At 64.0% G+C, this 54873-nt stretch carries 57 protein-coding genes and 1 tRNA gene (2 of these 58 cut by a window edge); 35 read left to right on the top strand and 23 right to left on the bottom strand.

Features of this window, described 5'->3' with window-relative positions; translation table 11 throughout:
* From ACSH0F_RS12530 to ACSH0F_RS12545, 4 genes are all read left to right on the top strand, one after another.
* Positions 1-241, top strand: partial view of a glycosyltransferase family 2 protein gene (locus tag ACSH0F_RS12530; RefSeq protein WP_435203297.1) — the 3' portion only. 659 nt of this gene lie to the left of the window's left edge; 241 of the gene's 900 nt are visible here — the last part of the coding sequence; the start codon falls outside the window, past its left edge; its stop codon occupies positions 239-241.
* A 4-nt stretch (positions 242-245) separates the two neighbouring features.
* Positions 246-1703, top strand: a complete 1458-nt coding sequence (locus tag ACSH0F_RS12535; protein ID WP_435203299.1) for a lipopolysaccharide biosynthesis protein — start codon at positions 246-248, stop codon at positions 1701-1703.
* A 61-nt stretch (positions 1704-1764) separates the two neighbouring features.
* Positions 1765-2706, top strand: coding sequence for a retroviral-like aspartic protease family protein (locus ACSH0F_RS12540; RefSeq protein WP_435203301.1), 942 nt, complete (start codon positions 1765-1767; stop codon positions 2704-2706).
* A gap of 46 nt (positions 2707-2752) precedes the next feature.
* Positions 2753-4567 (top strand): ABCB family ABC transporter ATP-binding protein/permease, encoded by a 1815-nt coding sequence (locus ACSH0F_RS12545; RefSeq protein ID WP_435203303.1) that lies wholly within the window; start codon positions 2753-2755, stop codon positions 4565-4567.
* On the opposite strand, the gene ACSH0F_RS12550 is transcribed toward ACSH0F_RS12545, so the two are convergent.
* Positions 4568-7411, bottom strand: coding sequence for a M16 family metallopeptidase (locus ACSH0F_RS12550; protein WP_435203305.1), 2844 nt, complete (start codon positions 7409-7411; stop codon positions 4568-4570).
* A 395-nt stretch (positions 7412-7806) separates the two neighbouring features.
* Between ACSH0F_RS12550 and ACSH0F_RS12555 the strand changes: the two genes are divergently transcribed.
* Positions 7807-10113: a tail fiber protein gene (locus tag ACSH0F_RS12555; protein WP_435203307.1), complete on the top strand. Its 2307-nt coding sequence runs from the start codon at positions 7807-7809 to the stop codon at positions 10111-10113.
* Between the two features lie 114 nt (positions 10114-10227).
* Positions 10228-11736, top strand: a complete 1509-nt coding sequence (locus tag ACSH0F_RS12560; protein WP_435203309.1) for a SulP family inorganic anion transporter — start codon at positions 10228-10230, stop codon at positions 11734-11736.
* 6 nt (positions 11737-11742) lie between these two features.
* On the opposite strand, the gene ACSH0F_RS12565 is transcribed toward ACSH0F_RS12560, so the two are convergent.
* From ACSH0F_RS12565 to ACSH0F_RS12585, 5 genes are all read right to left on the bottom strand, one after another.
* Positions 11743-12588 carry a glycosyltransferase family A protein gene (locus ACSH0F_RS12565; protein WP_435203311.1) on the bottom strand — a complete coding sequence of 282 codons (846 nt, stop codon included), beginning with the start codon at positions 12586-12588 and terminating at the stop codon, positions 11743-11745.
* Positions 12585-13181 carry a methyltransferase domain-containing protein gene (locus ACSH0F_RS12570; protein ID WP_435203313.1) on the bottom strand — a complete coding sequence of 199 codons (597 nt, stop codon included), beginning with the start codon at positions 13179-13181 and terminating at the stop codon, positions 12585-12587. Before ACSH0F_RS12570 ends, ACSH0F_RS12565 begins: the two co-directional genes overlap by 4 nt.
* 98 nt (positions 13182-13279) lie before the next feature.
* Positions 13280-14578, bottom strand: a complete 1299-nt coding sequence (gene hslU / locus ACSH0F_RS12575; RefSeq protein WP_435203315.1) for an ATP-dependent protease ATPase subunit HslU — start codon at positions 14576-14578, stop codon at positions 13280-13282.
* Between the two features lie 92 nt (positions 14579-14670).
* Positions 14671-15231 carry an ATP-dependent protease subunit HslV gene (gene hslV, locus ACSH0F_RS12580; RefSeq protein WP_435203317.1) on the bottom strand — a complete coding sequence of 187 codons (561 nt, stop codon included), beginning with the start codon at positions 15229-15231 and terminating at the stop codon, positions 14671-14673.
* Positions 15232-15279: 48 nt separating this feature from the next.
* The gene (locus ACSH0F_RS12585) at positions 15280-15741 is read right to left on the bottom strand and encodes an outer membrane protein assembly factor BamE (RefSeq protein ID WP_435203319.1); all 462 of its coding nucleotides are present in this window, start codon (positions 15739-15741) and stop codon (positions 15280-15282) included.
* Positions 15742-15914: 173 nt separating this feature from the next.
* Here ACSH0F_RS12585 and ACSH0F_RS12590 point away from each other — a divergent pair, with 173 nt between their 5' ends.
* Together ACSH0F_RS12590 and ACSH0F_RS12595 are read left to right on the top strand one after the other, a co-directional pair.
* Positions 15915-16433: a ubiquinol-cytochrome C chaperone family protein gene (locus ACSH0F_RS12590; RefSeq protein ID WP_435203321.1), complete on the top strand. Its 519-nt coding sequence runs from the start codon at positions 15915-15917 to the stop codon at positions 16431-16433.
* The gene (locus ACSH0F_RS12595) at positions 16430-16966 is read left to right on the top strand and encodes a YceD family protein (protein ID WP_435203323.1); all 537 of its coding nucleotides are present in this window, start codon (positions 16430-16432) and stop codon (positions 16964-16966) included. The genes ACSH0F_RS12590 and ACSH0F_RS12595 overlap by 4 nt, the downstream gene beginning before the upstream one ends.
* Positions 16967-17069: 103 nt before the next feature.
* On the opposite strand, the gene ACSH0F_RS12600 is transcribed toward ACSH0F_RS12595, so the two are convergent.
* From ACSH0F_RS12600 to ACSH0F_RS12625, 6 genes are all read right to left on the bottom strand, one after another.
* Positions 17070-17354 (bottom strand): GIY-YIG nuclease family protein, encoded by a 285-nt coding sequence (locus tag ACSH0F_RS12600; protein ID WP_435203325.1) that lies wholly within the window; start codon positions 17352-17354, stop codon positions 17070-17072.
* Between the two features lie 299 nt (positions 17355-17653).
* Positions 17654-18187 carry a single-stranded DNA-binding protein gene (ssb, locus tag ACSH0F_RS12605; protein WP_435203327.1) on the bottom strand — a complete coding sequence of 178 codons (534 nt, stop codon included), beginning with the start codon at positions 18185-18187 and terminating at the stop codon, positions 17654-17656.
* A gap of 99 nt (positions 18188-18286) precedes the next feature.
* Positions 18287-20149, bottom strand: a complete 1863-nt coding sequence (gene feoB, locus ACSH0F_RS12610; protein ID WP_435203329.1) for a ferrous iron transporter B — start codon at positions 20147-20149, stop codon at positions 18287-18289.
* Entirely contained in the window at positions 20146-20385 is a 240-nt protein-coding gene (locus ACSH0F_RS12615; RefSeq protein WP_435203331.1) for a FeoA family protein, read from the bottom strand. The genes feoB and ACSH0F_RS12615 overlap by 4 nt, the downstream gene beginning before the upstream one ends.
* A 164-nt stretch (positions 20386-20549) precedes the next feature.
* Positions 20550-21242, bottom strand: coding sequence for a COQ9 family protein (locus ACSH0F_RS12620; protein WP_435203333.1), 693 nt, complete (start codon positions 21240-21242; stop codon positions 20550-20552).
* Complete coding sequence (locus ACSH0F_RS12625) at positions 21229-21831, bottom strand: ankyrin repeat domain-containing protein (protein ID WP_435203335.1); 603 nt, start codon at positions 21829-21831, stop codon at positions 21229-21231. Before ACSH0F_RS12625 ends, ACSH0F_RS12620 begins: the two co-directional genes overlap by 14 nt.
* Positions 21832-21904: 73 nt before the next feature.
* Here ACSH0F_RS12625 and ACSH0F_RS12630 point away from each other — a divergent pair, with 73 nt between their 5' ends.
* The 6 genes from ACSH0F_RS12630 to ACSH0F_RS12655 are packed head-to-tail and all read left to right on the top strand — an operon-like array spanning position 21905 to position 25768.
* Positions 21905-22513 carry an SCO family protein gene (locus ACSH0F_RS12630; protein WP_435203337.1) on the top strand — a complete coding sequence of 203 codons (609 nt, stop codon included), beginning with the start codon at positions 21905-21907 and terminating at the stop codon, positions 22511-22513.
* Complete coding sequence (locus ACSH0F_RS12635) at positions 22501-22962, top strand: YcgN family cysteine cluster protein (RefSeq protein WP_435203339.1); 462 nt, start codon at positions 22501-22503, stop codon at positions 22960-22962. The genes ACSH0F_RS12630 and ACSH0F_RS12635 overlap by 13 nt, the downstream gene beginning before the upstream one ends.
* Positions 22959-23681: a M48 family metallopeptidase gene (locus ACSH0F_RS12640; protein WP_435203341.1), complete on the top strand. Its 723-nt coding sequence runs from the start codon at positions 22959-22961 to the stop codon at positions 23679-23681. Before ACSH0F_RS12635 ends, ACSH0F_RS12640 begins: the two co-directional genes overlap by 4 nt.
* Before the next feature lie 41 nt (positions 23682-23722).
* The gene (locus ACSH0F_RS12645; protein ID WP_435203343.1) at positions 23723-24178 is read left to right on the top strand and encodes a hypothetical protein; all 456 of its coding nucleotides are present in this window, start codon (positions 23723-23725) and stop codon (positions 24176-24178) included.
* Positions 24159-25133, top strand: coding sequence for a bifunctional diaminohydroxyphosphoribosylaminopyrimidine deaminase/5-amino-6-(5-phosphoribosylamino)uracil reductase RibD (gene ribD, locus ACSH0F_RS12650; RefSeq protein WP_435203345.1), 975 nt, complete (start codon positions 24159-24161; stop codon positions 25131-25133). The genes ACSH0F_RS12645 and ribD overlap by 20 nt, the downstream gene beginning before the upstream one ends.
* 17 nt (positions 25134-25150) lie before the next feature.
* Entirely contained in the window at positions 25151-25768 is a 618-nt protein-coding gene (locus ACSH0F_RS12655; RefSeq protein WP_435203347.1) for a riboflavin synthase, read from the top strand.
* Between the two features lie 11 nt (positions 25769-25779).
* Here ACSH0F_RS12655 and ACSH0F_RS12660 read toward each other — a convergent pair whose 3' ends face one another.
* From ACSH0F_RS12660 to ACSH0F_RS12670, 3 genes are all read right to left on the bottom strand, one after another.
* Positions 25780-26319, bottom strand: a complete 540-nt coding sequence (locus ACSH0F_RS12660; RefSeq protein WP_435203349.1) for a GNAT family N-acetyltransferase — start codon at positions 26317-26319, stop codon at positions 25780-25782.
* A 6-nt stretch (positions 26320-26325) separates the two neighbouring features.
* Positions 26326-27507 (bottom strand): aromatic amino acid transaminase, encoded by a 1182-nt coding sequence (locus tag ACSH0F_RS12665; RefSeq protein ID WP_435203351.1) that lies wholly within the window; start codon positions 27505-27507, stop codon positions 26326-26328.
* A 118-nt stretch (positions 27508-27625) separates the two neighbouring features.
* The gene (locus tag ACSH0F_RS12670) at positions 27626-28420 is read right to left on the bottom strand and encodes a DUF1134 domain-containing protein (RefSeq protein WP_435203353.1); all 795 of its coding nucleotides are present in this window, start codon (positions 28418-28420) and stop codon (positions 27626-27628) included.
* 207 nt (positions 28421-28627) lie between these two features.
* On the opposite strand from ACSH0F_RS12670, the gene ACSH0F_RS12675 reads away from it, so the two are divergent.
* Positions 28628-28719 (top strand) — tRNA-Ser (locus tag ACSH0F_RS12675).
* 234 nt (positions 28720-28953) lie between these two features.
* Here the strand turns inward: ACSH0F_RS12675 and ACSH0F_RS12680 are convergent.
* Together ACSH0F_RS12680 and ACSH0F_RS12685 are read right to left on the bottom strand one after the other, a co-directional pair.
* On the bottom strand, positions 28954-29292 hold the full coding sequence (locus ACSH0F_RS12680) for an ArsR/SmtB family transcription factor (protein ID WP_435203355.1): 339 nt from the start codon (positions 29290-29292) through the stop codon (positions 28954-28956).
* The gene (locus ACSH0F_RS12685; RefSeq protein ID WP_435203735.1) at positions 29289-29948 is read right to left on the bottom strand and encodes a peroxiredoxin; all 660 of its coding nucleotides are present in this window, start codon (positions 29946-29948) and stop codon (positions 29289-29291) included. The genes ACSH0F_RS12680 and ACSH0F_RS12685 overlap by 4 nt, the downstream gene beginning before the upstream one ends.
* 83 nt (positions 29949-30031) lie before the next feature.
* Here ACSH0F_RS12685 and ACSH0F_RS12690 point away from each other — a divergent pair, with 83 nt between their 5' ends.
* From ACSH0F_RS12690 to ACSH0F_RS12740, 11 genes are all read left to right on the top strand, one after another.
* Entirely contained in the window at positions 30032-30961 is a 930-nt protein-coding gene (locus ACSH0F_RS12690; protein ID WP_435203357.1) for an MBL fold metallo-hydrolase, read from the top strand.
* Complete coding sequence (locus ACSH0F_RS12695) at positions 30958-31404, top strand: YeeE/YedE family protein (RefSeq protein ID WP_435203359.1); 447 nt, start codon at positions 30958-30960, stop codon at positions 31402-31404. The genes ACSH0F_RS12690 and ACSH0F_RS12695 overlap by 4 nt, the downstream gene beginning before the upstream one ends.
* Entirely contained in the window at positions 31404-31823 is a 420-nt protein-coding gene (locus ACSH0F_RS12700) for a DUF6691 family protein (RefSeq protein ID WP_435203361.1), read from the top strand. Before ACSH0F_RS12695 ends, ACSH0F_RS12700 begins: the two co-directional genes overlap by 1 nt.
* Positions 31820-32233: a TIGR01244 family sulfur transferase gene (locus ACSH0F_RS12705; RefSeq protein WP_435203363.1), complete on the top strand. Its 414-nt coding sequence runs from the start codon at positions 31820-31822 to the stop codon at positions 32231-32233. Before ACSH0F_RS12700 ends, ACSH0F_RS12705 begins: the two co-directional genes overlap by 4 nt.
* A 24-nt stretch (positions 32234-32257) precedes the next feature.
* On the top strand, positions 32258-33490 hold the full coding sequence (locus tag ACSH0F_RS12710) for an FAD-dependent oxidoreductase (RefSeq protein ID WP_435203365.1): 1233 nt from the start codon (positions 32258-32260) through the stop codon (positions 33488-33490).
* 2 nt (positions 33491-33492) lie between these two features.
* Positions 33493-35313 (top strand): SulP family inorganic anion transporter, encoded by a 1821-nt coding sequence (locus ACSH0F_RS12715; protein ID WP_435203367.1) that lies wholly within the window; start codon positions 33493-33495, stop codon positions 35311-35313.
* 70 nt (positions 35314-35383) lie between these two features.
* Entirely contained in the window at positions 35384-36838 is a 1455-nt protein-coding gene (locus ACSH0F_RS12720; RefSeq protein ID WP_435203369.1) for a cytochrome ubiquinol oxidase subunit I, read from the top strand.
* Positions 36828-37835: a cytochrome d ubiquinol oxidase subunit II gene (gene cydB / locus ACSH0F_RS12725; RefSeq protein ID WP_435203371.1), complete on the top strand. Its 1008-nt coding sequence runs from the start codon at positions 36828-36830 to the stop codon at positions 37833-37835. The genes ACSH0F_RS12720 and cydB overlap by 11 nt, the downstream gene beginning before the upstream one ends.
* Positions 37835-37972, top strand: a complete 138-nt coding sequence (locus ACSH0F_RS12730; RefSeq protein WP_435203373.1) for a DUF2474 domain-containing protein — start codon at positions 37835-37837, stop codon at positions 37970-37972. Before cydB ends, ACSH0F_RS12730 begins: the two co-directional genes overlap by 1 nt.
* Before the next feature lie 116 nt (positions 37973-38088).
* Positions 38089-38394, top strand: coding sequence for a DUF4212 domain-containing protein (locus ACSH0F_RS12735; protein WP_435203375.1), 306 nt, complete (start codon positions 38089-38091; stop codon positions 38392-38394).
* A 5-nt stretch (positions 38395-38399) separates the two neighbouring features.
* Positions 38400-40175 carry a sodium:solute symporter family protein gene (locus ACSH0F_RS12740; protein WP_435203377.1) on the top strand — a complete coding sequence of 592 codons (1776 nt, stop codon included), beginning with the start codon at positions 38400-38402 and terminating at the stop codon, positions 40173-40175.
* Between the two features lie 12 nt (positions 40176-40187).
* Here ACSH0F_RS12740 and acs read toward each other — a convergent pair whose 3' ends face one another.
* Positions 40188-42125, bottom strand: coding sequence for an acetate--CoA ligase (acs, locus tag ACSH0F_RS12745; protein WP_435203379.1), 1938 nt, complete (start codon positions 42123-42125; stop codon positions 40188-40190).
* 33 nt (positions 42126-42158) lie between these two features.
* Positions 42159-44060 carry a M1 family metallopeptidase gene (locus ACSH0F_RS12750; protein ID WP_435203381.1) on the bottom strand — a complete coding sequence of 634 codons (1902 nt, stop codon included), beginning with the start codon at positions 44058-44060 and terminating at the stop codon, positions 42159-42161.
* 199 nt (positions 44061-44259) lie between these two features.
* Between ACSH0F_RS12750 and ACSH0F_RS12755 the strand changes: the two genes are divergently transcribed.
* Complete coding sequence (locus ACSH0F_RS12755; protein ID WP_435203383.1) at positions 44260-45135, top strand: glycoside hydrolase family 16 protein; 876 nt, start codon at positions 44260-44262, stop codon at positions 45133-45135.
* Here ACSH0F_RS12755 and hemF read toward each other — a convergent pair whose 3' ends face one another.
* Positions 45136-45993 carry an oxygen-dependent coproporphyrinogen oxidase gene (gene hemF, locus ACSH0F_RS12760; RefSeq protein ID WP_435203385.1) on the bottom strand — a complete coding sequence of 286 codons (858 nt, stop codon included), beginning with the start codon at positions 45991-45993 and terminating at the stop codon, positions 45136-45138.
* A gap of 45 nt (positions 45994-46038) precedes the next feature.
* Here hemF and pdeM point away from each other — a divergent pair, with 45 nt between their 5' ends.
* From pdeM to ACSH0F_RS12795, 7 genes are all read left to right on the top strand, one after another.
* Positions 46039-46740, top strand: coding sequence for a ligase-associated DNA damage response endonuclease PdeM (gene pdeM, locus ACSH0F_RS12765; RefSeq protein WP_435203387.1), 702 nt, complete (start codon positions 46039-46041; stop codon positions 46738-46740).
* A 111-nt stretch (positions 46741-46851) separates the two neighbouring features.
* Positions 46852-47370: a translation initiation factor IF-3 gene (gene infC, locus ACSH0F_RS12770; protein WP_278329037.1), complete on the top strand. Its 519-nt coding sequence runs from the start codon at positions 46852-46854 to the stop codon at positions 47368-47370.
* 69 nt (positions 47371-47439) lie between these two features.
* Positions 47440-48036 carry a hypothetical protein gene (locus ACSH0F_RS12775; protein WP_435203390.1) on the top strand — a complete coding sequence of 199 codons (597 nt, stop codon included), beginning with the start codon at positions 47440-47442 and terminating at the stop codon, positions 48034-48036.
* 43 nt (positions 48037-48079) lie between these two features.
* Positions 48080-49486, top strand: coding sequence for an SLC13 family permease (locus ACSH0F_RS12780; RefSeq protein ID WP_435203392.1), 1407 nt, complete (start codon positions 48080-48082; stop codon positions 49484-49486).
* A 301-nt stretch (positions 49487-49787) separates the two neighbouring features.
* Positions 49788-51101 carry a cystathionine gamma-synthase family protein gene (locus ACSH0F_RS12785; RefSeq protein WP_435203394.1) on the top strand — a complete coding sequence of 438 codons (1314 nt, stop codon included), beginning with the start codon at positions 49788-49790 and terminating at the stop codon, positions 51099-51101.
* A gap of 119 nt (positions 51102-51220) precedes the next feature.
* Positions 51221-52000: an ATP-grasp domain-containing protein gene (locus ACSH0F_RS12790; protein WP_435203396.1), complete on the top strand. Its 780-nt coding sequence runs from the start codon at positions 51221-51223 to the stop codon at positions 51998-52000.
* On the top strand, positions 51993-52784 hold the full coding sequence (locus tag ACSH0F_RS12795) for an SDR family NAD(P)-dependent oxidoreductase (protein WP_435203398.1): 792 nt from the start codon (positions 51993-51995) through the stop codon (positions 52782-52784). The genes ACSH0F_RS12790 and ACSH0F_RS12795 overlap by 8 nt, the downstream gene beginning before the upstream one ends.
* Positions 52785-52794: 10 nt before the next feature.
* On the opposite strand, the gene ACSH0F_RS12800 is transcribed toward ACSH0F_RS12795, so the two are convergent.
* Positions 52795-53328: a J domain-containing protein gene (locus ACSH0F_RS12800; protein ID WP_435203399.1), complete on the bottom strand. Its 534-nt coding sequence runs from the start codon at positions 53326-53328 to the stop codon at positions 52795-52797.
* Between the two features lie 157 nt (positions 53329-53485).
* On the opposite strand from ACSH0F_RS12800, the gene ACSH0F_RS12805 reads away from it, so the two are divergent.
* Entirely contained in the window at positions 53486-53638 is a 153-nt protein-coding gene (locus tag ACSH0F_RS12805) for a hypothetical protein (protein ID WP_435203400.1), read from the top strand.
* A 72-nt stretch (positions 53639-53710) separates the two neighbouring features.
* Here the strand turns inward: ACSH0F_RS12805 and pal are convergent, their stop codons facing one another.
* Positions 53711-54220 (bottom strand): peptidoglycan-associated lipoprotein Pal, encoded by a 510-nt coding sequence (pal, locus tag ACSH0F_RS12810; protein ID WP_435203402.1) that lies wholly within the window; start codon positions 54218-54220, stop codon positions 53711-53713.
* An 80-nt stretch (positions 54221-54300) separates the two neighbouring features.
* On the bottom strand, positions 54301-54873 hold the 3' portion of the coding sequence (gene tolB, locus ACSH0F_RS12815; RefSeq protein ID WP_435203404.1) for a Tol-Pal system beta propeller repeat protein TolB. The gene runs 819 nt beyond the window's last position; only the last 573 of its 1392 coding nucleotides appear in the window; the start codon falls outside the window, past its right edge — the gene reads right to left on this strand; it ends in the stop codon at positions 54301-54303.

Raw genomic sequence — 54873 nt, forward strand, 5'->3', positions numbered from 1 at the left:
GCGCGCGAAGCATATATATGGGCTGTCCGGTCCGATCATGCTGCAATCGATCGAGCAGTTGCCGAAGTCCCCCTGGCGCGCCTTTGCCTATCTCAACCTCGCGACCCGCGATCCATATCATCTGCGATGGGGCTTGCTGCGGCGCGCATGGCGGGATCACCCGCCGACAGTCATGGGCAATTTGCGCAAGGTGGCAGGCTGGCTTCGCTTCGCCCTAAGCGTCAGGCTGGGCCGGAACTGACACGATGAGCGCGGCCAAGATCGACACGCAAGGTTTGCGCCTGCTGGTGCGCAAGGCGGTAATCTGGCGGTCGGGCTCGCAGATCGTCAGCCAGCTGATCGCTTGGGCCTCGACCTTCCTGGTCCTGCGCATTCTCGATCCGGCCGATTACGGACTCTATGCGATGGCGGCGGTGGTCCTGACCTTGCTCGGTCTGCTCAACGGCTATGGCCTCGCCAATGCGCTGATCCAGCGAGAAGAGGTGACGCGCAAAGAGCTGCGCCAGCTGTTCGGCATGCTGCTGGTCCTTAATACGCTTTTGGCTGTTGCGCAGGTGATCACCGCGCCCTTCGTCGCGCGGTTCTACGAACAGCCCGAGGTGGCCGACTTGCTCCGAGTCCTGGCGCTGGTCTTCCTGACGAACCCCTTCCTCGCCCTCGGCTACGCGATCCTATCGCGCGAGATGGACTTCAAGCGGCAGGCGCAGGTCAACCTCGCCACAGCCATGCTGGGAGCAGTGGTGGCTCTGGCCGGCGCGCTGGCGGGCCTCGGCGTGTGGACACTGGTGCTCGCGCCGCTTTCGGTGTTTGTCACGCGGGCGATTGCGATGACGATCGTCGCGCGCGCCTTCATGTGGCCGAGCTTCGACTTTCGCGGCGCCGGTGCCATCGCGAGCTTCGGCGGGGCAGTGACTCTGTCCAGCATCTTCTATTTCCTGCAAACGCAATCGGACGTCGTCATCGCCGGTCGGAATTTCGATGCCGCGACGGTCGGCCTTTATACGACCGCGCTGTTTCTCGCGCAGATCTTCGTCAACAAGGTGGTGCCGCCGCTGAACGAGGTCGCCTTCACGGCGCTGTCCCGGGCGCAAGCAGACCGCGAGGCCTTCGCCAACGGGTTTCTGATCTCGGTGCAAGGCATCATGCTGCTCGCCATTCCGTTCTGCCTCGGCCTGGCCGTGACCGCCGAACCTTTCGTGCGCGTCGTTCTGGGCGAGAAATGGCTCGGCATCGTCCCGCTGCTGCAGGTGCTCGGCTGCGCCATGCCGTGGATGGTGCTGCAAGTGCTCTTCGCTCCGGCCACCAATGCCGCGGGCCGCCCGGGCATCGCGGTGCGCAATGCGGCCATCGGGGCGCTGGTCATGCCGCTCGCCTTCATCGTGGCGGTCCAGTGGGGGATCGAGGGCATGGCTTGGGCGTGGCTCGCGGCATATCCTGTGATCGCGGTGATCACTGCGGCCAGTTCGTTGCCGACCATTGGCGTAGCGCCGGCACGGTTGCTGGTCGCGATCGTGCCCTCAACGCTGGCCGGCTTTGCCATGGCACTTGCAGTATACGTCGCGGACATGGCGTTGGCCGATGCCGAGCCTGTCCTGCGCCTCGTCGCGCTGGTTGCCTCGGGCGCGACGATCTACTGCGGTTGGCTTTTCCTGTTCGCCCGCGAGCGGTTGCTCGAGTTCATCGCGCTCGTCCGCAATCGCTAGCCATATGGAGGCCGTCCAGCCGCTGTGGTATCATCGCTGCGACGGACGCAGGAGAGACCTCATGGCACGCCGGAGCCTTGCTGCAATACTGGCCTTGAGCCTCGTCACCGCTGCCAGCGCACAGCCGGATCAGGTCGAGGAGGTCATCGGCGACGCGCCGAGCGACGAAGCCACGCTGACGGCGGACCGCCACAAACGCATGACCGTGCCCGTCACCATCGCCGGCGAAGGCCCCTACCGCTTTCTCATCGATACCGGCGCGCAGGCAACAGTCGTGACGCACCAGCTAGTCGAGGACCTCGCCTTGCGCCGTAGTGGCACGGCCACGCTGGTCGCCATGGGCAGCTCCCGGCAGGTCGAGACAGTCGAACTCGATGATCTGGAATTTGCCAATCGCAGCGTCAGCGGCCTGATCTCGCCGCTGCTCCACACGAGCAATATCGGGGCGGACGGCATTCTCGGCCTCGATAGCCTGCAGGATACCCGCGTGCTGATCGATTTCCGCGAGCGCCGCATGGCCATCGCCGATGCCGAATACGAGGAGAGCAATTCCGGCTACGAGATCGTCGTGCGGGCGCGCAAGAAACTGGGTCAGATGATCATCACCGATGCGAAGATCGACGGCGTGCGTGCAGCCGTGGTGATCGACACCGGCGCGCAGAACAGCATCGCCAACCCGCTGCTGCTGCGCAAATTGCGTGCACGGGAACAGCACGAGATCGTCAGCGTGGATGTCCTCGGCACCCAGCTGACCAGCCGCGCGACATTCCTGCGCAGCCTGCAGATCGGGCGCGCGGAAATGACCAATGTCCAGATTGGCTTTGCAGACAGCCCGATCTTCGCCGCACTCGGCCTTTCGCGCCGCCCCGCTCTGGTGCTCGGCATGAACAATCTGCGCGTGTTCGACCGGGTTGCGATCGACTTCAGCACCAGGCGCATCCTGTTCGATATGCCGAGCCGCCGGGCTGAGCGAGACGACACCCTGCAGGACGTGCTCGGCTGACACGGACCTTGCCTAGTGCAAGCCGCTACCCCAGATGGGCGCCGCAATGCCTCCCGATACAGCCACTTCCGACCAGCGCGACGATGCCGAGAGCTGGGCGACGATCCGCCGGTTCCTTCCCTATCTCTGGCCGGAGGGCAATCCGAAGCTGAAGCGCCGCATCGTCGGCGCGATGATGTTTGTGTTGCTGGCCAAGGCGACCACGCTCGCCCTGCCCTTCGCTTACAAGCGCGCAGTCGATGCGATGACCACGCCCGCCAACGAGGCGGCGATGGTCGCACTGGCCTTCGTGATAGCCTATGCGGCGGGCCGCTTTGCCGGTGTGGCCTTCGACAACCTTCGCAACATCACTTTCGAGCGGGTCGGGCAGGAAGCGACGCGCAATCTGGCCGAAGACACCTTCGCTCGGCTGCACCAGCTGAGCCTGCGCTTCCATCTCTCGAGGCGGACAGGCGAAGTCACCAAGACGATCGAGCGCGGCACGAAGAGCATCGATTCCATGCTCTATTTCCTGCTATTCAACATTGCGCCCACGATCCTCGAGCTGATCGCGGTGGGGGTGATTTTCTACATCAATTTCGGCTGGGAGCTGGTCGCCGCGACCGGCGCAACCGTTGTCGCCTATATCGCGATCACGCGCTGGATCACCGAATGGCGCACGAAATTGCGGCGGCAGATGAACGATCTCGACGGGCAGGCTCTGGCCCGCGCAGTCGACAGCCTATTGAATTACGAGACGGTCAAATACTTCGGCGCCGAAGGGCGCGAGCGCGAGCGCTATGGCCGCGCCGCCCATGCCTATGCCGAAGCGGCGGTGAAGAGCGAGAACTCGCTCGGCCTGCTCAACATCACCCAGGCGCTGATCATGAACCTGCTGATGGGCGGCGCGATGGCCTTCACCGTGTGGGGGTGGAGCCGGGGAGAGCTGACCACCGGCGATCTCGTGCTGGTCAACACCTACCTCATGCAGCTCTTCCGCCCGCTCGACATGCTCGGCTGGGTCTATCGCACGATCCGCCAAGGCATCATCGACATGGCCGCGATGTTCCGCCTGATCGACAGCGAGGTCGAGGTCGAGGACGTGCCCGGCGCACCGGCCCTCGTTGTGAACCGGCCGACAGTCGCTTTCGAGAATGTCGTGTTCGGTTACGAGAAGGACCGCACCATCCTTCACGGCCTGAGCTTCGAGGTCCCGGCGGGCAGCCATGTGGCCATCGTCGGACCATCCGGCGCAGGCAAGAGCACCATCGGGCGGCTGCTGTTCCGCTTCTACGATCCGCAATCGGGCCGCATCCTGATCGACGGGCAGGACATCGCGCAGGTTACGCAGGCGTCGCTGCGCGAAAACATCGGCATCGTCCCGCAGGACAGCGTGCTGTTCAACGACTCGATCGGCTACAATATCGCCTATGGCCGACGCGAAGCCGAGCACGACGATATCGTCGGCGCGGCGCGGTCGGCGGCGATCCTTCCGTTCATCGAGCGACTGCCCGACGGCTTCGACACCGAGGTCGGCGAGCGCGGGCTCAAGCTTTCGGGCGGCGAGAAGCAGCGGGTCGCTATCGCTCGCACCTTGGTGAAGGATCCGCCGATCCTGCTGCTGGACGAAGCGACCAGCGCGCTCGACAGCCGTACCGAACAGGAAATCCTGCAGACGCTACGCCGCGTATCGGAGCACCGCACCACGCTGGCCATCGCGCACCGCCTGTCGACGATCGCCGATGCCGACCGCATCCTCGTCCTCGACCAGGGACGGCTCGCCGAAAGCGGGACGCATGGCGAGCTGCTGCGCGCGGGCGGCCTCTATGCCGACATGTGGGCCCGCCAGGCGGAAGACCGCCCGGCGGTAGAGCCCGTCTGATCAGCCGCCGGTAGCGGCGGCCGCCACCAGCGCGCTGGTCGAAAGATCCAGCGCATCGGCATCCACCACTTCGACATCGGGGCGGATCGCCTTGAGGTCGTCTAGGAACTCGGCCGCATTGCCGACGATCAGGATCGTCGCCTTCTCCGAGCCTACGTAATCCGCTGCGACCTGCGTGGCAGCTTCGGGCGAAACCGCCGCGAGGCGGTCCGCATAGCGCGCGGCTTCGGCAGGCTCGAGCCCGTCGAACAGCAGCCCGGCGACGATGCTGTTGAAGCCCGACGAACTTTCCAGCGAGCGGGCGTAATTGCCACCGAGATAGAGCCGCCGCTTGTCGAGCAGCTCCTGCGCGATCGCTTCGTCGCCCAGCCGGTCGAATTCGTCGAGGAACACCTGCACCACCTCGTCGGCGGTGGAATTCTGGGTCTGCGCCGAGGCGACCAGCGTGTCCGCTCCGACGCCGCTGTAGGCGCCGTAGCTGATCGAGCGTTTCGTGCGGACCTCTTCGAACAGGCGTCCACTGGACCCGCCGCCGAGGATCGCATTGGCGAGCTCCGCTGCGTAATAATTGCCGTCGGTTCGCGAGGGTGCGCGCATGCCGGCATAGACCGCCGCCTGCCCCGCATCGGGCATATCGATCACCACCGTGCGGACGGGCTGCGCCTCGCCGGTGGGGTTGGCGATCTCGACCGGCGGTTCGCCCACGCCCTGCCAGCCGCCGAGCAGCGTCTGCGTCAGCTCGATCGCTTGCTCGGGTGCGATCCCGCCGCTGACGATCACCTGCGCGCGTTCCGGATGCCAGTATGTGCGGCGATGCTCGACCAGATCCTCCCGCGTAATCTGCGCCAGGCTGTCCTGCGTGCCGCCCGGTAGCGTGCCGAAGGGCGAGTCGCCATAAAGCACCGGCCGCACCGCCATGCTCGCGATGCCGCCCGGGTCTTTCAACGTAGCCGCCAGGCCGTCGATGGCCCGCTTGCGCTCGCGTTCGAAGGCGGCCTGCGGATAGTCTGCTGAGGTCAGGATGGTCGCGAGCACCTTGCCCGCTTCTTCCATATTGGCGACCGGCGCGGTCAAGCTGAAATAGGCACCCTTCGATCCGGCCGTAGCGCCGAAGCTCGCCCCGAGGCTTTCGAGGCGGCGCGCGATTTCGGTTTCGTCGAGGCCACCCGCGCCCTTGTCGGCCAATTGCGCGGTCAGCTGGGCCACGCCGGCCTTGGCGCGCTCGTCGCTGATCGAACCGCCCGGAACGAGCACCGTCATCGTCGCCAGAGGCACGTCGCCGGTCTGGGCGGCAACCACTTCGATGCCGTTGGACAAGGTCTGTTCGACGATCCGCGCAGCTTCGAGCTGCGGGCGCTGGCCGGGACCGGGCACGGTTTCGCGCACGTCTTCCGCAGCGACCGACAGCGGCTCGCCCACCGCATCGGGCAGGGTCTTGAAGGTCGGCATCGGATACGGGTTCGCATAAGCCGAAGGATCGTCCTCGCCCGCCGTATAGACGATGTCGGTTCGCGCATTCGGGTTGTAATAGGTCTGCGCCACGCGCTGGACGTCGGCGGCCGTAACCGCCGCGATCGCGGCAAGCCGCTTGTCCGGGAAGGACGGATCGCCAGTCGTCAAAAGCGCTTCGCCAAGCTCGAAAGCCCTTCCGCGTGCAGTCTCGCGCGACCGCAGGGCGCTGGCGAGAAGCTCGTTCTTCGCTTCGGCGACTTCGGCCTCTGTTACGCCTTCGGATCTGATCCGCTCACGCTCGGCAACGAGGATGCCGCGCACTTCGTCGATATTGGCCTGCGGATTGATGACGGCGAACTGCGCCAGCACCCCGCCTTCTTCCTGCATGCCGACCTGGTGGATCGCCTGCACGGCCTTGCCACTGCGGACCAGAGCCGCGGCCATGCGGCTGTTGTCGCCGCGTGACATGATCGCGTCGAGCACCTCCAGAGCGGGCGCATCCGGATGGGTGATCGCGGGCAGCTTCCACACAGTGCCGACCAGCGGCAGCGGGACATTGGGCGCAGTCGCGGTGATGCTGCGCGGCTCCGTCCGCTCGGGGACATCGAGATCGAAGGCGATCTCCACCGGGTTCTCGCGGCGCGGAATGTCGGCGAAATATTCGTCGACCAGGCTGCGCAGGTCGGCAACTTCGAAATTGCCGGCCACGATCAGCGTGGCGGTGTCCGGCCCGTAATAGGCCTGGTGGAAAGCGCGCGCATCGTCGAGCTCGGCGGACTCGAGCTGCTCGATGCTGCCGATGGTCGGGCGGCGATAGGGCGAGACGTCATAGGCGGCTTCGGGAATGACGAAGCTGCCGAACCGCCCATAGGGCGGCGCGAGCACGCGCTGGCGCAGCTCTTCCTTCACCACGTCGCGCTCCTTGTCGAACACGTCCTGGTCGATCACGGGAAAGGCCATCCGCTCGCGGTGGGTCCAGAGCATGGCTTCGAGATATTCAGCCGGGACGATCTCGAAATAGTTCGTGCGATCGGCATTGGTCGTCGCATTGCGCGTGCCGCCGACATCGGCGGTGAGGCCGTAGATGAGGTTGTACGGCATGTTCAGCGTCTTGCGGCTGAGGATATGCTCGAACAGATGCGCGAAACCGCCGCGCCCCTCGGGATCGGACTTGGAGCCTACCTCATACCACATCGACGTCGTCACCGTGCCGGTCGAGGCGTCCCGAATGGCGATGACTTGCAAGCCGTTGTCGAGCGTCCAACGCTCGTATTCGATTGCCGGAGCGACGACCGCTCCGGCGCTGCTGGCAGTGTGATCGTCAGCAATGGCAGGCACCGCGGCAATGATGGCAAGCGAAGCCGCACCGGCGGCAAGGATGTGACGGAACATTAAACGGACCCCTCGTCTCGATTACGCAAAACGTTCGATCACCTTGGACGCGATCGGCCAATAGAACAACCGCCCTAGCCTGTGAACGGACGGCAGCGTTGGCCTGCAAAGATCCGCAACACCGAACATGTCACGCCTTGTCCTGCAACATGGCCCGCAGGACCAATCCTTACCCGCCTACCCATTGCCCTACGCTACACGACGCACCCGATCGCACGTCGAAACCAAATGATTCTATGTTGGAATTACGACCCGCAAGTTTCGGCTCCGAAAATCGAACAATGATGGACAATGCACGGTTTTTATCACGTTGCAGCAGAATTGGACCCGTATATAGTGCGACCCGCGCGCAGCCGATACGGGATCGAATGCCGCGGGGTAAGTGGGGTTGAGACATGTATTCAAAATACGACGCTTCCATGCTGCGTGCGTGGGACAGCAATGGTTTCGGTTCATCAGAGGGCGAGTTTGCAGACGCGTCGAAAAGAACGCATGCTGCCGAGGTAGCCAATCCGGTTTCCAACGTTCAGCCGTATTTGTCGGTCTACCAACTCATCAACCTGTACGGCTTATATCCCTCACGTGATGGAGGCTCGGGCGGCGAAATTTCATTGGGTTATGTCCTCCAGTTCGCCGGAAATTTCGCGCCGCGCGAGACGGCATTTGCCAGCGGCCAGATCCTGCCCATCTCGCAAAACACCGCGCTCTTTTCCATCGTCGGCACCACTTTCGGTGGAGACGGCAGGACGACCTTCGCCCTTCCCGACCTCGATGGGCATGTGGCGATCGGGGCAGGATTTAACGGGACAACTTCTTTCGGAGCTGGTTCGTATCGTGGAAGCGATACCTTCTCGATCACGGAAGCCAACCTTCCTACGTCATTCGGCGGTGGGGGTGTGGAGATTTCGAATTACGAAACCAGTCTCGCGCTGAACTATGTTATCCATGCAGGTAGCGGGACGGGCGCCAATATCGCCGGATCCGTCCATGGTTTCATCGGCAATTTCGATCCCAATGGCGCCATGATCTGCGATGGCCGCGAACTGGCCATCGCCGACTATCCCGAGCTTTTCGCCGCCATCGGCACCACATATGGCGGAGACGGTGTAACCACCTTCAATATCCCCGACCTGACAGGACGGAACATCGTTGGCGCGGGTCGCGGACCTGGGCTCACCGCGAGGGATGTGGGGGATCTCGTCGGAAGCGAAACGATCCAGCTCGATGGTACTACCCTACCGGCTTATGTCGGAGGGAGCGGGGAGTCGGCCGATAACATGCAACCGGGCGTGGTCATGCAGGTGCTGATCTGCGTGCAAGGTATCTTTCCCTCGCGAAGCATGGAAGATATCGGAAAGGCCGATGGCCTCGAGGGGGACGTCCCGTTCCTCGGGCAGATGATCTACTATGCCGGCACGGATATTCCCCAGGGCTGGGCGTTGGCGATCGGGCAATTGCTGCCCATTTCGCAGAATCAGGCGCTCTTCAGCCTTCTGGGCACAACATATGGCGGCGACGGAAGGACGACTTTCGCACTTCCGGACCTGCGTGGCCGTACCATGACCGGGGTGGAATATTCTCCCGGTTTCCGAGGAGGCACTGAAGACCTCTCTCTGTTCCCCTCCAGCATACCCGGCCGCACCCAGGATGGCGACGAATTCGACAATGACATCCTCGGAAGCGACTTTGCCGACACGTTCCGCGGCCTTGCTGGAATCGATACGCTGACCGGTAACGGCGGCGCGGACGCGCTCTACGGCGGCAACGACGACGATATTCTCGATGGCGGAGCCGGCAACGACATGCTGGATGGCGGTTTCGGCAATGATACGATGCGCGGTGGCACCGGCGATGATTTCTATCGCCTGGTCGATCCCGGCGACGTCGTGATCGAAAACGCCGGAGAAGGCATCGATACGGTACAGTCGGTCATGTCGTTCGCCCGACTGGGGGCCAATGTCGAAAATCTGATCCTTGCCGGCTGGGAAAGCTCCGACGGCTTCGGAAACGCCATGGCCAACGAGATCACCGGCAACTCCTACGCCAACACGCTTTACGGGGTTGGCGGTGACGACACGATCAACGGGCGCGGCGGAAAGGACACCATTTTCGCAGGCTCCGGCAACGACATCGTTTACGGCGGCAATGCTGGCGACGAGATCTATGGCGGCAGCGGCGACGATCAGCTCTATGGGGAGAATGGTTGGGACCACATCTATGGCGTCTCCGGTCAGGACCGCATCGAGGGCGGTGACGGCAATGACGAACTTTTTGGGGGCGATGATGCCGACCAGGTTTATGGGGGCGAAGGAAGCGACCGGGTCTATGGCGGTACGGGGGATGATGTTGTCTCCGGCGGCGCCGGCCTCGATACGCTGACCGGAGGGGACGGTGGCGATACCTTCCTGTTCGAGAACGGAGATTTCGATACCGAGGGTGACCGGATCACCGATTTTCAGCAAGGCCAGGGCGACGTCATCGATCTCGGTGCCATCGACGCGATTGCAGACGGTACGGACGACGCATTCGCGTTCGTCGGTTCCGAAGCGTTCTCGAATGTAGCGGGCGAGCTTCGCTTCGAGCAGGACACAGCTGCAAACGAGACAATCGTCGAAGGTGATACCGACGGTGACGGCTTTGCCGACTTCGTTATCAGGATCGATGGCCTAGTCGACCTGACCGCAACCGATTTCGTTCTTTAGCAGTCGGCGCGCCCCTCGGGGTTGTGCTGCGTTGCAACATAAGCCAAGGGGCGCCCGCATATTCGGGCGCCCCTCTTTATGGCGCCTGCCCTTCCAGACAGCTGATGGACAAAGATGACGCCCGACTTTGGTGCGATTAAGCGCGACTGGCTTTCCAATATCCGCGCCGATGTCCTTGCCGGGCTCGTCGTTGCCCTCGCCCTCATCCCCGAAGCGATCGGCTTTTCGATCATCGCAGGTGTCGACCCGCGGGTCGGCCTTTATGCCTCGGTCGCCATCGCCATGGTGATTGCCTTCACGGGCGGGCGCCCCGGCATGATTAGCGCCGCGACTGCCGCGGTGGCGGTGGTAGTCGTTCCGCTGGTGCGCGATTACGGGGTCGAATACCTGTTCGCCGCCACCATCCTGATGGGGATCTTCCAGGGCATCGCGGCGCTGCTGCGGCTCGACCTGCTGATGCAATTCGTCAGCCGTTCGGTCATCACCGGCTTCGTCAATGCACTCGCGATTCTGATATTCATGGCGCAGCTGCCCGAGCTCACGCTTGGCAATCCCGGCGTGACATGGATGACCTATGCCATGGTCGCCGCCGCGCTGGCGGTGATCTATCTGCTGCCGAAGATGACGACAGCCGTCCCGAGCCCGCTGGTCGCGATCGTGATCCTGACCGCGCTCAGCATCTGGATCGAAGCGCCGGTCAATACAGTGGCCGACATGGGCGAGCTGCCCGAGGGTCTGCCCTATTTCGCCCTGCCCGACGTGCCGCTTAGCTGGGAAACCTTGCGCATCATCGCGCCCTATTCGGCAACCATGGCGGCGGTCGGTCTCCTCGAAAGCCTGCTCACCGCGCAGATCGTCGACGACATGACGCATACCGGCAGCGACAAGCGCCGCGAGAGCGCGGGCCAGGGCGTCGCCAATGTCGTCGCCGCGATGTTCGGCGGCATGGGCGGCTGCGCCATGATCGGCCAGTCTGTCATCAACGTGACCAGCGGCGGCCGTGGCCGGTTGTCGACCTTCACCGCGGGTCTTTCGCTGCTGATCCTGCTCGCCCTGCTTGGCGATCTCGTCGGCCAGGTGCCGATGCCCGCGCTGGTGGCGATCATGATCATGGTTTCGATCGGAACCTTCAGCTGGAATTCGATTCCCAACCTTACCAAGCACCCGTGGCAGTCGAGCGTCGTGATGGTCGCTACCGTCGCAGTGGTCGTCGCCACCCACAATCTCGCGCTCGGCGTACTGGCGGGCGTGATCCTGTCGGGCGTGTTCTTCACCCACAAGGTGATGACCATGTTCGAAGTCGTGCGCGAGCGCGACGGCGACACGGCGATCTACCGCGCCAAGGGCCAGATCTTCTACGCCAGCGTGGAGCGGTTCGAAGCCGCGCTCGGCCCGGAAAGCACCCAGCCCGATCCGGCGGACCACGTCATCATCGACGTGCGCAAGGCGCATTTCTGGGACATCTCGGCCATCGGCGCGCTGGACAAGGTGGTCGAACGCATGCGCCGCAACGGTCGCAGCGTGCAAGTGCGCGGCCTCAACAAGGCGAGCAGCGATCTCGTCGACAAGTTTGCGCTGACGGACAAGACCGGCGTCGAGATCGGCCTCGCCCCGCATCCGTAGGGCGGGTTACCCGGCGGCGCGTGCCATCGCGGCGAGCGCCTGCCGGTCGAACCACCAAAGGCGCGGATCTCGCCGGGGCCGGAATTGCGGCAGGTAACGGGCGTAGAGCGACGCCAGTCGGTCCGGCAGCGCCGCCGGCCCCGGCCCGCGCATGATGTCGCTGACGATCCGGTTCTGGAAGTGGCGCAGGCTGTAATTGCGCATCCGGCGCGCCTGCAAGAGCAGGTCGGCGGGCGTCGCTCGCACGGGGTCGCACAGGAAAGCAGCGCTCTCCATCGTCGCGACCCGCTCGTCCTGCCAATCGTCCTCATTGTCGAGATCGGTCTTGGCGAGAGAGCAGAGCAGGCCATCGTCACCGATCAGATCGACCGGCAGGCGGATGTCCTTTTCGCGCATGCGGGCAACGAAATCGCCATGCAGTGCATAGAGATCGCCGAACAGTCCGTGCTCGCGCCGCATCTGCTCGCGATAGGCCTCTACGCGACGGCCATTGCCGGGAAACGCGGACGCCGCGTTCGCGCCGCCTTCGTCCAGCCGCTCTACAAGCGCAGCGATCGAGCCCGGCTGGATCTGCGCATCGCCATCAGCGAAGACGAAGTGCCGCGCCGCGGGCGCTGGATCATCGAATACGAAGCGGTTCCAGCTGCGCGACTTGCCGCCCTGCTCCCAGTCGTGGACCGTCACCTCGTCGTAACCGCGGGCAATCTGCGCCGTGCGATCGGTGGTCCCGTTGACGACCACGTGGATTGCGTAGCCCGGCTCCCCCAGCGGAAGGCTTTCGAGGCAGCGCGCAATCCGCTGTTCCTCGTTATGCGCCATCACCGCAATGGCGACCGGCAGGCTGTCGTTCATTCGGGCTTGCGGGCGATGGCCCACACGGTGACGGGAAAATTCGGTTCGTTCTTGAACCGCCGCTGCCAGCCGGTCCGCGCCCAGCGGTCGAGATTGGCCTTCACCGCGTTGCGATTGCCCCACGATCCGGTTTCGATCGTCGCCTCGTTGAACCCGACCTCGGCGAGGAAATTGCGCATGCCGAGTTCCGTCCAGCGGGTGCAGTCCACCGGCACGGCGTGCTGGCGGATCATGAAAGGCGTGATGTTGACGAAGATCCCGCCCGGCTTCAGCATCTGCAGCACATGCTCGGTTGCGCGATAGGGGCGCACGAGGTGCTCCCACACATTGTCGGCAATGCAGATGTCGAACTGCCGATCGAGCACATGATCGCAAATGTCGTATTCTGGCCAGTTCATCTCGGTGTAACTGCCCCAGTCGCGCTCGCGCCATTTCCAGCCCGCCGCGATCTCCAGCGCGTCCATCTCCTGCACCGGGAGGGAATCGAGAAACGCGTCGATCATGCGATAGGCGACCGTGCGCGTGATGTGCGTCTTGTCGTATCCGACCGCGCGCGCGACACGCTCTGCAAGGGCAAGGGCTTGCTGCTTCATGCAGGCCCCTTAGCGCCGAATGTCTAAAATCGATTTACCGTCCACATGATCATGCTGACGCGATGCGGGCGGTAAATCAATCGCTCACAGGCTCGGCGTCAGAGAATATACTTCGACAGGTCGGTATCGCCGGACAGATCGTCGAGCCGCTCGCGCACATAGTCGGCGTCGATAGTGACGGTCTCGCCCTCATGCTCCTCGGCTTCGAAGCTGATGTCTTCGAGCAGGCGTTCCATCACTGTCTGCAAACGACGGGCGCCGATGTTCTCGACGCTTTCGTTGACCCGTGCGGCGATCTTGGCGACCTCGGCAATCGCCTCGTCGGTGAAATCGAGCGCGACCTTCTCGGTGCCGAGCAGCGCGGTATATTGATCCACCAGATTGGCGCGCGTTTCCCTGAGGATGCGGACGAAGTCCTCCTCCGTCAGCGCGCGCAGTTCGACGCGGATCGGCAGGCGGCCCTGGAGTTCGGGGAGCATGTCGGAGGGCTTGGCGACATGGAACGCGCCGCTGGCGATGAAGAGCACGTGATCGGTCTTCATTGGGCCGTATTTCGTGGCCACCGTCGTGCCCTCGATCAGCGGCAGCAGGTCGCGCTGCACGCCTTCACGGCTGACCGAACCGCCGCGCACGTCGCTGACGGCGATCTTGTCGATCTCGTCGAGGAAGACGATGCCATTGGTCTCCGCATTTTCCAGCGCGACGCGGTTGACGTCGTCCTGGTCCATGCGTTTCTCGGCCTCTTCTTCCACCAACCGGTCCCACGCATCGGGCACCTTGAGCTTGCGGCGCTTGAGGTTGGACTTGCCCATCGCCTTGCCGAGCATGTCGGAGAGGTCGATCATGCCGACATTGCCGGGCATGCCGGGAATTTCCATGTTCGACTGCGGCTGGTCCTTCACCTCGATCTCGACCTCGGTGTCGTTCATCGAGTTGTCGACGATGCGCGCGCGGAAAGCCTCGCGGGTGGCTTCGCTCGCGTTGTCGCCGACCAGCGCGGTCAACAAGCGGTCCATCGCGGCCTCGCTCGCGGCTTCGCGAACGGCCTCGCGGCGGCGTTCCTTCTCCAACCGGATGGCTTCTTCGGCCAGATCGCGGGCGATCTGTTCGACGTCGCGGCCGACATAGCCGACCTCGGTGAACTTGGTCGCCTCGACCTTGACGAACGGTGCCTCGGCCAGCCGCGCGAGACGGCGGCTGATCTCGGTCTTGCCGCAGCCGGTGGGGCCGATCATCAGGATATTCTTGGGCGTCACCTCGTCGCGCAGGTCGCGATCCAGGCGCTGGCGGCGCCAGCGATTGCGCAGGGCCACAGCCACGGCGCGCTTGGCGTCCTTCTGGCCGATGATGTGCTCGTCGAGCGCGGCGACGATCGCCTTGGGGGTCAGATTGTCCATACTATCCTATCGTCATCCCAGCGAAAGCTGGGATCTGTCTCGGGTCGGCACTTGGCCGGAAGCGATCCCAGCGTTCGCTGGGATGACGCGGGTTAAACTTCTTCGACGGTCACATTGCCATTGGTGAAGACGCAGATGTCGGCGGCGACCTTCATCGCCTTGCGCGCGATCTGCTCGGGATCGTCTTCGTATTCGGCGATCGCCTTGGCCGCAGCCAGCGCGTAATTGCCGCCCGATCCGATCGCGGTAATTCCGCCTTCGGGTTCGAGCACATCGCCATTGCCGGTGAGGACGAGGAGGTTTTCCTTGTCCGCCACGATCATCAGCGCTTCGAGATTGCGCAGGTATTTGTCGGTGCGCCAGTCCTTGGTCAGCTCCACCGCGGCGCGCAGGAGCTGGCCGTTATATTGCTCGAGCTTTTTTTCCAGCCGCTCGAACAAGGTGAAGGCATCGGCGGTCGCGCCGGCGAACCCGGCGACGACCTTACCGTCCTCCCCGATGCGGCGGACCTTGCGGGCATTGGGCTTCATCACCGTGTTGCCCATGGAGACCTGCCCGTCCCCCGCAATCACGATCCGGTCGCCGCGTTTGACGCCGACGATGGTGGTGGAGTGCCACTGGACGATGCCGTGGCTTTCGCGGTGTGAACTCATGACGCGCGATATGGGGCGCGCGCCGAATGGGTCAAGCCGCCGGACGGATTACTGCTGCTGGCCGCCAACGCCCGGTGCACCGACCGCGCCGATATTGCCGAACAGGTCTTCGAGGAAGCTGCGCTCCCGGCCCAGCGTCGGCGTCTCGTCGCCATCGGGGCGCAGATACGCCACCTGGTCGATCCCGCTGCGGTCCGCAGCCACGACATTGCCCGCCTCATCGAAGCGCACGGCAAGCACCTGGTGCTGTTCGATCCGCGGACGGACGAAAGGTTTGCGGCCCGTGGTGCTCGACACGTAATACCACGTCGGCTCGCCGAACTGGCTGGTGAAGGTCGGACGGCCCAGCGTGCCGGCGACCGACTGCTGGTTGTCGATGCCCGGCTGGATCGACTGGGTCAGCACCGGATCGACGATATAGCCGCGCGTTTCGCGGATCGGCTGGCACGCAGCGGTAGCCACACCGGCAAGGGCAATGGCGCTAAGGCCGACAATCTTGGTCCTGTTCATGGGAACAGCAATTCTCCGTCTTCAAGTCCGCTTGGCCGCGTGGGCGCGCGTCCCTATATGCTCGGCCAACGCCTTAGTCGCAAAGCATCGGCCCATGCAATGTCACTGTTGCCGATCGCTTGGGGATCAGCGACTGGAGATCGCGGCCTGTATTGCCGCTGAACGGAGATGCCATGTCCTTTTTCGCCCGCCTGTTCGGCCTGTCCAGCGACCCGCGCGAGGAATGGCGCCCGCTGTGGCACCGCGTGGTGGAGGAAGCGCGCGATCCCGACTGGTACCGCATGTGCGGCGTCGCGGATTCACTGGAGGGCCGGTATGACATGGTCACGCTGGTGCTGGCGCTGGTGATGCTGCGGCTGGACGATGCAGGCGAGGAAGGCAGCAATGCCAGCGCCCGCCTGACCGAACTGTTCGCCGAGGACATGGAAGGCCAATTGCGCGAGGCCGGGATCGGCGACCCGACCGTCGGCAAGAAGCTGGCTGCCGTGATGGCCAGCATGAATGGCCGCATCGGCGCCTATCGCGACGGGCTACGCAGCGATCCCAAGGTGCTGGTGGAGGCGGTGCGGCGCAATGTCACAATGGCCCAGCCGGACGAGGCCGAGGCACTGGTGCAGCGCATGGCGGCGCTGCACGCGCGGCTGGAGCGGACCGGCTTCGAGACGCTGAAGAAGGGGGAGATCGCCGCATGAGCGCGCCCGAACTCGTCCGCCTCGTCAAGCCGCGCGCGCTCCCTGCCGAGTCCATGACGATTACTGCCGACACGGCCGAGCTCGAGGCGCTGGCCAAGCGCTTCGGCGTGACGGCGGTCGATGCGCTGAACGCCCATGTGGCGTTCGAGACGAAGGATGGCGCGGTGCTGGCGAACGGTCACCTGCTGGCCACAATCGAACAGCCCTGCGCCGTAACGCGCGAACCGCTGACCTACGATGTCGAGGAGCCGCTGACCCTGCGCTTCGTGCCTGCCGGATCGGTGCCGGACTACGCGCCCGACGAGGAAATCGAGCTCGACAGCGAGGACTTGGACGAGATTGAATACGAAGGCGACAGCTTCGACCTCGGCGAAGCCATCGCGCAGACGCTGGCGCTGGCCATCGACCCCTACCGCGAAGGACCAGGCGCCGACGAGGCGCGGAAGGCGGCGGGGATTGTCAGCGACGAAGAAGAAGCGCCGAGCGGGCCGCTGGCGGAGGCGCTGGCGGCGCTGAAGGGGAAGGGCGACTAGCGCTGCGCATGTTGGTCCGCCGACATGATACCAAAACCAGACACCCAATCCGCTCAGCCTGAGCTTGTCGAAGGCCACGCGCTGTAGTTTGCTCCAAGCACCCCTACCGTTGGCGATTTCGGGCAAGCAACGAGATCTCTTCCCAGTCACCAGCTATCAGAGCCTGCTTCTTTGCCCTGCTCCAGCCTTTGATCTGTCGCTCTGCATCGAACGCCTCGTCGCGCGTAGGAAAATCCTGCGACCATTCGAGCGACACTGGCAGCCGACCGGCAGTGTATCCGCCTAGCGCCCCGGAGCGATGCTGCGCGAAACGATATTCCAGCTCTTCGGTATGGCCGACGTAATAGCTACCGTCATTGCAGCGCAGCAGATAGGTGAAGAACGTCATGCCTCGCCTCTAATCTCGGCGCGCGACCTTCGACAAGCTCAGGCTGAGCGGGCGTGGGTCGGGAAGCGGGAGGCCATCGCCAATGGTCGTCACTAAATCATACGCAGCAGCAACGCGCTTTCTTAAACGAGGACGATCATGGCAGCCATCAGCCTATGCTGCATGCTTCTCATCAAGCCATCGAAGCATCACGCGCGGACAAGGTTCATCCGACAGCGGTTTTTTCCTGTCTGGACAGTGTAACATGCGGTCCATGTCTCGGCATCGCCCGCGCGAAGCCGAGCGCGGATGAACTCGACTCAGAACGGAATATCGTCGTCCAGATCGTCGTAGTTCGAGCCGCCGCCGGACCCACCCGAGCTGCCATCCGAGGAACCGCCGCCGCTGCGCCAGTTGTCGCCGCCGCCGGAACTCTGGCCGCCGCCGCCCTGGTCCCAATTGCCGCCGCCGCGCTGGCCTCCGCCGCCGCCACCTCCGCCGGACGCACCGTCGAGCATGGTCAGCGTGCCGCCGAGGCCGCGGATCACGACTTCGGTCGAATAGCGGTCGTTGCCCGACTGGTCCTGCCACTTGCGGGTCTGCAGCTGGCCTTCGATATAGACCTTGGAGCCCTTGCGCAGATAGCGCTCGACCACGCCGACGAGGCCCTCGGAGAAGATCGCGACGGTGTGCCACTCGGTCCGCTCCTGCCGCTCGCCCGTGTTGCGGTCCTTCCATGTCTCGCTGGTGGCGATGCGCAGGTTGGCGATCTTGCCACCGTTCTGGAAGCTGCGGATCTCGGGATCGGCCCCGAGGTTTCCGATGAGCATGACTTTGTTGAGGCTACCGGCCATCGAATCGTCCCTTCGTAACTGTTGGCAACCGGCCTAACGGAGGGCGCTGCCCGCTTCTAGGGGCGGAACGGAGTTTCCACACCGCTCCGGACGCAATCGCTACAACCCCAGCGCCACCGCGCCCCAGTAGGTGAGGCCCGCGAACACGTAAGCCAGCGCAAACAAGTACACGAGCATGAACACCGGCCATTTCCACCCGTTCGTCTCGCGCCGGGCGACCGCAATGGTCGAGATGCATTGCGGCGCGAAGACGAACCACGCGAGGAAGGCGAGTGCGGTCGGCAGACTCCACAGCGCGGCGATCTTGTCGGTCACGCCCTCGGCCGCGACTTCCTCGTCCGCTGCGTCCACGGCATAGGTGGTCGCCAAGGCCGATACAGCGACTTCGCGTGCGGCCATGGCCGGCACCAGCGCAAGGCTCATCTCGCGGTTGAAGCCGATGGGCTCGAGGATCGGGTGGAGACCGTCGGCGACCATACCCGCGACGCTCGCATCCATCTGGCTCTCGCCCGGCTCGGCCTTGGGAAAGCTCAGCATCAGCCACAGGGCAATCGTGACCACAAAGATGATCGTGCCCGCGCGGCGCAGGAACACCCAGGCGCGCTGCCACAGCCCGATGGCGAGGTCCTTGATCCGCGGCAGCTGGTAGCGCGGCATTTCCATGATGAAGCCGCTCGCCGCACCCTTCGCGACCGTGCGCCGCAGCACCAGTGCCGCCGCCATCGCGCCGACGATCCCTGCGACATAGAGCGCGAACAGCACAAGCCCCTGCAATCCGATGCCCGGTCCGATGCTGGTCGACGGGATAACCGCCGCGATGATCACCGCATAGACGGGCAGCCGCGCCGAGCAGGTCATCAGCGGAGCGATGAGGATCGTCGTCAGCCGGTCCTTCGCATCGGGAATGCTGCGCGTCGCCATGATGCCGGGAATGGCGCAGGCGAAGCTGGAGAGCAGCGGGATGAAGCTTTTGCCCGACAGGCCCACGCCCGCCATCAGCCGGTCCATAAGGAAGGCCGCACGCGCCATGTATCCGCTCGCTTCCATCACCAGGATGAAGAAGAACAGGATTACAATCTGGGGCAGGAAAACTACAACCGACCCCACACCGGCGAGCACACCCTCGGTGAGGAAATCGCGCACGAAGCTTTCGGGCATGGTGTCGGTGACGAGCGCGGACACGGCGCCCACCCCGCCCTCCAGCGCATCGGCGAAGGGCGTCGCCCAGGCGAACACTGCCTGGAAGATCACGAACAACAGGCCGAACAGGATCACCGGCCCGATCCACGGATTGAGCAGCACACGATCGATGCCGTTCTCGATCGTGTGGCGCGTCGATTTGGAGAGGATCGCGCCTTTCGCCATGTGCTTGGCCGCCAGCCGCCGCTCGGGCAGCGTCAGGTGCCAGCGCTTGTGTGCATCTTCGTCGGCATGCGCATCGGCTTCGGCAATGACCTGTGCCAATTCGGGCAGGCCCTTCCGGCGCACGGCGACCGTCGGGATCACCGGGACGCCGAGCGCTTCGGAAAGTGCCGCCGGGTCGAGCGTCAGCCCGTCACGCTCCGCCAGATCGACCATATTGAGCGCGACCACGGTAGGCCGGCCCAGCTCGAGCACTTCCTGCGCAAAAACGAGATGCTGTTCCAAATTGGCGGCGTCGAGCACCAGCACCAGCACATCGGGTGCGGCTTCGCCCTCGAATTCGCCATGGACGAGCTTCCGGGTCACCTCCTCATCCGGGCTGGCAGCATCGAAGGAGTAGGCGCCGGGCAGGTCGATCAGCTCGCGCGATTCGCCGTTCGGCAGGGCCAGCCGCCCGGCCTTTCGCTCCACGGTGACGCCGGGATAGTTGGCGATCTTCTGGCGGGCGCCGGTCAGCGCGTTGAACAGTGCCGACTTGCCCGAATTGGGATTGCCGACCAGCGCTACCTTGTGGTGGCGGACGGGATCGTCGCGGCTCATACGGGCTCCACCTCGATGGCGAGGGCGTGCGCGCGGCGCAGTGCGATGGTCATGCGGCCGATACGGATCGCCAGCGGGTCGCGCGTACCGAAGACGCCGCGATGGATTACGGAGACTTCCGCGCCCTCGTCCACGCCAAGAGCTTTAAGGCGCTTGCCTTCGTCCTCGGCCAGTGCAGCCCAGTCCACCGCGGTAATGCGCGCGGATTTCTCATGATCGAACGCGTCGAGGGTCATGCGCAGCGCCCTGTCAGAATCGCGCGCTTGTTGCAACCGATTATCAATAGCGGGCGCTCGTCTTGCGCAGCCGCACCCGCGGCTGCGTCCTTCGCTAAACGTGCAGCAAGCTGCACCCGCTGCGGGCGAGCGGTCGCTCTTGCCGGGCCTCCGCCGGCCCGGATTTAGCGCGCAGGGTAGCGCAGCCGGCCTAGGAACCGCGTTACGCTAAAGCTCGCGCGATTCGGGTTGAGCCACTTGGCCTTCACCTTCTCGAACTTCATGACGCCGTCGATCCGGCGCTCCAGGAATGCGCGGCTCTCGGCCTTGTTCTCGCTCTCGTCCTCGACGAAAACGGCCAGCGTCGCACCGTAGATCGAGGCGAGGATGGCACGCTTGGTATAGTGGTTGTAATCGGTCGCAGTGTCGCCCGCGAGCCGCCACATTATATCGGCGCTGTTCCAGCCGGTCTTCAGCGCGGTCGGCACATTCTGCGGCATGGCCATGATTGCCAGCGCGCGGCGCAGCGATTCCTCCAAGCCCAGCACGGCGTCGAGCCGGTACTGCACCAGGCTACGGATGCGTTCGCGGATTTTCATCTCGGCCAGCTTTCCCGCCGGCATGTCGAGCATCATCTGCCGATCGATCGTCTCGATCCATGCGCGGATCATGCCCATCGCGCCCTGGTCCTTGAAGGCGAGCCGGGCCACATCGCGATCGGCGCCCAGCTGGTCCGCCGCCATCTCCAGCGCGGCATCGGTCCAGCCATCGAACACCGCCGCATCGGCGATACCGGGCGCCAGCGCCAGCCGCAGCTCGTCGAGCGTCAGGTCCTCGACCAGCAGCTCTTCATCGAGTCTCGCGTCAGTTGGGGCCATAGACCGGCGCTGCCTTTCCCTTTTCCGCAATCGCTGCGTCGAGTGCAGCCAGCACCTGCGATCGTCCGCCGAGGAGTTCGGCATAATCCCGCGCGGTGCGGCCCGAGCTATCGGTGCGCAATGGGTCCGCCCCCTTGTCGACAAGCAGGCGGATCATTTCCACATCGCGGCGATGGACGGCAGAAATGAGCGGCGTTTCGCCGGCAGCGTTCGTGACATTTGCCGATGCCCCGCCGTCCAGCAGTGCTTCGACCGCTTCCAGCGAACCGATCTGCACGGCCACTTCCAGCGGCGATTCGCCGTCGCGTGTTTCGAGATTGGGATTGGCACCCTTGCCGAGGAGAAACTTGATCCACACCGCATCGCGGCGCTGCGCGGCGATGTGCAGGGCCGTCTCGCCGCTGGTGATGTCCCGCGAATTGACCAGCACATTGCCGGGCTGCGCGAGCAGCTCGTTCACCTTCCCACCGTCGCGATCCTTGACCGCTTCGAGGAACTCGTACCCTTCGCGTTTGCGCTGGGCGTGCGCCGGCGCCGCCACCATCGCCAGCGCCGCCGCGCCCAGGATCGCGTGAACAATCCGTTTCATCTCGTCGTCTACCCCTGAATTTTTCCGCATGCGAATGCGGGGTCGTCTCTTGAACAGAGGCAATTAGCAGACCATGAACCGCGATGCCATGCTTGCTCGCAATCCCCTATCTATCGCTATCGCCCTGGCCCTTGCCGGATGCTCCTCCGACAGTAGCGCTCCGGCGGAACCACCCCCGCTGCAGGGTGCGAGCATCGGGGGCGATTTCACCCTCACAGGCGAGAGCGGCGAGCCTGTCAGCTGGAGCGATTTCGACGGGCAGTACCGCACGATCTACTTCGGCTACACCTATTGCCCGGACGTCTGCCCGGTCGATGTGCAGCGCGCCATGGCAGGCCTCAAGCTGTTCGAAGAGCAGGACCCGGAGCGCGCCGCGCAGATCCAGCCGCTGTTCGTCGGCGTCGATACGGCACGCGACACGCCCGAGGTGCTGACCGAATTCACCGACAATTTCCATCCGCGCCTGATCGGGGTCACCGGTGACGAGGAAACCCTGACGAGCGTCGCGCAGCAATTCGCCGCCAGCTTCTCCAAGGGCGAGGAAACCGAGGCCGGCGGTTATCTGGTCAACCACACCAATGTCACGCTGCTCTTCGGACCGGACGGAGAACCGCTCGCGACGCTACCGACCGACGAAGGAGCCGAGGCGGTCGCCGCGGAACTGGACAAATGGGTGCGCTGAGAGACCGGTTCTGGGAACGGCCGCTGGCCGAGCTCGACCAGGCCGAGTGGGAGGCCCTGTGCGATGGCTGCGGACGCTGCTGCCTTCACAAGGTCGAGTATGAAGACACAGGCGAGATCGAGCATACCAATGTCGCCTGCAAGCTGCTCGACTGCCAAAGCGCGCGCTGCACGGACTACAAGCGGCGCAAGGCCTTCGTGCCGGACTGCCTGCAGCTTACGTTGAGGATCGTCGACAAGGTGGAATGGCTGCCGCCGACCTGCGCCTATCGCCTGCGTGCCGAAGGGCAGCCGCTGCGGCCATGGCACTATCTCATCAGCGGCGACCGCGAGGACGTGGTGCGCGCCGGTGTGTCGGTGGCCGGTCGTGTGATTTCGGAAACCGAGGCTGGGCCGCTCGAACACCACGTCGTCGATTGGGGCGATGAGGACGAGGACCAGGCGGCGTGATCGACTGGCTTCGTCGCGAAGCGCTGGAGCCGGAAATCGAGATTGCCGGGCGCGTCCTGCCGATCGAACTCAATCGCAATCGGCGTGCCAAGCGCCTGACCCTGCGCCTCGCCCCCGACGGCAGCGCGGTGCGGATCACCCTGCCGCACTGGTGCCGTAGCGTGGAAGCCCTGGCCTTCGCCCACGCGCGCGCCGACTGGCTGGGCGAGCAGCTTGCCAAGGTTCCCGAGCGGCGCGATCCCCTCGGCGAAGGCACGCTCACTTATTGCGGCCATGAGGTGCGGATCGAATGGTCCGCCGACTTCCCTCGCAAACCCGTGCTCGACACGACCGGCGTTCGTGTTGGCGGGCCGAACGAAACGCTGACGAAAAGACTGCAACGCTGGCTGGAAGCCGAGGCGCAGCGCCTGTTCGCCCAAGACGCGCAGGACTATTGCAGCCGTGCCGATCTTCCTGTCGCCGACGTGCGCTTGACCCGCGCCAAGCGGCGCTGGGGCAGCTGTTCGAGCGAGGGCGTGCTGCGCCTCAACTGGCGGCTCGTGCAAGCGCCCGATTTCGTTCGGCGTTCCGTCGTCGCGCACGAGGTCGCGCATCTCGTCCACTTCGACCATTCGCCCGCCTTCCACGCGCTACTGGGCGATCTGTTCGAAGGGGATATCGAGCACGCGAACTACTGGCTCAGCCAGCACGGACGCACGCTCTACGCCGCCTTCGGCTGAGTGTACTGGCAAGGTTCAGCAAACATGCCTATCTTGGCCGCATGCGATTGAAGAGCAGATTCCACGTCAAGTCGGGCGTCACCGACCTCTGGGACTATGTCCGCGAACCGCGCCCCTTCCGCTGGACCCTGTTGCTGCTGTCGGCGATGATCCCGGCCGGCGCGCTTCTTGCGCTGTCGCAGGAATCCCATCTACGCCCACCCGATCCGCCGAAGGTGACCTTCATCAACACTTTCGCTGAAGGGCGGACGGACGAGGAAATCCGTCTTAGCAACATCGAAAACCAGCAACGCAAGGAAGCGCGCGAAGCCGAGCGCGCCGAACTGCTGGAGCGCAAGGTCGAAGCCTACAAGACCTTGGGCCGCGCGACCGGGCTCGACGTCGATGAGATGGCGCGCGAGGCCGAAGTCGAAAATGCGCGCGAAGCGGCCGAAGCCGAAGCGCGCCAGCGGGAATATTACCAGGCGGGCGGGACGGTTGCAGCCGGAACTGAATGACGCACGCTGGCTGGCGGCGGCGGCACGGCTGGCGTCGCGTGGCCGCCCGCTCAGCCGCCCGAACCCCGCAGTCGGCTGCGTTCTCGTCAAGGACGGGCGCGTCGTCGGCCGCGGATGGACGCGGGAAGGCGGCCGACCGCACGCCGAGGCTGCGGCGCTCGACCATGCAGGAGAGTCTGCAAGAGATGCGACGGCCTATGTCACGCTGGAACCCTGCGCTCATCGCTCGCCTCGCGGGCCCGCCTGTACCGATCGCCTGATCGAAGCCGGTGTGGCGCGGGTTGTGGTCGGTGTCGAAGATCCCGACCCCCGTACCGCTGGCGAGGGCCTCGCTCGACTGAAATCTGCCGGTATCGCCACCACCCTCCTTCCCATTCCCGAGGCCGAAACAAGCCTTGCGGGCTATCTCACCCGCGCCACCAAGGGCCGGCCACACGTAACACTCAAACTCGCGACGTCGCTCGACGGCTGCATTGCGTTGGCCGACGGGCAGAGCCAGTGGATCACCGGCGCAACGGCACGCGCGCACGTGCATTCGCGCCGCGCGCTGGCGGACGCGATCCTGGTCGGCGGCGGGACATGGCGGGCCGACAAGCCACGCCTCGACGTGCGCCTGCCGGGACTGGAAGACCGCAGCCTGCAACGCGTCCTGCTGACGCGCGGTATCCCGCCCGACGGGGTCAAGGTCATCAATGCACCGAGCCAGATCGACCGGCTGGACGGCGTGCAATATGTCTATGTCGAGGGCGGCGCACAGGTCTCGGCCAGCTTTATCGCCGAAGACCTCGTCGATCGCATAGAGCTCTATCGCGCACCCATCATGATCGGCTCCGGCAAGCACGCGCTGGGCGATATCGGCCTCGCATCGCTGGACAGGGCGCACGGCCGCTGGACGCTTGTCGAGCAGCGCCAGCTTGGCAGCGACACTTACCAAGCCTACAGCCGCACGTGCTGACAGGAGACACTGCACACATGTTCACCGGTATCGTGACCGCCATCGGCACCATCGAAAGCACCGAGCAGCGCGGCGATTTGCGCGTCGTGGTCGGCTGCCCGTTCGATCCGGAGGCGATCGATATCGGCGCGTCCATCGCCTGTTCGGGCGTCTGCCTGACGGTGGTCGCCCTGGGCGGCGAGGCCGGCGATGCGCGCGTAACGTTCGATGTGTCGGGTGAAACCGTCAGCCGAACGAAGCAGGGCATGTGGGATCGTGGTGCGAAGCTCAATCTCGAACCTGCGCTCAAGCTCGGCGACGAACTCGGCGGGCATCTGGTGACCGGCCATGTCGATTCGGTGGGCCAGGTCATGCTGGCGGAGGATGTGGGCGGGTCACGCAAGATCGCGATCCGTATCAGCCGCGAGCTCGCGCCCTTCGTCGCGCCCAAGGGTTCGATCACGATCGATGGAGTTTCGCTCACCGTGAACGATGTCCGCGACCGCACCGATGGTACATGCGATTTCGCTGTAAACATCATCCCGCACACCGGTGAGGTGACGACACTCGGCGCGCTGAGCGAAGGCGACCGCGTCAATCTCGAAATCGATGTGCTGGCACGCTATCTCAAGCGGATGCAGGCGCTGGCGGGGTAATACCCGAAGTGTCAGGCTAGCGGCCCGGCCTCGAACGCCTCGCGTGTGATCTCGTAAATGAGGTGCACCACGCGCTTGCCCTGATAACGCTCCAATTCGTAACGGTCGGTGCGCTCGGCCCCGATCGCCTCCAGCGCATTGCGCGAGCGGTAATTGGTGTCGCCGACGCGGAACTCGACCAGCGCGACTTGCTCGAAGGCGTGCTCCAGCATGGCGAGCTTCATCTCGCGATTAATGCCTTTCCCCCAGCAGCGCCGCTCGAGGAAGGTCCAGCCGATCTCGACCACGCCGCCTTCTTCCGGGTCGTATTTGTCGTAGCGGGTCGAGCCGACGATGCGATCCTTCGCTTTATCCACGACAGCCAGCGCACCACCGCTCGCCAGGCCCTCGTCGAAGAACGCATCGAAGACCTCGCGCCGCCAGCGATCATGGATCGGGTGCTGTTCCCAGACCATCGGGTCGGAGGCGATCTCGTAGAGAGCCTCGCGATCGTCCTCGCTCAGCGGCCTCAGCACCAGCCGCTCGGTTTCGAGGATCGGCTGGCGGTCCACTGTCGGTCAGCCCTGCGTGACGTCGGCCAGCGCGGCGATGAACTTGTCGGTATTGCCCGCGTGGAGCCCCGCCACGTTGATGCGGCCGGAGCCTGCCATGTAGACGGCGTGGTCTTCGCGAAGCTTGGCGATCTGATCCTTGGTGAGGGGCAGCATGGCGAACAGGCCATTCTGCTCGGCGAGTGCGGCGAGGTTGAGCCCCGGCACTTCGTTGTCCGCCGCGGCGAGACGTTCGCGGACGCGGCGCATCCGCTCGCGCATTTCGGTGAGCTCGTCGAGCCATTCACCGGTCAGCGTATCGTCGCAGAGCACGTGGCGTACCGCCGCGCCGCCGTGATCGGGCGGCATGGACCAATTCGCGCGCGCCAGCGAATTGGCATTCGACACGATGGCGTCGAGTTGGTTCGGCTCTTTCGCCATCATGTAGAAGGCGCCGACCCGGTCGCGGTAGAGGCCGAAGTTCTTGTCGCAGCTATAGGCGATCAGCGCTTCCGGCACCGCCGCCAGTACTGCGCGAACGCCGGCGATGTCCTCGTCCAGGCCCTGGCCGAGCCCATGATAGGCGACATCGAGGATCGGCAGCACACCGGCGTCCGCCAACGCGCTGGCGATCTTATCCCACTCCCCGGTAGTGTAATCCACGCCGGTCGGGTTGTGACAGCAGCCGTGCAGCAGAACGGCATCGGTCGGCTTGGCGTTTCGGATCGCGTCCAGCACTGCATCCAGATCGGCGCTGCCGTCTTTCGTCGCATGATTGAACGGTGCGATGTCCATCCCGACATCGGCCAGGATCTGCGCATGGTTGGGCCAGCTCGGCGTGCCCATGTGGATACGCGTCACACCTGCCTGCTGGGCCAGCGCCACCGCGAGTCGAACGGCGCCGGTGCCGCCGGGTGTTTGCATGCCTTCGATGCGACCCCCCATCGTCGCGTCCTCGCCGAAGATGAAGGGCATCAGCGCGGCAGTGAAGCCGGTGTCGCCCTCCGGGCCAAGGTAGGACTTGCTGTCCTGCTCGTCGATGAGCTTCTGTTCGGCCTCTTTGATCGACCGGAAGACGGGCGTTGCGCCATCGTTGGTGCGATAGACGCCGACGCCGAGGTCGATCTTGTTCTCCCGCGGGTCTTCGGCATGCATCTTGATCAGCGCGAGCAGCGCGTCGGGGGCCTGGGCTTGAAGGTTTTCGAGCATGCGCGCCTCTTCGCCAAATATGCGTGGGGCCGCAACAGGAAATCCCGTTGCGGCCCCCGGAGCTCTTCGGTTTTGTTCTATCGCGACCCGAAGGGCTCCTTGCCTCTGCGACCGAGTATCAGAACGGCAGCCAGCGCTGCTTCTTCGAAAACTTCATGTAACCCGCGTTCACGCCGAGCCGCAGACCGGCCCCGACGCGGATGGGAATCAGCACGACATCGCCCTTGCGCATGTAGCTCGCCGTGAGGCCGCCGACGACATAGGCCTGGCCTTCGCCGGCCGGATAGCGCTCGTACAGCTCCTCGCTGTCCCACAAATTGTAGACGAGCACGAAGGTGCTGCCCGCGTTCGCGCCTGCATCGAAGCCGATCGACGGGCCGGTCCAGTAAACGGGCCGCTCGCCCTCCACCTTGTGGAACAGCGTGCCCGAGCCATAGCGCGCCCCGACGATGAAGGCTCCGCCCGCCTCGCGCCCGACGATATAGGCATTGGGCTCGCCCTGTTCGGCGAGAAGCTTCTGGATCATGTTGGCGACACCTTGGGCGCCCTTGCCGAAAACGCCTTCCGCCGCGCCGATCAGATCGTCTTCGCGGTAAGTGGTCGAACTGTCGTCCACTGCGGCGGTTTCGACGGCTTCGTCGGCGGCAGCCTCGGCACTCTGTTCGGACCAGCTGTCCTGCTCAGGGTAACTGTCCACCGGCGCGGCTTCGTCGGGTGCTTGCGTGTAGGTGACCGCATCGCCTGCCTGCTCGTCGGCATAGACCGGCGCGTCGCCCGGCTGTTCGACGAGATCGCCGTCGATTGCGCTGTCGGGGTCGATAGTCTCGACCTGCGCCGAAAGCGGCGTCGCGGCCAGCCCGATGGCCGCCATGGCGAGGCCGAAGCGGGACAGATGTTGTGCTAGCGTGGTCATGTTTCCCTCCCTGTCGGCGCAAGGCGCACGTACAGTCGATGTCGTAGAAGAATCCCCTTCAAGCAGCAGGGCAATGAAACGGCGATGAACCGAATCGAAAACGGGGCGAAACGAGTCTCTGCCGAGGCGAGATTCTTCCCTTGAAGGGTACGTGGCCCATGGCTATAGCGCGCCCCTCGCCCGGCCAAGCTCCGGCCGGCGACATGCGGAGACGTGGGTGAGTGGCTGAAACCAGCTCCCTGCTAAGGAGCCATACCTGGTAACGGGTATCGAGGGTTCGAATCCCTCCGTCTCCGCCACCGGCCTTTCCCAGGCCCTGCCAATTCCCTTAAGAGGTGCGAGTATCGGATGCTGAGCGACAAGGTTGGCTTGTCGGCGAACTTGCAATCCACGAAACTTTGTACCTTGGCGCGCTTGGTCCGCATGTATTTCGCCGGACAGCAATGGATTTTCGGTTTTTTCCCATCGCCTACGATCGCCTCTGATAACTGCTTCGTTCAAGCAGATGACACAGAAAGCGAGTCCAGGAATTCTCAGCTTAGTTTGGCGAAATTGGCGACCCCTGGCGCTGGCTGGCGCGGCTGCCGCACGGAATTTCCCGACAGACCGCCAAGTGCGCCTGCCGCATCGACAACCTTCGCCATCCTGCTTTGATCGATCCGGTAATAAACGAGCTTGGCGTCTTTCCGGGTCTTCACGAGGCCCGCGTTGCGGAGGACTGCCAATTGCTGCGACAACGTTGGCTGGCCGATACGTGCTGCGTCGTCGATCTCTCCGACATTGCGCTCCTTGCCCGTCAGGGCCTGCATGATGCGAAGACGCACTGGATGCGCGAGCGCCTTCAAGGCATCGACCAGCTCCTCGTCGGTCATTTGCGTGTCTTTCGCTTGGTTTCCTTCATGAACCAATCGGTCTGGCCCTTGGCAGAGAAAACGGTGTCGAGCGACGCGTCGGGCTGCACCAGCATGGCCTCCCCCGGAGCCCAGTTCGCAGGGGCGAGAACAGGCCCGTCATCGACCGCTTGGAGAGCATCGAGTGTCCTCAGCATTTCGGGCGTCGAACGCCCCACATTCGCCGGGTAACAAGTCATCGCGCGGATGACGCCATGCGGGTCGATGAAGAAAGTCGTCCGAACCGTTGCGCTATCGTTATCGTTCGGCGCCACCATGCCGTAGGCCCGGCCGATCACGAGGGTCGGGTCCTCCACGATCGGAAAGCGCACCTCGATGTCGTAGCGATCGCGGATCAGCCGCAGCCAGGCGAGATGCGAAAACAGGCTATCGACGGAAAGCGCCATCAGCGCACAATCGCGCTGTTCGAACTCGCTGGCCGATTGGGCCAGTGCGACAAACTCGGTCGTGCACACAGGCGTGAAGTCCGCTGGGTGCGAAAACAGGATCAGCCACCGCCCCCGGTAATCCGAAATACGAACGTTTCCAATCGTGCTGCGGGCGGAGAAGTCCGGAGCGACATCTCCGATACGCAATCCTGCGCAAGGCGCCTGTCGTTCGGCATCGGCGTTGATCATCTCGGTCATCAAGACCTCATACCACTTGACACCCGAATAGCAACACATATAAACGGTTAATGTAAGTGTATGGAGATCAAGCTATGGCTGACGATCAAATCCTCGACAGCGCTGCCGCCCAGATCGAGCGCGCTCAGGCCGACAAGTGCCTGCGCCCTTCTATCGCGGGCTTTTTCGACGAAGCTACCAACACCGTTTCCTATGTCGTTCACGACCCCAAGACGAACGAAGCGGCGATCATCGACTCTGTCCTGGATTTCGAAGCGGCTTCCGGCCGGACCTCGAATGGTTCGGCCGATCGCATCATCGAATATGTCACTTCCAATAATCTGAAAGTGACATGGTTGATCGAAACGCACGCCCATGCGGACCACATTTCGGCAGCACCCTATCTGCAGGAACGGCTCGGCGGGAAACTGGCTATCGGACGCGATATCGTCCGCGTGCAGGAGGTGTTCGGCAAGCTCTTCAATGCGGGCACCGATTTCGAACGCGACGGATCGCAGTTCGACAAGCTGTTCGACGACGGCGAGACCTTCAACGTCGGCGAACTGGAAGGCATTGCCCTGCACGTCCCCGGTCATACGCCGGCCGATATGGCTTTCATCATCGGCGATGCAGCATTCGTGGGGGACACGATCTTCATGCCCGATTTCGGGACCGCCCGGGCCGACTTCCCCGGCGGAGATGCGCGCCAGCTCTATCGGTCCATTCGCCGACTGCTCTCGCTTCCGGACGAAACCCGCCTGTTCCTGTGCCACGACTACAAGGCGCCGGGCCGCGATGAATACGCATGGGAAACCACCGTCAAACAGCAGCGTGAAGAGAACGTGCATGTGAAGGACGGCGTAAGCGAGGAAGACTTCGTCGAGATGCGAACCGACCGGGACAAAACGCTCGCAATGCCGAAGCTCATCATGCCCTCGGTTCAGGTCAACATCCGTGGTGGTCGCTTGCCCGATCCCGAAGATAATGGCGTCAGCTACATCAAGATTCCGGTGAATGCCGTATGAGCCTCCCCGGTTTCCCTGAAGCTGCGCCGCTTGCAGGCCTTGCGGGTGGCGTCCTGATCGGCCTGGCTGCCGCCCTGATGCTACTTGGCCTTGGTCGGATCGCCGGCGTTTCCGGCCTTGCCGCGAAGGCAGTCGGGCTTGGCGGTAGCGGCATCGCCAGGAGCGGCGCATGGATGTTCGTGGCCGGATTGCCGCTGGGTGCTCTGATCGTGATGCTGGCATCGGGGGGGATCGAAGCAAGCTTCGCCAGCCCCGTTACGCTCGCAATAGCTGGACTGGTGGTCGGCATCGGCACGCGACTGGGAAGTGGATGCACCAGCGGGCACGGGGTTTGCGGTGTCAGCCGTCTGTCGGGCCGCTCGATTGTCGCCACGCTTACATTCATGGCAACCGGTCTTGCGACAGTCGCGATCATGAACGCGCTCGGGCTGGAGGTGTTGTGATGCGGACCGCTCTCACCTCGATCGTATCCGGCGTTCTTTTCGGCGCTGGCCTTGCCCTCGGTGGCATGACCGACCCTGCGCGGGTGCGCGGTTTTCTCGACATTTTCGGTGACTGGGACCCCACGCTTGCCTTCGTGATGGGCGGAGCCGTCATCGTCATGGCCATTGCATGGCGGATCGTCCCGCGCCTGGCCGAACCGGTCTTCGCCGGCGAGTTTCACCTGCCGACCAAATCCGATCTGACCCCTCGCCTTATCGGCGGGGCCGCACTTTTCGGTATCGGCTGGGGGATTGCAGGGCTGTGTCCGGGGCCCGGGATTGCTGCCCTCGTTATCGAATCTGCAGCAGCCGCGATATTCGTCGTCGCCATGCTCACCGGAATGGCGGTCGTGCGGCTTTTCGAAGGAGCTGCGTCATGAAGCTCGCGCACGTAAGCGAGACATTCGCTGTCTCCCCTCAGCTTGAACCCCGCGACATGGGTGGGCTTGCCGATGCGGGATTTGATGCGGTGATCTGCAATAGGCCGGATGGCGAAGATCCAGGCCAGCCGACCGTCGCCTCGATACGAGAAGCTGCCGAAGCGGCCGGATTGGCCTTCCATCATATTCCGGTCTCAGGAGGCGAGTTTCCGCCGGTTGCGATCGAGGCGTTCGCCAAGGTCCGCGAAGAAGCGGACGGCAAGGTGCTCGCCTTTTGCCGGACCGGGACGCGCTCCATCACGCTCGATGCACTCGCCAATGCCGAACACGAATCCGCCGCCGAGCGGATCGAGCGCGCCAAGCGAGCAGGCTACGATTTGTCGGGCGTGCGCAAGCGGCTTGGCGAATAACGGAAAGATACTGGAGAGTTTGCCATGGCCCGATGCCTCGATCATGATGTCGTCGTAATTGGCGGAGGTTCGGCAGGAATTGCAACCGCAGCCTCGATGCTGAAGCGGCGCCCTTCGCTCGATATCGCGATCGTCGAGCCGAGCGAGGATCATTATTATCAGCCCGGCTGGACGATGGTCGGCGGTGGGGTCTTCGAAGCGCCAGCGACCAGGCGCACAACGGCGAGCGTAATGCCGAAAGAGGCGACTTGGCTGAAACAGGCTGCCGCGTCTTTCCAACCCGAGAACAATCAAGTCACGCTCGGCGATGGGACGACGATCACCTACCGCGTTCTGATCGTCGCTCCGGGCATCCGGCTTGCCTGGGAGAAGATCGACGGGCTGGAAGAGACACTCGGCAAGAATGGCGTCACCTCCAACTATCGCTACGATCTGGCGCCCTACACGTGGGAGCTCGTGCGCAACCTGAAATCGGGCCGCGCGATCTTCAGTCAGCCGCCGATGCCCATCAAGTGCGCGGGGGCGCCGCAGAAAGCCATGTATCTGTCCTGCGATGCCTGGATTGAACGCGGTGTTCTCGGCGAAATCGATGTTGAATTCCGCAACGCCGGAGGCGTCCTGTTCGGGGTGAAGGAATACGTCCCGGCGCTGATGGAATATGTCGAAAAATACGGGATCGATTTGCAGCTCAACCAGACACTCGTCGCGGTCGATGGCCCCGGCAAGAAGGCTGTCTTCAAGACCGAAGCTGGCGAGGAAACGGTCGAGTTCGACATGCTCCATGCGGTTCCGCCGCAGGTAGCCCCGCAGTTCGTCGCCGACAGTCCTCTCGCGAACGCCGAGAGCGGCTTTGTCGACGTCGACAAGTTCACGCTACAGCACGTCCGCTATCCCAACGTCTTCGGTCTTGGAGATGCTGGATCGACTCCCAATGCGAAGACGATGGCGGCTGCCCGCAAACAGGCGCCGATCGCCGCGGTTAATGCGCTTGCCCAACTCGATGCAAAGCAGCCCGTGGCCGATTACGATGGCTACGGCTCCTGCCCGTTGACCGTAGAGCGCGGGAAGATCATGCTCGCCGAATTCGGATATGACGGAAAGCTGCTGCCGAGCTTCCCGAAGTGGGTGATCGAAGGCACGAAACCGCGCAAGCTGAGCTGGCTGCTCAAGTCGGAGGCGCTGCCATGGATTTACTGGAACGGCATGCTGAAGGGCCATGAGTGGCTGGCCAAGCCGCATATTAAGCAGGCCGCCTGATCGTGAGCGACAGCAATCCAGGGTCGGCTGGTGAGCGGTCCGGCTTGCCGCGCGGGCACAAGCCCGGGCTGCTGGCGCAATATCTCCCGATTCTGGAGTGGGGCAAGACCTACAACGGCTCGGTCCTGACGAACGATCTTGTCGCGGCGATCATCGTCACGATCATGCTGATCCCTCAGAGCCTCGCCTATGCGCTGCTTGCCGGCCTGCCACCTGTCGTGGGCCTTTACGCATCGATCCTGCCGCTGGTCGCCTACGCGACTTTCGGCACCAGCCGCACGCTCGCCGTAGGGCCGGTAGCGGTGGTGTCTCTGATGACAGCAAGCGCAGCCGGTGCCGTCGCTGCGCAGGGCACCGAGCTTTATCTCGAAGCTGCGATCACTCTCGCTGCCTTGTCCGGGGTGATGCTGGCCGTGCTCGGTTTCCTGCGGATGGGCTTCCTCGCCAATCTTCTCTCGCACCCCGTTATCAGCGGCTTCATCACCGCCAGCGGCATCCTGATCGCGACGAGCCAGCTGAAGCATATTCTTGGCGTACCGGCAGGTGGCGACAACTGGCCCGAAATGCTGGGCGGGCTCGCCGCCGTAATCGATACGATCAACCCTTGGACGCTTGCGATCGGCATTCCGGCGACATTGTTCTTGTTCTGGGTTCGTAAGGGATTGAAGCCTGCCTTGGTCAAGCTGGGTCTGACCCCGCGCGCCGCCGACATTGCGGCCAAGGCAGGTCCGGTCATAGCAGTGGTCGCGACGATCCTTGCCGCTATCGGCCTCGATCTCGAGGATCGCGGCGTGAACCTCGTCGGTGCAATCCCGCAGGGCCTTCCGCCGTTCGCCCTGCCGTCGACCGATCTCGACCTGATCGGGCAGCTATGGGTTCCAGCGCTGCTCATCTCGATCATCGGCTTCGTCGAAAGCGTGTCGGTCGCGCAGACGCTTGCGGCGAAGCGCCGGCAGCGCATTGCGCCCAACCAGGAGCTTATCGGTCTCGGCGCTTCGAATATCGCTAGCGCCTTCTCGGGCGGCTATCCCGTCACGGGTGGATTTGCGCGCTCGGTCGTAAATTTCGATGCCGGAGCAGAGACGCCTGCGGCCGGGGCCTATACTGCAGTGGGCATCGCGTTAGCCGGACTATTCTTGACCCCGCTGCTCTACAGCCTGCCCATTGCAACCTTGGCTGCCACAATCATCGTCGCAGTCCTCAGCCTCGTCGATCTCAAGACGCCGGGCCAATTGTGGAACTACTCTAAGGCCGACTTCGCCGCGCACGTGGCGACGATCGCCATCACGCTGCTTGCAGGCGTCGAACTGGGCGTGATCGCAGGCGTTGGCGTCGGCCTGCTGCTGTACCTCTGGCGCGCCAGCCGCCCGCATGCCGCAATCGTCGGCCGCGTCCCCGAGACCGAGCATTTTCGCAATGTGGATCGGCACAAGGTCTTCACGGTGCCCCACGTGCTGTCGATCCGGATCGACGAGAGTCTGACCTATCTCAACGCGCGCTGGCTGGAAGAATACGTGCTGGAGGAGATCGCCGACCGGCCTGACCTGCGGCACCTGATTCTGATGTGCAGTGCGGTCAACGAGATCGACGCGTCCGGGCTCGAAAGCCTCGAAGCGATCAATCACCGCATGATCGACGCAGGCATCGGCCTTCACCTTTCCGAAGTGAAGGGCCCTGTGATGGACCGGCTCAAGCGGACCCGTTTTGTGGATGAACTCAACGGGCAGGTCTTCCTGTCGCAGAACCGCGCCTTCCGGGAGCTGTCGGCGAATGGCGGACCGCCTGCAGAACCCATTCCCGATGCTGCGAGGGGCATGATCTGATGCACGATATGCACGCCTTCGAGCGAAATTTATAATCGCTGCCCAATCCCGAAAGGTCTATCTGGCAACCATGTTCGAACAGCTAGACGCCCTCCTGCTGGCCCGCATCCAGTTCGCCTTCACGGTGAGCTTCCACTTCATCTTCCCGGCCTTTTCCATCGGCCTCGCAAGTTACCTCGCCGTGCTCGAAGGGCTGTGGTTGAAGACGGGCAAGCAGCTGTATCTGGACCTCTTCAAATACTGGCTGAAGATCTTTGCCATCGCCTTCGCCATGGGCGTCGTTTCGGGCATCGTGATGTCCTATCAGTTCGGCACGAACTGGTCGGTGTTCTCCGATATTGCGGGGCCAGTGATCGGCCCGTTGATGGCCTACGAGGTGCTGACGGCCTTCTTCCTCGAGGCGGGATTTCTGGGCGTCATGCTGTTCGGCATGAACAAAGTGGGCAAGAAGTTGCATTTCGCAGCCACGCTGATGGTCGCGATCGGTACCTTTATCAGCGCCTTCTGGATCCTCTCGGTCAACAGCTGGATGCAGACACCTGTCGGCTACGAGATCGGCGCGAACGGGCAATACCTGCCGGGCGACAGCTGGTGGGACATCGTCTTCAACCCGAGCTTCCCCTATCGCCTCGTGCACACGGTCATCGCCGCCTATCTTACGACGGCCTTCGTGGTCGGCGGGGTCGGGGCTTGGCATCTGCTGAAGGACCGGACCAACCTCCACGCGCGCAAGATGTTCTCGATGGCGATGTGGATGGCGGCCATCGTTGCGCCGATCCAGATCTTTGCGGGCGACTTGCACGGACTGAATACGCTCGAACACCAGCCCCAGAAAGTCATGGCCATGGAGGGGCACTTCGAGAGCCATCCCGATGGTGCGCCACTGATCCTGTTCGGCATTCCGAACAGCGAGGAGAAGCGGGTCGATTACGCAATCGAGATACCGAAAGCGTCCTCAGTCATTCTCAAGCACGATCCGAACGCACCGCTCGCCGGGCTGGATACTATTCCGGACGACGAGGAACCGCCCGTCGGCATCGTTTTTTGGTCGTTCCGGATCATGGTCGGGATCGGCTTTGCGATGCTTGGTATAGGGGTATGGAGCCTGCTCGCTCGCTTCCGCAAGAAGCTCTACGACTGGCCCATGCTCCATCGCGCCGCCCTCGTCATGGCTCCGAGCGGTTTCGTCGCCGTCATCGCCGGCTGGATCACGACGGAGGTCGGCCGGCAACCCTATGTGATCTACAATCTCCTTCGCACGGCAGATGCGGCGAGCCCGCTGGATGCTCCCGCAGTCGCCGCCTCGTTGCTTGCCTTCGTGGTGGTCTACTTCGCGGTCTTCGGCGCGGGCGTCTGGTATATCCTGCATTTGATGCACAAGCCTCCGCATGCAGGCGAATATGGCGTCAAGCGCGGGGATACCGGGCCGATCCGGACTGCCGGAATTACGCCTGGCCCGTCACAGAACCCGGGCGATCCCGATACACTCCCGCGCGATCACGAGGAGGCGACCGATGGACGTTAACGTGGACCTGACGACGATCTGGGCGTTCATCATCGCCTTCGCCGTCTTCGCCTATGTCGTGATGGACGGGTTCGACCTCGGTATCGGGATCCTCTTCCCGACGTTCGATGTCGGGCCGGAGCGCGATCGGGCCATGAACTCCATCGCACCTGTTTGGGATGGTAACGAGACCTGGCTGGTGCTTGGCGGCGGCGGCCTGTTCGCAGCCTTCCCGCTTGCTTACGCCGTCATCCTGCCCGCTACCTATCCGCTCATCATCGCCATGCTGCTGGGCCTCGTCTTCCGCGGCGTTGCGTTCGAGTATCGCTGGCGCGATCCCGGCCACCGCCGTTATTGGGATGCGGCCTTTACCGGCGGCTCGCTGGTCGCGGCGATGGCGCAGGGAATGACGCTGGGCGCACTGCTTCAAGGCATCGAAGTCGTGGACCGATCCTACGCAGGCAGCTGGTTCGACTGGCTCACGCCTTATACACTCCTCACCGGCCTCGGCACGGTTGCCGGTTACGCCCTGCTTGGCGCGACCTGGCTTGTGTGGAAGCTGGATGGGGAAAGCCAGCATCATGCCCGAAAGCTGGGCAAGCGGGCGGCATGGGCAACGCTCGTGCTGATGGGGGGCGTCAGCCTCTACAATGTGTTCCTGAACGCCGAATATGCCGAGCGCTGGCTGACTGCGCCGGAGATCTACTTCGCCGCGCCGGTTCCGATCCTCACCGCGATCGTCGCTGTCATGCTGCTGAGAGCCCTTTCGGTGAACCGGCACAGCAAGCCGTTCTGGCTCAGCCTTGCGCTGTTCTTCTTCGGCATGGCGGGTCTGGGCGTCACCATGTGGCCCTATGTCGTGCCGCCGGGCCTCACGATCTGGGAAGCCGCCGCCCCCGAACGCAGCCAGATCTTCATGCTGGTCGGCGTCGCAATCACCATGCCGCTCATCATCGGTTACACCGCCTGGGCCTATTGGGTCTTTCGCGGCAAGGTGGCGGACGAAGGCTATCACTGATGGAACGAGAGCATCGCGACGCGGAGAGTCAGCGACCGCTCTGGAAGCGGCTCGCGTGGATGGCCGGGATTTGGCTGGCGAGCGTGACCGTGCTGGGTACAGTGGCCTGGGTCATCCGCTTGTGGATTGCGCCGTGATATTGAGAAACGTGCAATGTCGAGGGCAATGAAAATCCGCTGCCGAACATAGCTTGCGCACCGGCGCTTCTTCCGCTTCACATAGGCTGACTGCATCGGGAGGGGAGCAGACTGTGGTGGAAGACGAGAGCGCGGATAGCGCATCAGAAACTCGCCGCGCATATTGGCGGGCGAACCTGCGGTTGCTCGGCACGCTGATGGCGATCTGGTTCGCGGTGAGCTTCGGGGCCGGGATCCTGTTCCGGCCTTACCTAGACCAGTTCATGCTCGGCGGATTTCCGCTCGGTTTCTGGTTCGCGCAGCAGGGTTCGATCTACGTCTTCATCGTGCTCATCGCTATCTACGCCTGGCGCATGCACCGGATCGAGCGGGAGTTCGCCCTCGATGACGACGATGCCGAAACTCCGATAGAGGGCGGGTAGGCGGCATGGCCACGCAGACGCTGATTTATCTCTTCGTCGGGCTGAGCTTCGCGCTCTACATCGGTATCGCGATCTGGAGCCGCGCCGCCTCGACGTCCGAATTCTATGTCGCGGGCGGCGGGGTCAATCCGGTCGTCAACGGCATGGCGACCGCCGCCGACTGGATGAGCGCGGCGAGCTTTCTTTCGATGGCCGGGTTGATCGCCTTCATGGGTTATGACGGCTCGGTCTATCTGATGGGCTGGACCGGCGGATACGTCATGCTGGCGCTGCTCCTGGCACCCTACCTGCGCAAGTTCGGCCAGTTCACCGTGCCGGACTTCATCGGGACGCGGTACTATTCCAACATCGCGCGGACCGTCGCGGTGGTCTGCCTGATCTTCATCAGCTTCACCTATATCGCCGGGCAGATGCGGGGCGTGGGCATCGTATTCAGCCGATTCCTCGAAATCGATGTGACGCTCGGTGTGATCCTGGGCATGGGGATTGTATTTTTCTACGCGGTCCTCGGCGGGATGAAGGGCATCACCTATACGCAGGTGGCACAATATTGCGTGCTGATCTTCGCCTATCTGGTGCCCGCGATCTTCATCTCGCTGCTGGCGACGGGCAATCCGGTGCCGCAATTGGGGCTCGGCTCCGAACTCGCCGACGGATCGGGCATGAGCGTGCTGCAGAAGCTAGACAGCTCGCTCGTCGACATGGGCTTCCCCGCCTATACCGACGGCAGCAAGTCGATGGTGGACGTGTTCTGCATCACCGCTGCGCTGATGATCGGCACGGCCGGCCTGCCGCATGTCATCGTGCGCTTCTTCACTGTTCCCAAAGCGTCGGACGCGCGCAAGTCCGCCGGGTGGGCGCTGGTCTTCATCGCGCTGCTTTACACCACCGCGCCTGCCGTCTCAGCCTTCGCGCGGCTCAATTTCAACGAAAGCGTCAGCAACACGCGCTATGCCGAGGCGCCCGACTGGTTCCGCAACTGGGAGGCCAACGGCCTGATCGCCTGGCGCGACAAGAACGGCGACGGAGTGATGCAATACGAGGCGGGCGAAGCCTTCGAGGGTGCGCCCGAATATACGCCCGGCGGCATCGGGGTTTCGGGAGAGCGCCTGCTCGACAATGCTGCCACGGACAATGCTAACGAGGTCTATGTCGACCGCGACATCATGGTGCTGGCCAATCCGGAGATCGCCAATCTACCCGGCTGGGTCATCGCGCTGGTCGCGGCGGGCGGACTGGCGGCGGCGCTGAGTACGGCGGCGGGGCTGCTGCTGGTAATCTCCACCGCAGTCAGCCACGACCTCCTCAAATCGACCTTCCGCCCGCAGATCAGCGAGAAGGGCGAGCTGCTCGCCGCACGGGTCGCGGCGACGGCGGCGATCGTGGTGGCGGGTATCCTCGGCATTTACCCGCCTGGCTGGGTGGCGCAGGTCGTGGCCTTCGCCTTCGGCCTCGCCGCGGCGAGCCTGTTTCCCGCGATCTTCCTGGGTATCTTTTCCAAGCGCATGAACCGCGAAGGCGCGATTGCCGGGATGGTGACGGGACTCGCCTTCACCTTCCTCTACATCGCGTGGTTCAAGCTCTGGGCGCCAGAGCTGAACACAGCGGAGCACTGGCTGTTCGGTATCTCGCCCGAGGGTATCGGGGTTGTCGGCATGCTGCTGAATTTCGCGGTGGCGATCACCGTCGCGCGGCTGACCGCCCCGCCCCCGCCCGAGGTCGACGCGCTGGTCGAGAACATCCGCGTCCCGCGCGGGGCCGGGACCGCCCACGCGCATTGACGCGCATGCAAGTTAGCGGTTCTGCCGCCCCTCGATCAGGCTGTCGACCACACCCGGATCGGCCAACGTCGACGTATCGCCGAGCGAGCCGAAATCGTTCTCGGCGATCTTGCGCAGGATACGGCGCATGATCTTGCCGCTGCGCGTCTTGGGCAGCGCGGGCGTGAAATGAAGATGATCGGGCGTCGCGATCGGCCCGATTTCCTTGCGCACCCACTGGCGCAGTTCCGCTTCCAGCTCGTCGCCGCCGTCATCGCCTTCCATCAGGGTGACGTAGCAGTAGATGCCCTGCCCCTTGATGTCGTGCGGATAGCCGACCACGGCGGCCTCCGACACGCGCGGATGCAGCACCAGCGCACTCTCGACTTCCGCTGTGCCCATGCGGTGGCCGGAGACGTTGATGACATCGTCAACCCGGCCGGTGATGCGGTAATAGCCGCGATCGTCGCGCTTGCAGCCGTCGCCGGTGAAATACTTGCCCGCATAGGTGCTGAAATAGGTCTGCACGAAACGTTCGTGATCGCCATAGACCGTGCGCGCCTGGCCGGGCCAGCTGTGAGTGATGCAGAGGTTTCCTTCGGCCTCGCCCTCCAGAACGCCGCCCTCGTTGTCGACCAGCTGCGGTTGCACGCCGAAGAAAGGCTTGCCCGCACTGCCCGGCTTCATGTCGTGCGCGCCCGGGAGCGTGGTCAGCATGATGCCGCCGGTTTCGGTCTGCCACCAGGTGTCGATCACGGGGCAGCGCCCCTCGCCGACGACTTCGTAATACCAGCGCCAGGCTTCGGGATTGATCGGCTCTCCCACGCTGCCGAGCAGGCGGATCGAAGACCGGTCGCGGCTCGTGACGTGATGATCCCCCTCGCGCATCAGCGCGCGGATCGCAGTGGGCGCGGTGTAGAAGATATCGACCTTGTGCTTGTCCACCACGTCCCAGAAGCGGCCGTGGTCGGGATAGTTCGGCACGCCTTCGAAGATCAGGCTCGTCGCGCCGTTGATGAGCGGGCCGTAGACGATATAGCTGTGGCCAGTGACCCAGCCGATATCGGCGGTGCACCAGTGCACTTCGCCCGGGCGATAGTCGAAGCTGTAATGGAAGGTCGCGGCGGTCCATACGCCATAGCCGCCCGTGGTGTGCAGCACGCCCTTGGGCTTGCCGGTCGATCCGCTGGTGTAGAGGATGAAGAGCGGATCCTCCGCCTTCATCGGCTCGCACGGGCAATCCTCGTCCGACCGCACATCGTGATACCAGTGGTCTCGCCCTTCGACGAAATCCACCTCGGCACCGGTATGCCGTACTACGAGCACGCCTTCCACCTGCACGCCATCGAGCGCGAGCGCGGCGTCGACATTGGCTTTCAGCGGAATGGTCTTCCCGCCGCGCAGCCCGCTGTCGGCAGTGATGACGAAGCGGCTGTCGCAATCGGTGATGCGGCCCGCCAGCGCCTCGGGCGAGAAGCCGCCGAAGACGACCGAGTGGATGGCTCCGATGCGCGCGCAGGCGAGCATGGCCAGCGTCCCCTCCACCACCATCGGCATGTAGAGCGTGACGCGGTCGCCCTTTTTGACGCCCAGCGCTTTCAGCGCATTGGCCATCTGGACCACCTCGGCATGCAGTTGCGCGAAGGTCAGCCTGCGCGAGGGGTTGTCCGGATCGTCCGGCTCGAGAATCAGCGCGGTGGCATCGCCGCGTTCGGGGAGATGGCGGTCGACGGCGTTGTGACACAGGTTGAGGACGCCATCCTCGAACCATTTGATCTCGACCGGATCGTAGGACCAGTTGCCGCCCTTCGCAGGCGCGGTATCCCAGTCGAGCCGCTTTGCCTGTTCCAGCCAGAACCCGTCGGGATCGTCCACGCTGCGCCGATAGAGCTCTTCGTACTGCGCCGCCGTGCAATGGGTCGGCCCGTCGTTTGCCGGACGTGCGACGTATTCCCTGGCCGTGTCGGTCATCTGTCTCTCCTCGACGATCGTGTTAGCCAAAAATCAGTCCGATGCCAGCACCCGGTCGACCCCGGCCTGCGTCACCGAGTGATAGGACGGGCGCGTATCGGCGTAGATGCGCTGCGCGATCGGACGACCCCACTCGCCCTCTTCCCAGAGCGTGGCGAACAGCGGGCGGACGAATTTGGCACGGCCGACGCGGGCTAGGAATTCTTCGGCCTGCGGCACGGCAGGCTCGTAGCGATTGGCAAGCGCCAGCTCGAGCCAGAGGAACAGCTCCTCGTTATTGCCGGTCGACGACAGGCCAAGCGCATCGTTCAGCGCGGCGAGTTGCGCGGCGCTGCGCTCCTTCGGGATGTTGTCGAGGAAACGCTGGCGTTCGGCGCTGGTCCAGTCGGCATAGCCGGTGGGGATCGCTCCGTTTGCCGAATAGGCTGCGACCGCTGCGTCGACCGCGGCGAAGGCGGCCGGGTCGGGTTTCGCGACATTCTCAGGAAGACCCGGCTCGAAAATCCATTCGCGCAAGGTCAGTCGCTCCGCTTCCGCTTCGTCCCGGACGAGATTGGCCATCATGTCCTCATAGAACATCTCGCTGGTCGCGGGCTGAAAGGCGTGATTGTCGAACCATTGCCGCAGCCAGGCGTCGAAGCGCTCGCGCCCGACGATGCTTTCGACCGTCATCAGGAAGAACGCGCCCTTCTCGTAGGCGATCGCGCTGCCGAGCTCGTATTCGCCATCGGTGCTGAGCGCAGTGCCCGGCGCGTCCCTGCCGACCTCGTCCAGCGTCTCGAGGATATTGGCATACATCAGCGCCGCCTCCTGCTCGGCGCGCTTCTTGCCATAGACCGCCTCCATGATGCGGTTCTCGAAATAGGTGGTGACGCCTTCGTTCAGCCAGCTGTCGCCCCAGACCGCATTGGTCACGAGATTGCCCGACCAGCTATGCGCCAACTCATGCGCGATCAGCCCGTTGTTCGACCGGTCGCCCGCGATGAAGGTCGGCGTCAGGAAGGTCATCACCGGGTTTTCCATCCCGCCGTAGGGGAAGGCCGGCGGCAGGACGATCATGTCGTAACGGCCCCAGCGATATTCGCCGTAGAGCTTCTCTGCTGCTTCGACCATCTCCTCCGTATCGCCCACTTCGGCGCGGGCGCGCGGCAATGTCGCAGGCTCCGCCCACACGCCGGTGCGCGGGCCGATCGGGGCGAAATCGATATCGCCCGCGGCAATCGCGATCAGATACGGCGGCACGGGCTTGTCCATGACGAAGCGGAACGCGCGGCGACCGTTGCCGAGATCCTCCGGCTCGCCCTGCCTCACCCCGCTCATCACGACATCGAGCGGCTTGGGCGCGGTGATCCGCGCCTCCCATGTCTGGCGGATGCCGGGGCTGTCCTGCGTCGGGATCCAGGTGCGGTTGAGGATCGCCTGCCCCTGGCTGAACAGGAAGGGGTGGACCCCGCCCTCGGTCTGCTCGGGGCTGAGCCATTGCAGCGCACTCGCATCGGCCGGCGCGCGGTAATCGATGCGAATGGTACGCGCGCCGTTCAGCGTAATCCGCAGCGGCTCGCCCTTGGCGCCGGTTTCTTCCATCGACTCGATTTCCCACGGGAGCTCGCGGCCGCTGCCATCGGTGACGCGCGTGATTTCCAGCCCGCTGGTGTCGAGCACGATCGTGTCGGCACCCGGTTCGGCCAGCACATCGAGCATCGCCGTGCCGCCGACGCGCTTCGCATCGAAATCGAGGTCGAGATCGAGCGCGACATGGGTAACGCGCGCCCGCTCCGGCTCGGCCCAGGTCTGCGTGTCTTCGGACTCGGGAGACTTGAGGATGGGCGAGACCATTCGCGCAGGATTGGCCGTATCGGCGAGAGGCACCGCCTCCATGGTCGTGCATGCAGTAGCGCTCAGCGCAAGGATGGTGGCAATGGTGATCGAGCGCATCGAAATCTCCGAATTGGTGGCGCGGCCGGATCCCGAAGGGAGGACCGGCAACTCTATTGCGGCGGCTATCGCCTATCGGTGGGCGGCAATCCACCCCTAGCGTGAAATCGTATGCCGGGGGCTGGCCAAGGTTCACTCAAGCTGTATTGTTAACGTTATCAGATCAAGGAGCCGGACGACCGGCCGAAGGGGAGACCATATGTATCGACCAATCGCGGCTGTCGCCGCTTTCGCAATGCTCAGCGCCTGCGCTCCGATCGAGGACATGCAGGAGACTGAAGCCGCCGGCACGCGGGCGCTCCTGTTCGAAGAGGATTTCGATGCGCCGTCGCTCGATCGGTCGAAATGGAACGTCATCGGGATGGACTTCTGGGTCAATAATGAACAGCAGGCCTATCTCGACAGTCCGGATACGATCCGGTTCTCCGACGATGTCGAAGGTGCCGATGGCGGCGCGCTGATCCTGAAACCGGTGTTTCGCCCGAACGTCGATACCAATGCCGATCGCAAGGCCGATTTCATCTCCGGCCGGATCAACACGCGCGACAATTTCGACTTCACCTATGGCCGCGCCGAAGCGCGCATTCGCATGCCGCTGAACCGGGGTGCATGGCCGGCCTTCTGGCTGCTCGGCAACGGTCAGTGGCCCGCCACGGGCGAAATCGACATCATGGAATATGTCGGCGAGCCGGAATGGTCCGCCGTCGCCATTCACGGCCCGGGATATTCGGGCGAGACGCCCTTCGTGGCACGGCGCACCTTCCCGACCGGGCAGGATGCGAGCGGCTGGCACGTCTACGGCGTCGAATGGACGAAAGACGCGATCGCCTTCGATGTCGACGGGGACGTCTTCTACACTGTGACTCGCGACGAGATCGAGGAGAAGGGGCGCTGGGCGTTCGACACACCGAAATTCGTGATCCTCAATTTCGCCGTCGGTGGCATTTACCCCTATAAGGTGAACAAGCTGGAAGAGCCCTATTACGGCATCCCGCAGGAAACGGTCGATGCGGTCAAGGCCGGCAAAGTCCAGATGGAGGTCGACTGGGTCCGCGTATGGGGCCCTGAAGGATAATCAGCTCCACACCGCTTCGGGCGGCAGGCTCATCAGGATGGCATCGATATTGCCGCCGGTCTTGAGGCCGAACAGCGTGCCGCGGTCGTAAACGAGGTTGAACTCGGCATAACGGCCGCGCCACTGCAGCTGCTGCAGCTTCTCCGCTTCGGTGAAGTCGCTCTCCATCCGGCGGCGGACCAGCTTCGGGTAAATGTCGAGAAATGCCTCGCCCACGTCTCTCGTGAAGGCGAAGTTCCGTTCGAACGCCGCATCGTCTTCGCTCTCGAGATGATCGTAGAAGATCCCGCCCACGCCGCGATGCACGCCGCGGTGGGGGATGAAGAAATAGTCGTCCGCCCATTTCTTGAAGCGGTCGTAATAGGTCGGATTATGGCCGGCGCATGCGGCGCGGAAGCGCGCGTGGAAATCGGCCGTGTCCTCCTCGTAAGGCAGCGGCGGGTTGAGATCGGCCCCGCCCCCGAACCAGGCGGCTTGTGTGGTCAGGAAGCGCGTATTCATGTGGACGGCGGGCACGTGCGGGTTCGCCATATGCGCGACCAGACTGATGCCGGTGGCGGTGAAACCGGGCTGCTCGGCACTCGCACCGTTAACCTGGCCAGCGAATTCGGGCGAGAAACTGCCGCGCACGGTGGAGACGTTGACGCCGACCTTCTCGAATACATTGCCTTTCATCAGGCCCTGCACGCCGCCGCCGGGATCGTCATTGCCCGCTTCCTCGCGGTCCCACGGCGTATAGGTGAATACGGCATCCGACCCGGCGTCGCGCTCGATCGCCTCGAACTCCGCGCAGATGCGGTCGCGCAAGTCTTCGAACCAGTTGCGGGCTTGGTCGGTCTGCTCGGTCCAGTCGGTCATGCGAAGGCTCTTGCCATCGCCCACGGCCTCCGGCAATAGCGGCGCATGGTTCCCCTTTCGTTCGCAGGCGAGGAATGGCTCCTGACAGAGGGCCGCGCACTCTACTGGCCGCGTGAAAACGCGCTGCTGGTGGCCGATCTGCACCTCGAGAAAGGCAGCTTCTTCGCGCGGCACGGGCAGATGATCCCGCCCTACGACAGCCGCGAGACGCTGGAGCGGGTCGCGCTGGCCATTCGCGAAACCGGCGCACGCCGCGTCATCACGCTGGGCGACAATTTCCACGATTCGGACGGCTCCACCCGGCTGGAGGACCACGCCTGCGGCATGCTGGAGGCGCTGACCAAGGCGGTCGACTGGGTCTGGATCACCGGGAACCACGATCCGCACATGGAGGCCCGCTGCGGCGGCACGCTGGTCGAGGAAATCGAACTCGGCGGCGTCATCCTGCGCCACCGCGCCAAGAAGGGCGAGACTCGCCCCGAGCTCTCGGGCCATTATCACCCGCGCCTGCAGCTCAAGATCCGCCAGCGCATGATCCGCCGCCCCTGCGCGGTCGTCAGCGCGAACGAAGGGGGGGACGGCAAGCCTTCGGGGCGCATGATCCTGCCCGCCTTCGGCGCCTATACCGGCGGCATGAGCGCCGCCGACCCCGCGATCCTCAAGGCGCTGCAACCCGCCAACCGGATCGATGCGGTGGTTCCGGCGAAGGGCAAGCTGGCGCGCTTCCCGCTCTGGCAGGCGGCTTAGTTCCGGCGACGGGTTTTCGCACTGGCGAAAGCGGGCGTTTCTCCCTATATCGCGGCCAGACAAACGGTAGAATCAGGAGAATACCACATAGCACGTCCACCCCGGCGCAGCATGCAAATGCCCGTGAAAAGCGGCCCGCGCTACGATAACATGATCAACGTCCCCAAGGTCCGCGTGATCGATCACGAAGGCGAGAACCTGGGGGTGATGTACACCCGCGAAGCGACGGAGCAGGCCAACGAACTGGGCCTCAACCTCGTCGAAGTGTCCCCCAATGCGGACCCGCCGGTGTGCAAGTTCCTCGATGTCGGCAAATATCGCTACGAGGCGCAGAAGAAGGCGAACCTCGCGCGCAAGACGCAGAAGACCCAGGACATCAAAGAGGTCAAGATGCGCCCGAACATCGACGATCACGATTACGACGTGAAGATGCGCAACGTGAACAAGTTCATCGAGAACGGCGACAAGGTGAAATGCACCCTGCGCTTCCGCGGTCGCGAAATGGCCCACCAGCAGCTGGGCATGGACCTGCTTAACCGCGTGCGCGACGACATGGAAGAACTGGCCAAGGTGGAAAGTTTCCCGCGGCTCGAAGGCCGCCAGATGGTCATGGTGCTCGCGCCGAAATAAGAGCGCCGAGCCGATGCTAGACAGGTTGAACCGGGGAACGCTGCAGGGCGTTCTCCGGTTTTTCGTCATATGAACCGCAAAAACATCGCGCCCGTTGCTATTCTCGCCCTGTCGCTTTGCGCCTGCAACGCGCAAAGCAAATCCGACCGTCAAGTGACATCGGTCGATCTCGACCAGCCTGCATCCGACATGCCGGAACAGCGAATGCCGCCACCCCCGCCGCCGGCCAACGGCTCGGCCGACGAGCCGAACGACGGATTTCCCAACCTCGATCCTGCCCCGTTGACGCCCGAGGCGGAAAAGACCGAAACGGGTGCGCGCAATGTCCTACTCTCTTTTGCGAGGGCCATCGAACTGGAGGAATGGGATCAGGCGTGGGCCATGCTTGACGATGCCAGCAAGGATCGCTGGTCGAAAGCGGCGTGGACGAGCATGTTCGAGGACCTCGGCACGATCACCGTTGCCGTGCCCAACGGCAGCATGGAAGGCGCGGCCGGCTCGACATACTACTCGACCGATCTGACCATCACGGCAGAGGATGCCCAGGGCCGCCCCGTCCGCTATGAAGGGCCGATCGTCCTTCGCCGGTCCAACGACGTGCCTGGCGCGACCGTTGCCCAGCGCCATTGGAGCATCTACGAACTGACGCTCGACGCGACCCACTAGAACCGGCCCCTTCCCCTTGCTAGCAAACGCGTGAGGGGGAACGATGGCCGCAAAACATATCGGACTGGTTGGCGGTGCCTTGGCACTCGTGGCGAGCATATTGCTCCCGCCGCCTGGGGGATTGAGCCGCGAGGCGTTCATCGTTGCGGGGCTGGTCGTGCTGATGGCGGCGTGGTGGATGACAGAGGCGTTGCCGCTGACCGCCACCGCACTGATGCCTTTCCTCGTCCTGCCCTTCGCCGGGGTGATGACCGCGCGGGAAACGGCGAGTGCCTATTATTCGCCGATCCTGTTCCTGATCCTCGGCGGGGCCTTCATCGCCCTCGCGATCGAGCGGACGGGACTGCACAAACGGCTCGCGCTGGCGCTGCTTCGGCTGGTCGGCGGGCAGACGGGCGTGTTGCTGGCTTTCATGGGCACGGCGGCGATCCTGTCGATGCTGATATCCAACACCTCGACCGCGCTCATCATGATGCCGATGGCGGTCGCCGTGCTCGCTGGTGGCGGACTGGAGGGGCGCGACACCGAAGGCCTGTCCGGCGCGCTCCCCATGGGCATCGCCTTCGCGGCCAGCATCGGCGGGCTCGGCACGCTGGTGGGCTCGCCGACCAATGCCATCGCCGCCGGCCTGCTGGACACGCTGACCGGCACGCGGATCACCTTCGCGCAATGGATGGTCTACGGTCTGCCGGTGGTGATCATCGGCGTGCCGCTAGCGGCCTTCCTCGTCGCCCGCGTGCAGAAAGTGCGCGACCATCCCTTCGATGCACGCGCCGCCCGCATGGCGATCGACACGCATGCCGCCTGGTCCAGCGCGGAGAAGCGCCTCGTCCCGGTGGTCGCGGTTACTTTCCTGCTGTGGATGGGGCAGATGTGGATCGCGCCTTACCTCCCCGAAGGCTCGCTGACCGACGGGACCATCGCGATCCTGATGGGGCTGACGCTGTTCCTGTTGCCGGACGGCACCGGACGCTCGCTGCTGGTGTGGGAAGAAGCCGACCGCGCGCCGTGGGGCGTCATCATGATGTTCGGCGGCGGCCTCGCGCTTGCGGCCGGCATGAGCGCGAGCGGGCTGGCCGACTGGCTGGGCGAGGCGCTGCTGCCGCTGGAGGCTTGGCCGCTGGTACTGGTCGCCATCGCCGTGGTCGGTATGGTCGTGCTGATTACCGAGTTCGCGAGCAATGTTGCCACCGCTTCGGGGATCATCCCGGTCGTCGCGGCGCTGGTCGTGGCTCTCGGCGTGGACCCGATCCTGCTCGCCATGCCCGCCGCCCTCGCCGCCAGCTGGGGCTTCATGCTCCCGGCGGGGACCGGCCCCAACGCCATCGCCTGGGCTACCGGCCGCATCCGGATCGAGCGCATGGTCAAGGCGGGCATCCTGCTCGACCTGTTCGGCATCGTGATGATCGTCGCGGTAGTATGGGGAATGAACGCGCTGGTTGCTGGCTGATTTTCCTACTCGGAAAGCCGGGGCTATGCCGCCGGGATGATTCGCCGCGAATTCCACCAATACCTGGCCGCTGACCCGAACCAAGCAGGCCGTGAAGTTTTTTGCCCCTGGACAGTGGTCCATGCGGTCCATGTGACTGGACTCGTCGCAGTTGAAACCAACATCTGTCCAACATAAGGGAGACGGCGCAAGCGGCAGCTGGCGGAGATGCGTTCCTGCGGAGGTTAGGAACGGGCGCCCCGTCTGCCCTACCGGCCCCCGCCTTCCTGGGGGCGTGTTTGCAGGAAGGATGCTCCTCCGCATGAGCGACAACGACATCGACCCCACCACTCCGCGCAAGAACCCCAAGGCGGAAGTCACCAAGATCAACGGGCGCGCGCTGAAGCCCAGCACGCTGATGATGGGCCATGGCTACGACCCGACGCTGTCGGAAGGCAGCCTCAAGGCCCCGATCTTCCTGACCAGCACCTTCGCCTTTCCCAGCGCGGCCGACGGCAAGCGCCATTTCGAAGGCATCACCGGCAAGCGCCCGGGCGGGGCCGACGGCCTCGTCTATTCGCGCTTCAACGCGCCCAATCAGGAAATCCTCGAAGATCGGCTCGCAGTGTGGGACGGCGCGGAAGAGGCGCTGTCGTTCTCGAGCGGCATGACCGCGATCGCCGTGCTGCTGCTGGCGGCCTGCAAGGCGGGCGACGTGATCGTGCACTCCGGCCCGCTCTATGCGGCGTCTGAGGGCTTCATTGCGAAGACCATGGCGAAATTCGGTGTCACCTTCATCGACTTCCCCGCCGGCGCCAGCCGCGAACAGCTCGACGATGTGATGACCAAGGCGAAGGCCAAGGCCGAGGAACAGGGCGGCGAAGTGCCGATGATCTACCTCGAAAGCCCCGGCAACCCGACCAATGCGCTGGTCGATATCGAAGCAGTCAAGGAAGCGCGCGATGCGCATTTCGACCCCGACAAGTGCTCGATCGCGATCGACAACACCTTCCTCGGTCCGCTGTGGCAGCGCCCGCTCGACCATGGGGCGGACCTCGTGGTCTACTCGCTGACGAAGTATGTCGGCGGCCATTCGGACCTCGTGGCGGGCAGCGTTTCGGGCAAGAAGCGCTTCATCGATGCCATCCGCATGCTCCGCAACACGATGGGCGGGATCTGCGATCCCAACACGGCGTGGATGCTGTGCCGGAGCCTCGAAACCGTGGAGCTGCGCATGCAGCGCGCGGGCGAGAACGCCGCCAAGGTGTGCGACTTCCTGAGCCAGCACCCCAAGGTCGAAGGCCTAGGCTATCTCGGCATGATCAAGGACCAGCGGCAGCAGGACATCTACGACCGCCATTGCCTCGGTGCAGGCTCGACCTTCTCGCTGCTGCTCAAGGGCGGCGAGGCGGAATGCTTCCGCTTCCTCGACACGCTCAAGATCGCCAAACTGGCGGTCAGCCTCGGCGGCACGGAAACGCTCGCCAGCCACCCCGCCTCGATGACCCACCTCTCGGTCGCCGAAGGCCGCCGCGCGGAACTCGGCATTTCGGACAACCTAGTGCGTATCAGCATCGGGATCGAAGATGCCGACGATCTGATCGCCGACTTCGAACAGGCGCTGGAGGCGGTCTGAAACGGATCGGCTTTCTAGCCTGCGCAGATACTCTCCCCGGCGATGGCCCTCGCCGGGGAGACGCGTTCGAGCACGATCTTGAGGTTGCCGCCCTGCGTCCGGCCTTCAAGGCGGCGGGGTTGGAGCTGGTCGAGATCGACTGGCGCGCCCCGCTCGAGGCGTTCGACGGGCTCGCGCTGGTACTGCTGGGCACGGCATGGGACTACCAGGACCATCCGGAGGAATTCCTCGCCCGGCTGGAGGCCCTACAGGGGCGCGGCATCCAAGTCTGCAATCGGCCCGAGATCGTGCGGTGGAACGCGGACAAGGGCTATCTGCGCGAGCTGGAGGAGGCCGGCGCCACCATCGTGCCGACCGCCTATTACATGGATGCGGATGCAGGCGACGTCGGCGCGGCGATGGACATGTTCGATACGCCATCCGTGGTCGTCAAGCGGCGCATCGGAGCGGGCGGCCTTGACCAGTTCCGTTTTGCCGCCGATGCCATGCCCGAGCCCGACTGGCGGATGGGTCACCGCTGCATGATCCAGCCTTTCCTGCCGAGCGTGACCGAAGAGGGCGAATATACCTTCCTCTTCATCGACGGTGCTTTCAGCCACGGCGTCCTCAAGCGCGCGGCCGAGGGTGAATATCGCATCCAGTCGCTCTATGGCGGATACGAAACGGGCTACACGCCCAGCGCAGACGATCTTACCACGGCGCAAGCGGTGGTCGCCGCATTGCCCCTCCCCGCGCCGCTCTACTGCCGGATCGATATGGCGCGACTGCCGTCGGGCGAACTGGCACTGATGGAGGCGGAAATGATCGAGCCCTATCTCTATCCAGAGCAGGGCCCGGAGTTGGGCGAAAAGGTTGCCGATGCTATCCTGAAGCGGCTTGGGAGTGACAAGAATGGATAAAAAGGTTTTCCTGGTTATCGGAGCGGGGGCCGGGATCGGCGGCCACGCCGCCAAGCGGTTCGCAGAGGGCGGCTATCACGTCGTGCTGGCTCGTCGATCCGACGAGGAAGGGCTTGCCCGTCTAGTGACGCAAATCGAAAGCGCGGGCGGCAAAGCGACGGGGCGTCTGATCGACGCAGCGGCGGACGGGAGCATCGAGGATCTGGTCGAGGCTACCGAGGCCGACTTCGGCCCGATCGAGTGCGCGCTCTACAATCTCGGCGCTCAGATCGGCAATCGCGCCTTGGAGCAAACACCGGTTAGAACCTTCGAACTTGGCTGGAGACTAGGGTGCTTCGGCCTTTTCCGGCTGGCGCATACGCTTGCTCCCCGAATGGCCGCGCGCAGAAGCGGCGCGATCCTCGTTACTTCCTCCACGGCAGCCGTTCGCGGCAACGCCGGGCAACACAGCCACGCAGCGGCAATGGGCGGGCGGCGCATGCTATGCCAGACGCTCAATGCGGAATTCGCGCCGCAAGGCGTCCATCTTGCTCACGTGGTCGTAGACGGATCGGTCGATGCTCCGGACACGCTCGGCAAATTGCTCGGGGACCGCTTCGAGGCCTACAAGCATGCGAAGGGTGAAGACGGTGTAATCGATCCCGCCGCGCTAGCCGAAACCTACTGGCATCTGGCTCACCAACCGCGCAATTGCTGGACCCACGAGGTGGATGTCAGGCCCTATTCCGATGTCCCCTGGTGGAACGACAATCCGCCTGCGGCCATCAATACCCGCAAAACCTAGTCGGCGCGCTTCAGCCCTTCCACGCGCGGCGTTCTTCCGCGACCTTCAGAACTTCGTAAGCTACCTGCAGCTTCTGGAATTCGGCTGCTGCTTCGGCGTCGCCGGGCTTCACATCGGGATGCACGGTCTTGGCCTTTTCGCGCCAAGCCTTTTTGATCGTGGCGAAATCGGCATCGACCTCGAGTTCGAGGATGTCGAGCGCACGCATCTCGTCCGCGCTGCGCGAGCCGTCGCCGCTGCCGCCCCAGCCATAGTGCTGAGCCTCGGCATAGCCGGCATTCTCGCTACGCTCCGCCTTGGCGCGCTGTTCCTTTTCGGCCTTATCGAGGCCTTCGAAATAATCCCACTTCTGGTTGTATTCGGCTGCATGGCGCTGGCAGAACATCCAGCGTTCCGGGCTGTTCGGCGCCTTGGGCGCAGGGCAATCGCCCGGCTCGTCACAGCCATGCCGGTCGCATATCCGGACATTGGTCGCCTCGCGCGAGGAGCCGTAGCCGCGCCATCTGGGAAACCCCCAGTCGTTGGATCGCCGCGCCTTAGGCATGGAGGCGGAATGTCGTTCGTCGGGAAAGCATGGCGGTCAATCTAGGCGTCGTGGCGGATGAGGCAAGGATGTGGGAACCGGTTTCAATATGAAATGTTGCGTTGCGGTAGGGTTTGTTAACCCGCGCCTGCAACAGACCCCCCCGAGAGAAGAGAGCATGAGCAAGCAACTGACCCTGTCGGCCCAGATCAGCACCGCCCTGATGGCGGTGCTCGTCATCGCGCTCGCGACAGGCGGACCGAATGTCGATGCGCCGGCCCGGACTCTTTCCGGCAATGCCCCGCTGATCGGACTTTCGATCGGTCGCTGACCTGTCCCTCCCGAGTGTTGCGACTGCGTGAAGGGCTCCCATCCATGACGGGAGCCCTTCCAATTTCAGAGGTCAGTTGATGACGACGGTCGCGGCGCGGCGGTTCTGCGCCCAGGCGGACTCGTTCGAACCGAGCGCGACCGGGCGTTCCTTGCCGTAGCTGACCGTGCGGATGCGGTTGGCCGGAATGCCGATCGAGACGAGATAGTTCTTCGCCGCGTTGGCGCGCCGCTCGCCCAGCGCGAGGTTGTATTCGCGCGTGCCGCGTTCGTCGGCATGGCCTTCGACCGTGAAGTTGAGCTGCGGATACTGGCTGAAATACTGGCCCTGCACCTGCAGCTTGGCCGAATCTTCCGCGTCGATATTGTATTGGTCGGTATCGAAATAGACGACCGTATTGGCGACGCCCACGGCATCGGTGAAGTGCTGCTGCGAGCCCACGGTCGGGCCAGTCGGCGCGCTCGGAGTAGGCGTCGCAGTCTGCGTCGGCGGTGGCGGCAGTTCTTCAGGTGCCTTCTTCTGGCAGGCCGCCAGAGCGATAGTCGAAGCGAGCATCAATCCTGTTGCAACACGGGTATTCATAGTGCTGTCCCCTTTTCAAACAGCGTGGTAAAGTTTGTCGGGCCCCCTTGGGTGCCGTCCCCATGGGACTCTCAATGCTCTTACGGCAGGATCGGTCCCCAGGCCGGATCAGACCCGTCTACCGGGGTCGGCAGGCGGCGTTCGTTCTCGCCGGTCAAATCGACCTGCCACAGGCCAGCCTTGCCGCTGTTCCGCTCGGTGCGGAAGAACTGGATGATGCGGCCGTTGGGCGCCCAGGTCGGTGCCTCGTCCTGCCAGCCGCGGGTCAGAATGCGTACGCTGCCGCCCGATGGTGTCATGACACCGACATTGAAGCTGCTCGAGTTGGTGAACGCGATCTGGTCGCCGCGCGGGCTCCACTCCGGCGTCGCGCAGCGCCCACCGAAAAAGCTGATCCGGCGCGGGTTCGATCCGTCGGAATTCATGACGTAGCACTGCTGCCCGCCAGACCGGTCGCTTTCGAAGACGATGCGGCTGCCGTCGGGCGAGTAGGAACCGCCGATGTCGATACCCGGCGCATCGGTAAGCCGCTGCGGCGTGCCCCCCGTGCTCGGCACGCGATAGATGTCCGTATTGCCGTTCACCGCCATCGAATAGAGGATGTAGCGCCCGTCGGGGCTCCAGCGCGGGGCGAAGGTCGGATTGTCGCTCTG

It is taken from the genome of Qipengyuania sp. 902, assembly GCF_051195295.1.
Taxonomy (GTDB): Bacteria; Pseudomonadota; Alphaproteobacteria; order Sphingomonadales; family Sphingomonadaceae; genus Qipengyuania.

Excerpts from the sequence above, each read along its gene's own strand:
- ACSH0F_RS12785 (WP_435203394.1), top strand. The coding sequence starts at position 49,788 with ATGAGCGACAACGACATCGACCCCACCACTCCGCGCAAGAACCCCAAG.
- ACSH0F_RS12585 (WP_435203319.1), bottom strand. The coding sequence starts at position 15,741 with ATGAACAGGACCAAGATTGTCGGCCTTAGCGCCATTGCCCTTGCCGGT.
- ACSH0F_RS12700 (WP_435203361.1), top strand. The coding sequence starts at position 31,404 with ATGCGGACCGCTCTCACCTCGATCGTATCCGGCGTTCTTTTCGGCGCT.
- pal (WP_435203402.1), bottom strand. The coding sequence starts at position 54,220 with ATGAATACCCGTGTTGCAACAGGATTGATGCTCGCTTCGACTATCGCT.
- ACSH0F_RS12625 (WP_435203335.1), bottom strand. The coding sequence starts at position 21,831 with ATGAAACGGATTGTTCACGCGATCCTGGGCGCGGCGGCGCTGGCGATG.
- ACSH0F_RS12635 (WP_435203339.1), top strand. The coding sequence starts at position 22,501 with ATGGGTGCGCTGAGAGACCGGTTCTGGGAACGGCCGCTGGCCGAGCTC.
- ACSH0F_RS12560 (WP_435203309.1), top strand. The coding sequence starts at position 10,228 with ATGACGCCCGACTTTGGTGCGATTAAGCGCGACTGGCTTTCCAATATC.
- infC (WP_278329037.1), top strand. The coding sequence starts at position 46,852 with ATGCAAATGCCCGTGAAAAGCGGCCCGCGCTACGATAACATGATCAAC.
- ACSH0F_RS12550 (WP_435203305.1), bottom strand. The coding sequence starts at position 7,411 with ATGTTCCGTCACATCCTTGCCGCCGGTGCGGCTTCGCTTGCCATCATT.
- ACSH0F_RS12695 (WP_435203359.1), top strand. The coding sequence starts at position 30,958 with ATGAGCCTCCCCGGTTTCCCTGAAGCTGCGCCGCTTGCAGGCCTTGCG.
- ACSH0F_RS12780 (WP_435203392.1), top strand. The coding sequence starts at position 48,080 with ATGGCCGCAAAACATATCGGACTGGTTGGCGGTGCCTTGGCACTCGTG.
- feoB (WP_435203329.1), bottom strand. The coding sequence starts at position 20,149 with ATGAGCCGCGACGATCCCGTCCGCCACCACAAGGTAGCGCTGGTCGGC.
- ACSH0F_RS12545 (WP_435203303.1), top strand. The coding sequence starts at position 2,753 with ATGCCTCCCGATACAGCCACTTCCGACCAGCGCGACGATGCCGAGAGC.
- ACSH0F_RS12775 (WP_435203390.1), top strand. The coding sequence starts at position 47,440 with ATGAACCGCAAAAACATCGCGCCCGTTGCTATTCTCGCCCTGTCGCTT.
- ACSH0F_RS12535 (WP_435203299.1), top strand. The coding sequence starts at position 246 with ATGAGCGCGGCCAAGATCGACACGCAAGGTTTGCGCCTGCTGGTGCGC.
- ACSH0F_RS12570 (WP_435203313.1), bottom strand. The coding sequence starts at position 13,181 with ATGAAGCAGCAAGCCCTTGCCCTTGCAGAGCGTGTCGCGCGCGCGGTC.
- ACSH0F_RS12555 (WP_435203307.1), top strand. The coding sequence starts at position 7,807 with ATGTATTCAAAATACGACGCTTCCATGCTGCGTGCGTGGGACAGCAAT.
- ACSH0F_RS12805 (WP_435203400.1), top strand. The coding sequence starts at position 53,486 with ATGAGCAAGCAACTGACCCTGTCGGCCCAGATCAGCACCGCCCTGATG.
- ACSH0F_RS12705 (WP_435203363.1), top strand. The coding sequence starts at position 31,820 with ATGAAGCTCGCGCACGTAAGCGAGACATTCGCTGTCTCCCCTCAGCTT.
- ACSH0F_RS12615 (WP_435203331.1), bottom strand. The coding sequence starts at position 20,385 with ATGACCCTCGACGCGTTCGATCATGAGAAATCCGCGCGCATTACCGCG.
- ACSH0F_RS12600 (WP_435203325.1), bottom strand. The coding sequence starts at position 17,354 with ATGACGTTCTTCACCTATCTGCTGCGCTGCAATGACGGTAGCTATTAC.
- ACSH0F_RS12750 (WP_435203381.1), bottom strand. The coding sequence starts at position 44,060 with ATGCGCTCGATCACCATTGCCACCATCCTTGCGCTGAGCGCTACTGCA.
- ACSH0F_RS12590 (WP_435203321.1), top strand. The coding sequence starts at position 15,915 with ATGTCCTTTTTCGCCCGCCTGTTCGGCCTGTCCAGCGACCCGCGCGAG.
- ACSH0F_RS12665 (WP_435203351.1), bottom strand. The coding sequence starts at position 27,507 with ATGCTCGAAAACCTTCAAGCCCAGGCCCCCGACGCGCTGCTCGCGCTG.
- cydB (WP_435203371.1), top strand. The coding sequence starts at position 36,828 with ATGGACGTTAACGTGGACCTGACGACGATCTGGGCGTTCATCATCGCC.
- ACSH0F_RS12565 (WP_435203311.1), bottom strand. The coding sequence starts at position 12,588 with ATGAACGACAGCCTGCCGGTCGCCATTGCGGTGATGGCGCATAACGAG.
- ACSH0F_RS12595 (WP_435203323.1), top strand. The coding sequence starts at position 16,430 with ATGAGCGCGCCCGAACTCGTCCGCCTCGTCAAGCCGCGCGCGCTCCCT.
- ACSH0F_RS12800 (WP_435203399.1), bottom strand. The coding sequence starts at position 53,328 with ATGCCTAAGGCGCGGCGATCCAACGACTGGGGGTTTCCCAGATGGCGC.
- ACSH0F_RS12795 (WP_435203398.1), top strand. The coding sequence starts at position 51,993 with ATGGATAAAAAGGTTTTCCTGGTTATCGGAGCGGGGGCCGGGATCGGC.
- ACSH0F_RS12730 (WP_435203373.1), top strand. The coding sequence starts at position 37,835 with ATGGAACGAGAGCATCGCGACGCGGAGAGTCAGCGACCGCTCTGGAAG.
- ACSH0F_RS12755 (WP_435203383.1), top strand. The coding sequence starts at position 44,260 with ATGTATCGACCAATCGCGGCTGTCGCCGCTTTCGCAATGCTCAGCGCC.
- hslV (WP_435203317.1), bottom strand. The coding sequence starts at position 15,231 with ATGAGTTCACACCGCGAAAGCCACGGCATCGTCCAGTGGCACTCCACC.
- acs (WP_435203379.1), bottom strand. The coding sequence starts at position 42,125 with ATGACCGACACGGCCAGGGAATACGTCGCACGTCCGGCAAACGACGGG.
- ACSH0F_RS12645 (WP_435203343.1), top strand. The coding sequence starts at position 23,723 with ATGCGATTGAAGAGCAGATTCCACGTCAAGTCGGGCGTCACCGACCTC.
- ACSH0F_RS12655 (WP_435203347.1), top strand. The coding sequence starts at position 25,151 with ATGTTCACCGGTATCGTGACCGCCATCGGCACCATCGAAAGCACCGAG.
- hslU (WP_435203315.1), bottom strand. The coding sequence starts at position 14,578 with ATGGACAATCTGACCCCCAAGGCGATCGTCGCCGCGCTCGACGAGCAC.
- ACSH0F_RS12690 (WP_435203357.1), top strand. The coding sequence starts at position 30,032 with ATGGCTGACGATCAAATCCTCGACAGCGCTGCCGCCCAGATCGAGCGC.
- ACSH0F_RS12685 (WP_435203735.1), bottom strand. The coding sequence starts at position 29,948 with ATGATCAACGCCGATGCCGAACGACAGGCGCCTTGCGCAGGATTGCGT.
- ACSH0F_RS12670 (WP_435203353.1), bottom strand. The coding sequence starts at position 28,420 with ATGACCACGCTAGCACAACATCTGTCCCGCTTCGGCCTCGCCATGGCG.
- ACSH0F_RS12620 (WP_435203333.1), bottom strand. The coding sequence starts at position 21,242 with ATGGCCCCAACTGACGCGAGACTCGATGAAGAGCTGCTGGTCGAGGAC.
- ACSH0F_RS12740 (WP_435203377.1), top strand. The coding sequence starts at position 38,400 with ATGGCCACGCAGACGCTGATTTATCTCTTCGTCGGGCTGAGCTTCGCG.
- ACSH0F_RS12720 (WP_435203369.1), top strand. The coding sequence starts at position 35,384 with ATGTTCGAACAGCTAGACGCCCTCCTGCTGGCCCGCATCCAGTTCGCC.
- ACSH0F_RS12710 (WP_435203365.1), top strand. The coding sequence starts at position 32,258 with ATGGCCCGATGCCTCGATCATGATGTCGTCGTAATTGGCGGAGGTTCG.
- ACSH0F_RS12540 (WP_435203301.1), top strand. The coding sequence starts at position 1,765 with ATGGCACGCCGGAGCCTTGCTGCAATACTGGCCTTGAGCCTCGTCACC.
- hemF (WP_435203385.1), bottom strand. The coding sequence starts at position 45,993 with ATGACCGACTGGACCGAGCAGACCGACCAAGCCCGCAACTGGTTCGAA.
- pdeM (WP_435203387.1), top strand. The coding sequence starts at position 46,039 with ATGGTTCCCCTTTCGTTCGCAGGCGAGGAATGGCTCCTGACAGAGGGC.
- ACSH0F_RS12680 (WP_435203355.1), bottom strand. The coding sequence starts at position 29,292 with ATGACCGACGAGGAGCTGGTCGATGCCTTGAAGGCGCTCGCGCATCCA.
- ssb (WP_435203327.1), bottom strand. The coding sequence starts at position 18,187 with ATGGCCGGTAGCCTCAACAAAGTCATGCTCATCGGAAACCTCGGGGCC.
- ACSH0F_RS12630 (WP_435203337.1), top strand. The coding sequence starts at position 21,905 with ATGAACCGCGATGCCATGCTTGCTCGCAATCCCCTATCTATCGCTATC.